Origin of the sequence: Nocardioides salarius (assembly GCF_016907435.1) — a bacterium.
In the GTDB taxonomy this organism is placed as follows: domain Bacteria; phylum Actinomycetota; class Actinomycetes; order Propionibacteriales; family Nocardioidaceae; genus Nocardioides; species Nocardioides salarius.
Genome location: NZ_JAFBBZ010000001.1, coordinates 956558 through 1011212, shown reverse-complemented (window position 1 = coordinate 1011212; position 54655 = coordinate 956558). Strand labels below are relative to the sequence as shown.

The 54655-nt window shown below is 73.2% G+C and carries 63 protein-coding genes and 3 tRNA genes (2 of these 66 cut by a window edge); 41 read left to right on the top strand and 25 right to left on the bottom strand.

Annotated elements, in window-relative coordinates:
- Window positions 1-711, top strand: the final stretch of a protein-coding gene (locus JOE61_RS04970) for a DEAD/DEAH box helicase (protein WP_239553419.1). 975 nt of this gene lie to the left of the window's left edge; only the last 711 of its 1686 coding nucleotides appear in the window; the start codon falls outside the window, past its left edge; the stop codon is at window positions 709-711.
- 39 nt (window positions 712-750) lie between these two features.
- Here the strand turns inward: JOE61_RS04970 and JOE61_RS04965 are convergent, their stop codons facing one another.
- Window positions 751-1275: a winged helix-turn-helix transcriptional regulator gene (locus tag JOE61_RS04965; RefSeq protein WP_307822814.1), complete on the bottom strand. Its 525-nt coding sequence runs from the start codon at window positions 1273-1275 to the stop codon at window positions 751-753.
- Window positions 1276-1339: 64 nt separating this feature from the next.
- On the opposite strand from JOE61_RS04965, the gene JOE61_RS04960 reads away from it, so the two are divergent.
- Both JOE61_RS04960 and JOE61_RS04955 read left to right on the top strand, forming a co-directional pair.
- On the top strand, window positions 1340-1816 hold the full coding sequence (locus JOE61_RS04960) for a PaaI family thioesterase (RefSeq protein WP_193667722.1): 477 nt from the start codon (window positions 1340-1342) through the stop codon (window positions 1814-1816).
- Window positions 1817-1862: 46 nt separating this feature from the next.
- Window positions 1863-2513, top strand: a complete 651-nt coding sequence (locus JOE61_RS04955; protein ID WP_193667723.1) for an IclR family transcriptional regulator — start codon at window positions 1863-1865, stop codon at window positions 2511-2513.
- Window positions 2514-2527: 14 nt separating this feature from the next.
- Here the strand turns inward: JOE61_RS04955 and JOE61_RS04950 are convergent, their stop codons facing one another.
- Window positions 2528-3034 (bottom strand): Lrp/AsnC family transcriptional regulator, encoded by a 507-nt coding sequence (locus tag JOE61_RS04950; RefSeq protein WP_193667724.1) that lies wholly within the window; start codon window positions 3032-3034, stop codon window positions 2528-2530.
- Between the two features lie 81 nt (window positions 3035-3115).
- Between JOE61_RS04950 and hppD the strand changes: the two genes are divergently transcribed.
- Window positions 3116-4342: a 4-hydroxyphenylpyruvate dioxygenase gene (gene hppD, locus JOE61_RS04945; protein WP_193667725.1), complete on the top strand. Its 1227-nt coding sequence runs from the start codon at window positions 3116-3118 to the stop codon at window positions 4340-4342.
- 9 nt (window positions 4343-4351) lie between these two features.
- On the opposite strand, the gene JOE61_RS04940 is transcribed toward hppD, so the two are convergent.
- Window positions 4352-5614, bottom strand: a complete 1263-nt coding sequence (locus JOE61_RS04940) for an MFS transporter (RefSeq protein ID WP_307822813.1) — start codon at window positions 5612-5614, stop codon at window positions 4352-4354.
- The gene (locus JOE61_RS04935; protein WP_307822812.1) at window positions 5611-6039 is read right to left on the bottom strand and encodes a MarR family winged helix-turn-helix transcriptional regulator; all 429 of its coding nucleotides are present in this window, start codon (window positions 6037-6039) and stop codon (window positions 5611-5613) included. Before JOE61_RS04935 ends, JOE61_RS04940 begins: the two co-directional genes overlap by 4 nt.
- 149 nt (window positions 6040-6188) lie before the next feature.
- On the opposite strand from JOE61_RS04935, the gene JOE61_RS04930 reads away from it, so the two are divergent.
- The 3 genes from JOE61_RS04930 to JOE61_RS04920 all read left to right on the top strand — a co-directional run bounded on the left by JOE61_RS04930 (window position 6189) and on the right by JOE61_RS04920 (window position 8239).
- Complete coding sequence (locus JOE61_RS04930) at window positions 6189-6917, top strand: hypothetical protein (RefSeq protein WP_204797150.1); 729 nt, start codon at window positions 6189-6191, stop codon at window positions 6915-6917.
- A 78-nt stretch (window positions 6918-6995) separates the two neighbouring features.
- Window positions 6996-7667, top strand: coding sequence for a hypothetical protein (locus JOE61_RS04925; protein WP_193667727.1), 672 nt, complete (start codon window positions 6996-6998; stop codon window positions 7665-7667).
- A 41-nt stretch (window positions 7668-7708) separates the two neighbouring features.
- On the top strand, window positions 7709-8239 hold the full coding sequence (locus JOE61_RS04920; protein WP_193667728.1) for a DUF1697 domain-containing protein: 531 nt from the start codon (window positions 7709-7711) through the stop codon (window positions 8237-8239).
- Window positions 8240-8261: 22 nt separating this feature from the next.
- Here the strand turns inward: JOE61_RS04920 and JOE61_RS04915 are convergent, their stop codons facing one another.
- The 5 genes from JOE61_RS04915 to JOE61_RS04895 form a co-directional block, all read right to left on the bottom strand.
- Window positions 8262-9506 (bottom strand): MFS transporter, encoded by a 1245-nt coding sequence (locus tag JOE61_RS04915; RefSeq protein ID WP_193667729.1) that lies wholly within the window; start codon window positions 9504-9506, stop codon window positions 8262-8264.
- Entirely contained in the window at window positions 9503-10072 is a 570-nt protein-coding gene (locus JOE61_RS04910) for an ArsR/SmtB family transcription factor (protein ID WP_193667730.1), read from the bottom strand. Before JOE61_RS04910 ends, JOE61_RS04915 begins: the two co-directional genes overlap by 4 nt.
- An 89-nt stretch (window positions 10073-10161) precedes the next feature.
- Window positions 10162-10959 carry an enoyl-CoA hydratase gene (locus JOE61_RS04905; protein ID WP_227491392.1) on the bottom strand — a complete coding sequence of 266 codons (798 nt, stop codon included), beginning with the start codon at window positions 10957-10959 and terminating at the stop codon, window positions 10162-10164.
- Window positions 10952-11527, bottom strand: coding sequence for an isochorismatase family protein (locus tag JOE61_RS04900; RefSeq protein ID WP_193667731.1), 576 nt, complete (start codon window positions 11525-11527; stop codon window positions 10952-10954). The genes JOE61_RS04905 and JOE61_RS04900 overlap by 8 nt, the downstream gene beginning before the upstream one ends.
- A 9-nt stretch (window positions 11528-11536) precedes the next feature.
- Window positions 11537-12844: a nicotinate phosphoribosyltransferase gene (locus tag JOE61_RS04895; RefSeq protein WP_204797149.1), complete on the bottom strand. Its 1308-nt coding sequence runs from the start codon at window positions 12842-12844 to the stop codon at window positions 11537-11539.
- Between the two features lie 47 nt (window positions 12845-12891).
- Here JOE61_RS04895 and clpS point away from each other — a divergent pair, with 47 nt between their 5' ends.
- Together clpS and JOE61_RS04885 are read left to right on the top strand one after the other, a co-directional pair.
- On the top strand, window positions 12892-13188 hold the full coding sequence (gene clpS / locus JOE61_RS04890) for an ATP-dependent Clp protease adapter ClpS (RefSeq protein ID WP_193667732.1): 297 nt from the start codon (window positions 12892-12894) through the stop codon (window positions 13186-13188).
- A 3-nt stretch (window positions 13189-13191) separates the two neighbouring features.
- The gene (locus JOE61_RS04885) at window positions 13192-13776 is read left to right on the top strand and encodes a DUF2017 domain-containing protein (protein ID WP_193667733.1); all 585 of its coding nucleotides are present in this window, start codon (window positions 13192-13194) and stop codon (window positions 13774-13776) included.
- Between the two features lie 53 nt (window positions 13777-13829).
- On the opposite strand, the gene gdhA is transcribed toward JOE61_RS04885, so the two are convergent.
- Entirely contained in the window at window positions 13830-15176 is a 1347-nt protein-coding gene (gene gdhA, locus JOE61_RS04880; protein WP_193667734.1) for an NADP-specific glutamate dehydrogenase, read from the bottom strand.
- A 38-nt stretch (window positions 15177-15214) separates the two neighbouring features.
- Between gdhA and JOE61_RS04875 the strand changes: the two genes are divergently transcribed.
- From JOE61_RS04875 to JOE61_RS04850, 6 genes are all read left to right on the top strand, one after another.
- Window positions 15215-15694 (top strand): NUDIX hydrolase, encoded by a 480-nt coding sequence (locus JOE61_RS04875; protein WP_193667735.1) that lies wholly within the window; start codon window positions 15215-15217, stop codon window positions 15692-15694.
- Window positions 15695-15711: 17 nt separating this feature from the next.
- Window positions 15712-16140 (top strand): M67 family metallopeptidase, encoded by a 429-nt coding sequence (locus JOE61_RS04870; RefSeq protein WP_193667736.1) that lies wholly within the window; start codon window positions 15712-15714, stop codon window positions 16138-16140.
- Between the two features lie 87 nt (window positions 16141-16227).
- Window positions 16228-16515: a MoaD/ThiS family protein gene (locus JOE61_RS04865; protein ID WP_193667737.1), complete on the top strand. Its 288-nt coding sequence runs from the start codon at window positions 16228-16230 to the stop codon at window positions 16513-16515.
- Window positions 16516-16526: 11 nt separating this feature from the next.
- The gene (locus JOE61_RS04860; protein ID WP_193667738.1) at window positions 16527-17093 is read left to right on the top strand and encodes an NYN domain-containing protein; all 567 of its coding nucleotides are present in this window, start codon (window positions 16527-16529) and stop codon (window positions 17091-17093) included.
- A 17-nt stretch (window positions 17094-17110) separates the two neighbouring features.
- Window positions 17111-18058 carry a pyridoxal-phosphate dependent enzyme gene (locus JOE61_RS04855; protein ID WP_204797148.1) on the top strand — a complete coding sequence of 316 codons (948 nt, stop codon included), beginning with the start codon at window positions 17111-17113 and terminating at the stop codon, window positions 18056-18058.
- Between the two features lie 61 nt (window positions 18059-18119).
- Complete coding sequence (locus tag JOE61_RS04850) at window positions 18120-19301, top strand: DUF3152 domain-containing protein (protein WP_204797147.1); 1182 nt, start codon at window positions 18120-18122, stop codon at window positions 19299-19301.
- Window positions 19302-19332: 31 nt separating this feature from the next.
- On the opposite strand, the gene JOE61_RS04845 is transcribed toward JOE61_RS04850, so the two are convergent.
- Complete coding sequence (locus JOE61_RS04845) at window positions 19333-20370, bottom strand: alkaline phosphatase family protein (RefSeq protein WP_193667739.1); 1038 nt, start codon at window positions 20368-20370, stop codon at window positions 19333-19335.
- A 107-nt stretch (window positions 20371-20477) separates the two neighbouring features.
- On the opposite strand from JOE61_RS04845, the gene murI reads away from it, so the two are divergent.
- From murI to JOE61_RS04805, 8 genes are all read left to right on the top strand, one after another.
- On the top strand, window positions 20478-21311 hold the full coding sequence (gene murI / locus JOE61_RS04840) for a glutamate racemase (protein ID WP_307822810.1): 834 nt from the start codon (window positions 20478-20480) through the stop codon (window positions 21309-21311).
- Window positions 21308-22105 carry an MBL fold metallo-hydrolase gene (locus tag JOE61_RS04835; RefSeq protein ID WP_227491393.1) on the top strand — a complete coding sequence of 266 codons (798 nt, stop codon included), beginning with the start codon at window positions 21308-21310 and terminating at the stop codon, window positions 22103-22105. The genes murI and JOE61_RS04835 overlap by 4 nt, the downstream gene beginning before the upstream one ends.
- Window positions 22106-22265: 160 nt before the next feature.
- Window positions 22266-23204, top strand: coding sequence for an ABC transporter ATP-binding protein (locus tag JOE61_RS04830; protein WP_193667741.1), 939 nt, complete (start codon window positions 22266-22268; stop codon window positions 23202-23204).
- A complete protein-coding gene (locus tag JOE61_RS04825; protein WP_193667742.1) occupies window positions 23201-23998 on the top strand; it encodes an ABC transporter permease in 798 nt (265 codons plus the stop codon). The genes JOE61_RS04830 and JOE61_RS04825 overlap by 4 nt, the downstream gene beginning before the upstream one ends.
- An 82-nt stretch (window positions 23999-24080) precedes the next feature.
- The gene (locus JOE61_RS04820) at window positions 24081-24905 is read left to right on the top strand and encodes an SGNH/GDSL hydrolase family protein (protein ID WP_193667743.1); all 825 of its coding nucleotides are present in this window, start codon (window positions 24081-24083) and stop codon (window positions 24903-24905) included.
- Window positions 24906-24915: 10 nt separating this feature from the next.
- Window positions 24916-25638: a ribonuclease PH gene (gene rph, locus JOE61_RS04815; RefSeq protein WP_193667744.1), complete on the top strand. Its 723-nt coding sequence runs from the start codon at window positions 24916-24918 to the stop codon at window positions 25636-25638.
- Window positions 25635-26273 carry a non-canonical purine NTP pyrophosphatase gene (locus tag JOE61_RS04810; RefSeq protein WP_193667745.1) on the top strand — a complete coding sequence of 213 codons (639 nt, stop codon included), beginning with the start codon at window positions 25635-25637 and terminating at the stop codon, window positions 26271-26273. Before rph ends, JOE61_RS04810 begins: the two co-directional genes overlap by 4 nt.
- Before the next feature lie 12 nt (window positions 26274-26285).
- The gene (locus JOE61_RS04805; RefSeq protein ID WP_193667746.1) at window positions 26286-26867 is read left to right on the top strand and encodes a 1-acyl-sn-glycerol-3-phosphate acyltransferase; all 582 of its coding nucleotides are present in this window, start codon (window positions 26286-26288) and stop codon (window positions 26865-26867) included.
- A gap of 117 nt (window positions 26868-26984) precedes the next feature.
- Here the strand turns inward: JOE61_RS04805 and JOE61_RS04800 are convergent.
- Window positions 26985-27066, bottom strand: a tRNA-Leu gene (locus tag JOE61_RS04800).
- A 21-nt stretch (window positions 27067-27087) separates the two neighbouring features.
- On the opposite strand from JOE61_RS04800, the gene JOE61_RS04795 reads away from it, so the two are divergent.
- Complete coding sequence (locus tag JOE61_RS04795; RefSeq protein WP_193667747.1) at window positions 27088-27957, top strand: hypothetical protein; 870 nt, start codon at window positions 27088-27090, stop codon at window positions 27955-27957.
- Window positions 27954-28523: a GNAT family N-acetyltransferase gene (locus JOE61_RS04790; protein ID WP_193667748.1), complete on the top strand. Its 570-nt coding sequence runs from the start codon at window positions 27954-27956 to the stop codon at window positions 28521-28523. Before JOE61_RS04795 ends, JOE61_RS04790 begins: the two co-directional genes overlap by 4 nt.
- Here JOE61_RS04790 and bcp read toward each other — a convergent pair.
- Window positions 28520-28999: a thioredoxin-dependent thiol peroxidase gene (gene bcp / locus JOE61_RS04785; protein ID WP_193667749.1), complete on the bottom strand. Its 480-nt coding sequence runs from the start codon at window positions 28997-28999 to the stop codon at window positions 28520-28522. The genes JOE61_RS04790 and bcp overlap by 4 nt on opposite strands.
- 127 nt (window positions 29000-29126) lie before the next feature.
- Here bcp and JOE61_RS04780 point away from each other — a divergent pair, with 127 nt between their 5' ends.
- From JOE61_RS04780 to JOE61_RS04745, 8 genes are all read left to right on the top strand, one after another.
- On the top strand, window positions 29127-29825 hold the full coding sequence (locus tag JOE61_RS04780) for an energy-coupling factor ABC transporter permease (protein ID WP_193667750.1): 699 nt from the start codon (window positions 29127-29129) through the stop codon (window positions 29823-29825).
- 17 nt (window positions 29826-29842) lie between these two features.
- On the top strand, window positions 29843-30151 hold the full coding sequence (locus JOE61_RS04775) for a PDGLE domain-containing protein (RefSeq protein ID WP_193667751.1): 309 nt from the start codon (window positions 29843-29845) through the stop codon (window positions 30149-30151).
- Between the two features lie 3 nt (window positions 30152-30154).
- Window positions 30155-30838, top strand: a complete 684-nt coding sequence (gene cbiQ, locus JOE61_RS04770; RefSeq protein WP_193667752.1) for a cobalt ECF transporter T component CbiQ — start codon at window positions 30155-30157, stop codon at window positions 30836-30838.
- On the top strand, window positions 30835-31656 hold the full coding sequence (locus tag JOE61_RS04765) for an energy-coupling factor ABC transporter ATP-binding protein (protein ID WP_193667753.1): 822 nt from the start codon (window positions 30835-30837) through the stop codon (window positions 31654-31656). The genes cbiQ and JOE61_RS04765 overlap by 4 nt, the downstream gene beginning before the upstream one ends.
- On the top strand, window positions 31653-31901 hold the full coding sequence (locus JOE61_RS04760; protein WP_193667754.1) for a DUF3618 domain-containing protein: 249 nt from the start codon (window positions 31653-31655) through the stop codon (window positions 31899-31901). Before JOE61_RS04765 ends, JOE61_RS04760 begins: the two co-directional genes overlap by 4 nt.
- A gap of 41 nt (window positions 31902-31942) precedes the next feature.
- Window positions 31943-32266 (top strand): GroES family chaperonin, encoded by a 324-nt coding sequence (locus tag JOE61_RS04755; RefSeq protein WP_193667755.1) that lies wholly within the window; start codon window positions 31943-31945, stop codon window positions 32264-32266.
- 76 nt (window positions 32267-32342) lie between these two features.
- The gene (locus tag JOE61_RS04750) at window positions 32343-32582 is read left to right on the top strand and encodes a hypothetical protein (RefSeq protein ID WP_193667756.1); all 240 of its coding nucleotides are present in this window, start codon (window positions 32343-32345) and stop codon (window positions 32580-32582) included.
- A gap of 44 nt (window positions 32583-32626) precedes the next feature.
- Entirely contained in the window at window positions 32627-35080 is a 2454-nt protein-coding gene (locus JOE61_RS04745; RefSeq protein WP_193667757.1) for a penicillin acylase family protein, read from the top strand.
- A 28-nt stretch (window positions 35081-35108) separates the two neighbouring features.
- On the opposite strand, the gene JOE61_RS04740 is transcribed toward JOE61_RS04745, so the two are convergent.
- The 7 genes from JOE61_RS04740 to JOE61_RS04710 all read right to left on the bottom strand — a co-directional run bounded on the left by JOE61_RS04740 (window position 35109) and on the right by JOE61_RS04710 (window position 43356).
- Window positions 35109-36404, bottom strand: coding sequence for a hypothetical protein (locus JOE61_RS04740; RefSeq protein ID WP_193667758.1), 1296 nt, complete (start codon window positions 36402-36404; stop codon window positions 35109-35111).
- A gap of 148 nt (window positions 36405-36552) precedes the next feature.
- The gene (locus JOE61_RS04735; RefSeq protein WP_204797146.1) at window positions 36553-38031 is read right to left on the bottom strand and encodes an MFS transporter; all 1479 of its coding nucleotides are present in this window, start codon (window positions 38029-38031) and stop codon (window positions 36553-36555) included.
- A gap of 72 nt (window positions 38032-38103) precedes the next feature.
- Window positions 38104-38463: a hypothetical protein gene (locus JOE61_RS04730; RefSeq protein WP_193667759.1), complete on the bottom strand. Its 360-nt coding sequence runs from the start codon at window positions 38461-38463 to the stop codon at window positions 38104-38106.
- A 34-nt stretch (window positions 38464-38497) separates the two neighbouring features.
- Window positions 38498-40114 (bottom strand): phytoene desaturase family protein, encoded by a 1617-nt coding sequence (locus JOE61_RS22395; protein ID WP_193667760.1) that lies wholly within the window; start codon window positions 40112-40114, stop codon window positions 38498-38500.
- A 91-nt stretch (window positions 40115-40205) separates the two neighbouring features.
- On the bottom strand, window positions 40206-41420 hold the full coding sequence (locus tag JOE61_RS04720) for a sensor histidine kinase (RefSeq protein ID WP_193667761.1): 1215 nt from the start codon (window positions 41418-41420) through the stop codon (window positions 40206-40208).
- Between the two features lie 213 nt (window positions 41421-41633).
- Window positions 41634-41706, bottom strand: a tRNA-Lys gene (locus tag JOE61_RS04715).
- A gap of 66 nt (window positions 41707-41772) precedes the next feature.
- Window positions 41773-43356, bottom strand: a complete 1584-nt coding sequence (locus JOE61_RS04710) for a phytoene desaturase family protein (RefSeq protein ID WP_193667762.1) — start codon at window positions 43354-43356, stop codon at window positions 41773-41775.
- Between the two features lie 76 nt (window positions 43357-43432).
- Here JOE61_RS04710 and JOE61_RS04705 point away from each other — a divergent pair, with 76 nt between their 5' ends.
- Both JOE61_RS04705 and JOE61_RS04700 read left to right on the top strand, forming a co-directional pair.
- Entirely contained in the window at window positions 43433-45511 is a 2079-nt protein-coding gene (locus tag JOE61_RS04705; RefSeq protein WP_193667763.1) for a PAS domain-containing sensor histidine kinase, read from the top strand.
- A 71-nt stretch (window positions 45512-45582) separates the two neighbouring features.
- Window positions 45583-46530 carry a pirin family protein gene (locus JOE61_RS04700; protein ID WP_193667764.1) on the top strand — a complete coding sequence of 316 codons (948 nt, stop codon included), beginning with the start codon at window positions 45583-45585 and terminating at the stop codon, window positions 46528-46530.
- Between the two features lie 36 nt (window positions 46531-46566).
- Here the strand turns inward: JOE61_RS04700 and JOE61_RS04695 are convergent, their stop codons facing one another.
- From JOE61_RS04695 to orn, 3 genes are all read right to left on the bottom strand, one after another.
- Window positions 46567-47046, bottom strand: coding sequence for a GNAT family N-acetyltransferase (locus tag JOE61_RS04695; RefSeq protein WP_193667765.1), 480 nt, complete (start codon window positions 47044-47046; stop codon window positions 46567-46569).
- 100 nt (window positions 47047-47146) lie between these two features.
- Window positions 47147-47222, bottom strand: a tRNA-His gene (locus JOE61_RS04690).
- Window positions 47223-47311: 89 nt separating this feature from the next.
- Window positions 47312-47932, bottom strand: a complete 621-nt coding sequence (gene orn, locus JOE61_RS04685; protein WP_193667766.1) for an oligoribonuclease — start codon at window positions 47930-47932, stop codon at window positions 47312-47314.
- Between the two features lie 83 nt (window positions 47933-48015).
- Here orn and JOE61_RS04680 point away from each other — a divergent pair, with 83 nt between their 5' ends.
- Genes JOE61_RS04680 through JOE61_RS04670 form a run of 3 tightly spaced genes read left to right on the top strand, consistent with a single transcriptional unit; the run spans window position 48016 to window position 50350 of the window.
- Window positions 48016-48567 (top strand): MauE/DoxX family redox-associated membrane protein, encoded by a 552-nt coding sequence (locus JOE61_RS04680; RefSeq protein WP_193667767.1) that lies wholly within the window; start codon window positions 48016-48018, stop codon window positions 48565-48567.
- Window positions 48564-49298: a DsbA family protein gene (locus tag JOE61_RS04675; RefSeq protein WP_193667768.1), complete on the top strand. Its 735-nt coding sequence runs from the start codon at window positions 48564-48566 to the stop codon at window positions 49296-49298. Before JOE61_RS04680 ends, JOE61_RS04675 begins: the two co-directional genes overlap by 4 nt.
- Window positions 49295-50350, top strand: coding sequence for an adenosine deaminase (locus JOE61_RS04670; RefSeq protein ID WP_193667769.1), 1056 nt, complete (start codon window positions 49295-49297; stop codon window positions 50348-50350). The genes JOE61_RS04675 and JOE61_RS04670 overlap by 4 nt, the downstream gene beginning before the upstream one ends.
- 12 nt (window positions 50351-50362) lie before the next feature.
- Here JOE61_RS04670 and JOE61_RS04665 read toward each other — a convergent pair whose 3' ends face one another.
- Entirely contained in the window at window positions 50363-51133 is a 771-nt protein-coding gene (locus JOE61_RS04665; protein ID WP_193667770.1) for a PIG-L deacetylase family protein, read from the bottom strand.
- 88 nt (window positions 51134-51221) lie between these two features.
- Between JOE61_RS04665 and JOE61_RS04660 the strand changes: the two genes are divergently transcribed.
- From JOE61_RS04660 to JOE61_RS04650, 3 genes are all read left to right on the top strand, one after another.
- Complete coding sequence (locus tag JOE61_RS04660) at window positions 51222-51896, top strand: response regulator transcription factor (protein WP_193667771.1); 675 nt, start codon at window positions 51222-51224, stop codon at window positions 51894-51896.
- A 250-nt stretch (window positions 51897-52146) separates the two neighbouring features.
- Window positions 52147-52878 (top strand): hypothetical protein, encoded by a 732-nt coding sequence (locus tag JOE61_RS04655; RefSeq protein WP_193667772.1) that lies wholly within the window; start codon window positions 52147-52149, stop codon window positions 52876-52878.
- A 3-nt stretch (window positions 52879-52881) separates the two neighbouring features.
- The gene (locus JOE61_RS04650) at window positions 52882-53961 is read left to right on the top strand and encodes a DUF3644 domain-containing protein (protein ID WP_193667773.1); all 1080 of its coding nucleotides are present in this window, start codon (window positions 52882-52884) and stop codon (window positions 53959-53961) included.
- Between the two features lie 16 nt (window positions 53962-53977).
- On the opposite strand, the gene JOE61_RS04645 is transcribed toward JOE61_RS04650, so the two are convergent.
- Window positions 53978-54655, bottom strand: partial view of a DNA-methyltransferase gene (locus JOE61_RS04645; protein ID WP_193667774.1) — the 3' portion only. 225 nt of this gene lie beyond the right edge of the window; the window shows 678 of its 903 coding nt (coding positions 226-903); its start codon lies beyond the right edge, outside the window — the gene reads right to left on this strand; its stop codon occupies window positions 53978-53980.

Below are 54655 nucleotides of genomic sequence, written 5' to 3'. Positions count from 1 at the left end.
GTGTGGGCCACGACCACCTCGACCCCGCTCTTCTTCGCCCAGGCGGTCGGGCGCTTCGTGCGGGCCCGGACCCGCGGCGAGATCGCCTCGATCTTCCTGCCCTCGGTGCCGCGGCTGCTCTCCTTCGCCTCCGAGATGGAGGTCGAGCGCGACCACGTGCTGGGCCGCAAGGTCACCGACGAGGACGACATCTTCGCCGCCGAGGACGACCTGCTGGCCCAGGCCAACGCCAGCGAGTCGGCCTCCTCGGAGGAGCAGTCGCTCTCCTTCGAGGCGATCGGCTCCGAGGCGCGATTCGACCACGTGCTCTACGACGGCGCCACCTTCGGCCACGAGGGGGAGGTGCAGGTCGGCTCCGAGGAGGAGATGGACTTCCTCGGCATCCCCGGCCTCCTCGAGCCCGGCCAGATGCGCGACCTGCTGCGCCAGCGCCAGTCCGACCGCGCCCGCAAGCAGAAGCCCGCCCCCGCGGCCGCGACGCCGGCCCCCAGCGTGGAGCAGGTCTCCACCCACGAGCAGCTGGCCGTGCTGCGCCGCGAGCTCAACGGACTGGTGGCCGCGTGGTTCCACCGCACCGGCCAGGCCCACGGCATCACCCACGCCGCGCTGCGCAAGGAGTGCGGCGGACCGGCCGCGGCGATCGCCAACGCCGAGCAGCTGCGCGCGCGCATCGACCGGGTGCGCGAGTGGGCGGCCCGCAAGTCGGGCTGAGGACCCGTCGGGAGCGGCGTACGCCGTCTGCGGGCCGGGTCAGCCGGCGAAGGGCCGCACACCCGGTCCGGGACGCGGCACGACCTCGTGGGGGGTGTCGAGCCGGTGGCCCTGCTCGCACTCGAGGACGGCGCGCACGCGGGCGCCGCAGTCGCGGTGGGCGAACTCGACCGGCGGTCCTTCGGGGTCGGCCAGGTAGCGGTCGCCCCAGGCTGACAGGGCCACGAGTGCCGGGTAGAGGTCGCGACCCTTGGTGGTGAGGCGGTACTCGTGACGCTCGCGGCCGCCGGGTACCCGGTAGGGCTCGCGGCGCAGCAGGTCCTGGTCGACCAGTGTCGAGAGCCGGTCGCTGAGCACCTGGCGGGGGATGCCGCTGTGCCGGCGGATGTCGTCGAAGCGTCGCACCCCGTTGACGACCTCGCGCAGCACCACGACGCACCAGCGCTCGCCGAGCACCGCCATGGTCCGGCCCAGGGTGCAGTTCTCGGTGGAGTAGGCCAGTGCGGCGGGGGAGGCGGGGGGCGGGACCTGGCGGTCGGTGGTCTCGTCGGTGCCCTGGCTCACCCGTCCACCCTAGGACGATCTGGGTCTGTTTGACAGACCTAGCGCCGAGGACCACCCTGGGTCCATGACACAGACCCAGCCCGTGGAGCCCCTCGACCTCGACGCCCTGGCGGCGATGGACGGTCACCAGCAGCTGGTGGCGATGAGCGAGGGGCGGATCCCGCCGGCGCCGATCTCGCAGACCTTGGGCATGATCGGCTTCCGCGTCGCGGAGGGCTCGGTCAGCGTCGACCTCGAGCCCGAGCAGCGGCACTACAACCCGCTGGGCACCGTGCACGGCGGCGTGATCTCCACCCTGCTCGACACCGCCGCCGCCTGCTCGGTGCACACCACCCTGGCCGTCGGCGAGGGGTACACCTCGCTCGACCTGAACGTGAAGTTCCTGCGGGCGGTCACCGTCGACTCCGGGCGCCTGACCGCCACCGGCCGGGTGCTGCAGCGCGGGCGGCGCACCGCCCTGGCGAGCGCCGACCTGCTCGACGGGGCCGGGCGCCTGGTCGCGCACGCCACCTCGACCTGCATGATCTTCGCCGCCACCTGAGCCGAGGGGCGCGCGGATGGCGCGGAGGGCGCCCTAGACTCCACCCGTGCCGGCCGAGACCTCCCAGACCCTCGACCGCGGGCTGCTGGTCCTCGAGACGCTCGCCGGCTCGGCCGGTGGGCTCACCGTCACCGAGCTGGCCGCCAAGCTGGGGGTCAACCGCACCGTGGTCTACCGGCTCGTGGCCACCCTCGAGCAGCACACGCTCGTACGCCGCGACGCCCGCGGCCGCCTGCACGTCGGGCTCGGCGTGCTGCACCTGGCCTCGGCCGTGCAGCCGGTGCTGCGCGACCTGGCCGGGCCGGTGCTGCGCCGCCTGGCCGAGACCGTGGGCTGCACCGCCCACCTGACCGTCGCCGAGGGGGCTGAGGCGCTCGCCGTCGCCGTGGTGGAGCCGTCGTGGACCGACTTCCACGTCGGCTACCGCGTCGGCACCCGCCACCCGCTGGCCCAGGGCGCCGCGGGCCGGGCCGTGCTGCTGGCGCGCCGGGGGCGCGCGGGAGCGGCGTACTCGGTGACGGAGGGGGAGCTGCAGACCGGCGCGCGCGGCCTGGCCGCGCCCGTGCGCGACGTCGACGGGCTCGAGGCCAGCGTCGGCATCGTCACTCTCGGCAGCCTCGACGAACGGGCGGTCAGCCAGGCGGTCATCGCCGCCGCCGACGAGGTCGCGGCCCTCCTCTCGGGGCGCGAGGGCTGAGGCCGCCGCCCCGGTCAGCCTCCCGCCGCGGCCGCCACCCGGGCCAGCGGCAGGGTGCGGTAGCCGACCTGGGTGGCCAGCGCGATGACCGTGGAGGACCGGGTGATCGCGGGGTGCGCCAGCACCCGGTCGATGACGCGCTGCAGGTCGGCGTTGGAGCAGGCCACCACTCGCGCGAACAGGTCGCCGGCCCCGGTGATGGTGTGCACCTCCAGCACCTCGGCGATCCGGGCGAGGTGCTCGCCGACCAGGTCGTGGCCGCTGGCGCCCGGTGCCTCGCCGGCGACCGGGGTGCCGACGTCCTGGCGGATCTCGAGGGTCAGGAAGGCGGTGACGGGGTAGCCCAGCGCGGCGGGGGAGAGGTCCGGGCCCCACCCGGTCACCACCCCGCGCTCGACCAGCCTGTCGAGCCGCGCCTGCACGGTGCCCCGGGCGACGCCGAGCCGACGCGACGCCTCGAGCACGCCGATGCGCGGCTCCGCGCTGAAGAGGTCGATCAACCTGACGTCCAGACCGTCCACGTGGCGACTCCTGACTGTGCAACCTGACCAGCGTGTCGGCGTACTGTTGCACACTCTGTCCTGCCTGGCCACGCTGAGCCCATGACCACCACGCACGAGACCCCCACCACCGGCGGCGCCCTCACCGAGGACGAGCTCAAGGCCGACCTGACCCTCGACCAGCTGCGCCAGCTGGTCGGCCTGGTCGAGTACGACGCCAGCAGCGACCCGTTCCCGGTCACCGCGATGGACGCCGTGTGCTTCGTGGTGGGCAACGCCACCCAGACCGCGACCTTCTACCAGCTGGCCCTCGGGATGGACCTCGAGGCCTACCGCGGCCCCGAGAACGGGCTGCGCGAGGCCAAGGTCTACGTGCTGCGCTCGGGCAGCGCCCGCTTCGTCTTCGCCGGCGGCGTCACTCCCGACAGCCCGCTGCTCGAGCACCACCGCAAGCACGGCGACGGCGTCGTCGACCTGGCCCTCGAGGTGCCCGACGTCGACCGCTGCATCGAGCACGCCCGCTCGGTCGGCGCGACCATCCTCGACGAGCCCTACGACATCTCCGACGAGCACGGCACCGTGCGGATGGCGGCCATCGCGACGTACGGCGAGACCCGCCACAGCCTGGTCGACCGCTCGCGCTACACCGGCCCCTACCTGCCCGGTTTCGAGGCGCGCACGACCGCGGTGACGCGCCGCGAGGGCCACCCGCGCCGGCTCTTCCAGGCCGTCGACCACTGCGTCGGCAACGTCGAGCTCGGCCGGATGGACGAGTGGGTCACCTTCTACAACAAGGTCATGGGCTTCACGAACATGGCCGAGTTCATCGGCGACGACATCGCCACCGACTACTCCGCGCTGATGTCGAAGGTCGTGGCCAGCGGCAACCACCGCGTGAAGTTCCCCCTCAACGAGCCGGCGATCGCGAAGAAGAAGTCGCAGATCGACGAGTACCTGGAGTTCTACGACGGCGCCGGCTGCCAGCACATCGCGCTGGCCACCGGCGACATCCTGCGCTCGGTCGACATCCTGCGCGCCAACGGGATCGCCTTTCTCGACACGCCCGACTCCTACTACGACGACCCGGCCCTGCGTGAGCGGATCGGCGAGGTGCGGGTGCCGATCGAGGAGCTGAAGAAGCGCGGCATCCTGGTCGACCGCGACGAGGACGGCTACCTCCTGCAGATCTTCACCAAGCCGATCGGCGACCGGCCGACGGTCTTCTACGAGCTCATCGAGCGGCACGGCTCGCTCGGCTTCGGCAAGGGCAACTTCAAGGCGCTCTTCCAGGCGATCGAGCGCGAGCAGGAGCTGCGCGGCAACCTCTGAGCGCCCCGCTCAGGCCTGGTCGCCCACCAGCACCGCCGCTGCCTCGGCGGTCGAGCCCGCCGGGGCGTGCGGCGTACGCCCCATGAGGCTGCGCCGCCCGACGCCGAGCAGCACGGCGCCCACCAGGACCGCGCCCGCGCCGAAGACGAAGGGGGCGTGCCGGCTGACGTCCTCGCCGAGCTTGAGCGCCAGGAACGGGCCCACGGCGCCGCCGGTGAAGCGCAGGAACGAGTACGCCGCGGAGGCCACCGGGCGCTCGACAGGTGCCGCGCCCATCACCGCCTCGGTGATCAGGGTGTTGTTGATGCCGATGAACGCGCCCGAGGCGACGATGGCCGCCACGACCACCGCAGGGTGGGAGGTGAAGAGGGCCAGCACGGCGTGGTCGGCGGCGAAGAGCGCCAGCATCGCGATGATCGCCGGCACGGTCCCGACCGCACGCTGCAGCAGGGGAGCGACGAAGACCGACGTGGCCGCGAGCAGCAGCCCCCAGGCGAAGAACACCCAGCCGATCTCGCGGATGCCGGCGTCGGGCAGGGCGAAGGGGCCGGCGGCCAGGATGGTGAAGAAGCCGATGTTGTAGAAGATCGAGGTGACCCCGATCAGCAGCAGAGGTCGGTGGCGCAGCGCCCGGAACGGGTCCAGCGGCGAGGTGCGGCGCCCGGTGGGCGGCGTGGCCGGCAGGAAGATGCTGGTGGCCACCAGGGCCACCAGCATCAGCGCCGAGACGCCCAGGAACGGGGCCCGCCACGACTGCTCGCCGAGCAGCCCGCCCAGCAGCGGCCCGGAGGCGATGCCGATGCCCAGCGCGGCCTCGAAGAGGATGACGGCCTGGGCGGTGGACCCGGCCGCGGCCGAGACGATGGTCGAGAGCGCCGTGGCGACGAAGAGGGCGTTGCCCAGGCCCCAGCCGGCGCGGAACCCGACGATCTGCCCGACGGTGTCGGAGGCGCCGGCCAGCCCCGCGAAGACGATGATCAGCGCGAGCCCCGCCAGCAGGGTGCGCTTGGCGCCGATCCGGCTGGAGACCGCGCCGGTGACGAGCATGGCCACGCCCATCACGGCCATGTAGCTGGTGAACATCAGCGAGACCTGGCTCGGCGTGGCCTGCAGCTGGGTGGCGATGTCCTTGAGGATCGGGTCGACCAGGCCGATGCCCATGAAGGCGATCACACAGGCGAAGGCCACCGCCCAGACGGCTCGCGGCTGGCGCAGGATGGAGCCGCTCGCGGGCGGCTGCTCGGCGGAGGTGGGGGCGGGGGCAGAGGTCACAGGTGTCCCTTCTCGGTGAGGTCGCGCAGGACGGCGACGGCGGTGGCGACGTCCTGCGCCGTGTGGTCGGTGGCCGCGACGAGGTCGGCCACGAAGGCGGCGTGGTGGGCCCGCTGCTCGGCGAGGGCGCGGCGGCCGGGGTCGGTGAGCTCGACGACGCTGGCGCGCGCGTCGGCGGGGTGCGCGCTCTTGAGGGCCTGTCCGCGCTCGACGAGCGCCGTCACGACGTTCGACATGGTCGGCTGGGAGCACTGGTCGAGCTCGGCCAGCCGGGTCACGCCCAGCGGGCCGTGCTCCTCGAGCAGGGCCAGGGTGCGGAACCCGGCGGTCAGGTCGTGGCGCAGGCGCACCAGCCGCACCAGGCGCGCCGCGTGGACCACCAGGTCGCTGCTGAGGTCGCGGAGGTCGTCGGGGTGGTTGATCACGACAACCACAATACATAGCAAGGCTATGGACTTCGACGTCGAGGCATGGTGACCCGCATCACCACGCGCGGCACCCATCCGGTCCCACCCGGTGCCGCGAACCCCTTGTGTAAGAAGCAATAGTCTCGACACAGACAGGGAGAGCACCCATGCGCTCGACCACCAGCACCCACCGCACCACCGGCACCCGTCGCGTCCGTCGCGTCGTGGGGGGCCTCGCGGCGACCGCGCTGGTCGCCCTGCCGATCAGCGCCTGCGGCACCGAGGACGACGCCGGTGACGCCGCTGCCGCCGCCACCAGCTCCGAGTCCTCCGAGTCCTCCGAGGCCGGCGCTCCCGAGCCGGTCGCGGCCATCGAGTCCCTCACCGGTGAGGACACCCAGATCACCCTCGACCAGGGCTTCCTCGACGCGCTGACCCAGCTCGAGCTGCAGCCGGGCACGATCGGGGAGGCGACCCTCGAGGGCGCCGAGCTCAGCTTCCCGATCACCGGCGGCAACGTGACCGTCTTCGAGCCGGGCACCGTGTCGCCGTACGTCATCGGCCAGCTGCAGCACGTCTCCTCCGGGCTCTCGCTGAGCGCCGGCGGGACCACGGTGCAGCTCGAGAACCTCAACGTCGACCCGGGCGTCTCCCGCGTCTACGGCGACGTGTCGGTCAACGGCAAGACCGCCGTCGAGAGCGCGTTCCTCTTCCAGCTCGACGGGCGCACGCTGAACCCCCTCGAGGTCCAGGGCGACCAGGCGATCCTCGAGGGCACCGAGGTCAAGATCTCGGAGCCCGCCGCCGGGCTGCTGAACGACACGTTCGGCACCGACGCGGTCAAGGCCGGGCTGCTCGTCGGCATCGCGGAGATCACGGTCGACCTGCCCGCCTGAGCGGCTCGACCCATCCGGGAGGGGGGACGGTGACGAACTGTCACCGTCCCCCCTTGCTCCCTCCGAACGGATCCCGTCATGGCCCTGCGCCCGCCCTCCCGTCCTCTGCGCCGCCTCGCCGCCGGCGCTGCCGTGCTCGCCCTCGCCCTGCCGCTGTCGGCCTGCGGCGACGACGCCGACGCCTCCAGCGACGCACCGCCGCAGCCCGTCGCCGAGATCACCGCCGTCAAGGGCAAGAGCACCGCCATCAAGCTCGACAAGGGCTTCACCGCCGCGCTCGGCTCGCTGGGCCTGACCCCCGGCGTGACCGGTGGTGCCAAGCTGGCCAAGGGCTCGCTGGTCTTCCCGATCAGCGGCGGCAACGTCTCGGTCTTCACGCCGGGCGAGGTCTCGCCGTACGTCATCGGCCAGCTGCAGCACGAGGGCTCGGGGCTCACCCTGGCCGCCGGTGGCACGACCGTGCGGCTGAGCAACTTCAACGTCGACCCCGGCGTGTCCCGGGTGTACGGCGACGTGGCCGTCAACGGCCAGACCGCGGTCACCAGCGCCTACCTCTTCCGGCTCGACGGACGCACGCTGAAGGACCTCGCCACCATCAAGGACGGCAGGTTCGCGGTGCTCGAGGGCACCAAGGTCTTCATCTCCGACGTGGCCGCCGGGCTGCTCAACGACACCTACGGCACCAAGGCCGTCACCGACCAGCTGCTCGTCGGCATCGCCAAGATCACCGTCAACACCACGTCCGGCTGAGTGCTGCCGACCCGGGGCGGTCATCGGGCAGGATCGCGGGCATGAGCACCCGCATCGCGTTCCTGCGCGCCATCAACCTCGGGGCCAGGCGGAAGTTCCCGCGCGACGACGTCGTGGCCGCGGTCGAGGGCGCCGGCTTCACCGGCGTGCTGACCCACCTCAACACCGGCAACGTACGGCTGGAGACCTCGATGCGCTCCGCGGCGCGCATCGAGGCCGCCCTGGCGGCGGCGTTCCTGGCCGACCGCGGCTTCGAGGTCCCCACGCTCGTGCTCACCCCCGACGAGCTGCGCGAGGTCGACGCCGCCGCCACGGCGATCGAGCACGACGGCCACCACTACGTCGCGCTGCTGCGCGAACGGCCCGCACCCGAGGCGCTCGCCGCCCTGCAGGCCCGGGCGGGCGAGGGGGAGCGCGTGGTCCTCGGCGGCCGCGCCGTGCACCTGCTCGTCGGCGCCGACGGCGTGCACGGCACGCGGCTCAGCAATAACCTCGTCGAGAAGGTGCTCGGCACGGTCGCCACCACCCGCAACCCCACGGTGCTGCGAACGCTGGTGGAGCGCTGGTGCTGACGCGGGCGACCGGGGGTCCGCCTCAGGCGGGGGCCACGGGTGCGCCCTGCGCCTGCGGCTCACGCGGCAGGTCACGGACGCTGCGCGAGAGCAGGGTCAGCAGGGCGACCGCCGTGAGCAGCAGGCCGGCCACCAGCATCACCCGCTGCAGCCCGAAGACGACCGCGAGCGGTCCGGCCAGCAGCTGACCCAGGGGGATCGCCGCGAACGACCCGAGCGCGTCGTAGGAGAAGGCCCGCGACAACATGTCGGGCGGCACGTTCTCCTGCATCGCCAGGTTCCACGCCAGCTCGAAGACGCCGATGCCGGCCCCGGCGCCGAGCGCGGCCAGCAGCGCGATGCCCAGGTCGTCGGTGAGACCGAGCGCGATGAGCGGGGCGCCGTACACCGCCGTGCCGAGCATGCCCCAGAAGAGGGGGCGCTCCAGTCGCACCCGCAGCAGCACCAGCCCGGCCACCAGCAGCCCGAGGGCCTCGGCCGACAGGATGAGCCCCCAGCCGCGCTCGCCGAGCGCGGAGCCCTTGGCCAGGGCCGGACCGAGGGTGAAGAAGCCGCCCTGGTGGACCGCGCAGATCATGCTGAAGGCCAGCACGACCACCCACAGCCACGGCGTGGTGCGGAAGTAGGTCCACCCCTCGCGCAGGTCGACGAGGGCCGACGAGCCGGCCGCGCGCACCGGGCGGGGCAGGCGGATGCGCGAGAGCAGTGCCGCAGCACCCAGGTAGGTCACCCCGTCGACCCCCAGTGCCCAGCCGGGCCCGACCCCGACCACCAGCAGGCTCGACACCGTCGGGCCCACGACCGCCAGGCCGCCGCCGGCCATCGAGACCAGCACGTTGGCCGGCTGCAGCTGGGCGCGCGGCACCAGCTGGGGCAGCACCCCGGCCAGCGCGGGCAGCGCCGCTGCGGCCGCGACGCCGTTGACCGCGGTCAGCAGCACGACGTGCCAGATCTGGGCCTCGCCGGTGATCACGAGGGTGGCGATGGCGAGCTGGCTGAGGCCGGCCACGACGTTGGAGGTCTGGATGACCAGGGTGCGTCCGAACCGGTCGGCGAGCACGCCCCCGACGAGCAGGAAGACGACCATCGGGATGCTGTGCGCGGCCAGCACCACCCCGAGCGCGGTGGGGGAGTCGCTGATCTGCAGCACCGCGAACGCCAGCGCGACCGGCGCCATCAGGGCGCCCATCAGGTTGACGATGCGCGAGGAGAAGTAGAGGCGGAAGTTGCGCTCGCGCAGCGGCGCGAGCGCTCCGGTGGTGCTCATCGCCCGGCCTCGTCGTCTGCCCCGTCGTTGGTCCCGTCGTCGGTCCCGTCGTCCATCCGGAAGGCCAGCGCGGTCGCGCTGATGTGCACGGTGCCCTCGGTGCGGGGTGGTCGGTTGCGCTCGTGCACCAGGCGCGAGGCGCGCACCAGCAGCTCGAGCACCTCGTCCCAGGTCTCCTCGTCGACCCAGCCCTCCAGGTCGCTGCTCAGGCTCGGGGTGGAGGCCGCGCGCGACCGGCTGCGGCGCTCGAGCTCCTTGCCCAGGGCGCGCAGGTACGGCGAGGGGGCGCCCGGCCTGCGCTGCGCCCCCGGCTCGCCCGGCACCAGGTCGCGCTCGTGGGGGTAGCGGTAGCGCTTGGCCACGCCCCCGCGGATCTTCTCCTCGCCGTCGACCACCAGCTCGTCGGCGTCGGCCAGCAGCCGCAGGTGGTAGCTGGCGTTGGCGTGGGTCAGGCCCAGCTCGCGCGCCACCTCGGCCGCGCTCATCGCCGTACCGGTCAGCAGCGAGAGGATCCGCAGCCGCACCGGGTGGGCGATGGCCCGCATCGCCGCGATCTCGTCCGCCATCTCACCCTCCAAGAAGTCTTGGACAGTAGTAGACGCCTCGCCGTTCCTGACTGTCAAGCACTTATTGGGGAGTCGCGGACTGCTCGTGCCTACTCGCCGCGGAAGGCAGGGCGGCGGCGCTCGGAGAAGGCGGCCATGCCCTCGGCGACGTCGGCGGTGCGCATCAGCACGCTCTGGCCGCTGCGCTCGCGCTCGAGGGAGTCCTCGAGGGGGAGGAGGGTGGCGGCGTTGAGGGCCTTCTTGGTGGCGGCCAGGGCCAGCGGCGGCCCGGAGGCCAGGCGGCGGGCCAGGGTGGCGACCAGGTCGGCGAACTCGTCGTCGGCGGCCAGGTGGGAGACCAGCCCGGCGTCGTAGGCATCCTGGGCCGACAGCGGCTCGGCGAGCAGCGCCATCCGCATCGCGCGGGCCCGGCCGATCGACGCCGCGACGGTGGCCGAGGCGCCACCGTCGGGCATGAAGCCGATGCGCGTGAAAGCCAGCAGGTACGACGACGAGGCCGCCGCGACACTCAGGTCGGCGGCCAGCGCGAGCGAGCACCCGACCCCGGCGGCGATGCCGTTGACGGCCGCCAGCACCGGTCGGTCGCAGGCCACGACCGCGCGCACGACCCGGTTGGTCACGTCCATGGCCCGCACGTCGAAGCGCTCGTGGGCGGCCTCGCCGCTGATGTCGGCGCCGGTGCAGAAGGCGGGCCCGGTGCCGGTGAGCACCACCACACGCACGTCGTCGCGCGCCGGCACCGACTCGAGCAGGTCGGCCAGGCCGAGCATCATCTCCCCGGACACGGCGTTGAAGACCTCGGGGCGGTCGAAGCGCGCGGTCAGCACCCCGTCGGCCAGGTCGACCACCAGGCCCGGCACCGGCGGCGTGGCCCCCTGCTCAGGCAACCTGCACCCCGTGGGCCTCGAGCTCGCTGAGGGCGGCGGTGGTGGTCTCGGGGGCGACGCCGGCGCACAGCCGGCTCAGCAGTCGGGTGCCGAACCCGGCCGCGACGGCGTCGAGGGCGGTCGCGCGCACGCAGTGGTCGGTGGCCAGCCCGCAGACGTCGACCTCGGTCACCCCGCGCCGGCGCAGCCAGTCGGCCAGCGTGGCGCCGTCGTCGTCGTGGCCCTCGAAGCCCGAGTACGCCGCCTCGTGGCGGCCCTTGAGGAAGACGGCCTCGAAGGGCGCCGGGTCGAGGTCGGGGTGGAACTGCTCGCCGGCGGTGCCGACCTCGCAGTGCACCGGCCACGAGGTGGCGAAGTCGGGCTCGCTCGACCAGTGGTCGCCGGGGTCGACGTGGTGGTCCTTGGTGGCCACCACGTGGTCCCAGCCGGGCGCCTCGGGCCCGCCCGCCGCCCACTGCCGGAGGAGGGCGTCGACGTCGCGCGCCACCTGGCCGCCACCGGTCACGGGCAGCGAGCCGCCCTCGCAGAAGTCGTTCTGCACGTCCACGACGATGAGTGCTCGGGTCATGGCGCGACCCTAGCCACGCGCCGCCGCGGCGGCATCCACCCGCTCGGTGGGCAGCACCGGCTGGCCGCGGCCCAGCGACTGCGCGGCCAGCGGCAGCTCCTCGCGCGAGGCGTGGTGGCGCTCCCGGGCCCGGGCGAGCGGCTCGCGGCCCACCACCTCGCCACCGCGCACCAGGTCGACCAGCAGGTCACGGCTCCCGGCGCCGGTGGCCGGTGCGTCCCCGGTGCCGACCACCTCGGCCTCGGCCCGCCCGTCGGGGCCGAGGCGGCGCCGGGCCCACTTGCGGCCACCGAAGGAGGCCTTCTTGCTGCTGCGCTTGGCCACCGGCTCCAGGTCGCCGTGCCGGTCCTCGCGGGCCACGAGCTTGTAGACCATCCCGCAGGTGGGGTGCCCGCTGCCGGTGACCAGCTGGGTGCCCACGCCGTACCCGTCGACCGGCGCGGCGCCCAGCGCCGCGATCGCGTACTCGTCGAGGTCGCTGGTCACCACGATCCGGGTCTCGTGCGCACCGAGTGAGTCGAGCTGGGCGCGCACCTGGTGGGCGAGCACCGCGAGGTCGCCGGAGTCCAGGCGCACCGCGCCGAGCCCGGGCCCGGCGACCTCGACGCCCAGGCGCACCGCCTCGGCGACGTCGTAGGTGTCGACCAGCAGGGTCGTGCCGACGCCCAGCGAGTCGACCTGGGCGCGGAAGGCGTCGTCCTCGCTGTCGTGCAGCAGCGTGAAGCTGTGCGCCGAGGTGCCCGTCGAGGGCACTCCCCAGCGGTGCCGCGCGGCGAGGTTCGAGGTCGCATCGAAGCCCGCGACGTACGCCGCCCTGGCCGCGGCCACCGCCGCCTCCTCGTGGGTGCGTCGCGAGCCCATCTCGATGCACGGGCGCTCGCCGGCGGCGCGGGTCATCCGCGAGGCCGCGGCGGCGATGGCGGAGTCGTGGTTGTAGATCGAGAGCAGCAGGGTCTCGAGCAGCACGGCCTCGGCGAAGCTCGACTCGACCTGCAGCAGCGGGGAGCCCGGGAAGTAGGTCTCGCCCTCGCCGTAGCCGCGCACGTCGCCGGAGAAGCGGTAGGAGGCCAGCCACGACAGCGTGCGGTCGTCGACGACGCCCTCGAGCGCGGCCAGCGACTCCTCCTCGAAGCGGAAGCGCTCCAGCGCCTCGAGCGCCCTGCCGACCCCGGCGAGCACGCCGTAGCGCCGTCCGTCGGGCAGGGAGCGCGAGAACAGCTCGAAGACGCACCGCCTCTCGGCGGTGCCGGCGGCCAGGGCGGCCTGCAGCATCGTCAGCTCGTAGTGGTCGGTGAGCAGCGCGGTCGACCCGGTCACGTGCCCACCCTAGGGATCACCCGTCGTCGCTGTGCAAGCATGGTGGCGTGTCCGCGCCCAGCCCGGTCGAGGTCGAGCCGACCACGACCCCCGACGAGCTCCTCAGCCCCGCGACCCCGTGGGTGACCATCGTGTGGAACGACCCGGTCAACCTGATGAGCTACGTCGCCTACGTCTTCCGCTCCTACTTCGGCTACTCCAAGAAGAAGGCGGAGAAGCTGATGATGCAGGTGCACGAGGAGGGCCGCTCGGTGGTCTCGGCGGGCAGCCGCGAGGAGATGGAGCGCGACGTGCAGGCGATGCACGAGTACGGCCTGTGGGCCACCATGCAGAAGGACGACTGAGCCGTGAGCGCCTTCGCCCGTCACCGTCGCAGCAAGCGCGTGATCGCCACCTTCACCGGCTTCGAGGCCGACCTGCTGCGCTCGCTGGCCTCGCAGCTGGTCGAGCTGCTGCGCAACGAGGCGGCCGCCCCCGACGACGACCGCGACCCGCTCGAGGCGATGATGGACTTCTCGGGGCCCACGACGGCGCCCGACGACCCGGTGCTGGCACGGCTCTTCCCGACCGCCTACCCCGACGACGAGGAGGCGGCCGGCGAGTTCCGCCGCTTCACCGAGGGCGCGCTGCGCGACAGCAAGGCCGCCGCGGCCTGCTCGATCATCGACACCCTCGAGGAGGCTGGGCTGCCGCCCGAGCTCGACGAGGACGGCCTGATGATCGACGTCGAGCTCGAGCAGGTCACCGCCACCGCCTGGCTGCGCTCCTTCGCCGACCTGCGTCTCGCGCTGGCGACCCGCCTCGACGTCCAGGAGGACGACGAGGACTACTGGCTCTCGCTGCCCGAGGACGACCCGCGCTCGCAGGCCCACGACATCTACGAGTGGGTCGGCTACCTGCAGGAGACCCTGGTCGACGCCCTGAGCCACTGAGCCGCTGAGCCGGTGAGCCCGTCGGGCTGCTCGGGCCAGGGCGCCGCGGCGGGTCAGACGACCCCGAGGGCCAGCATCGCGTCGGCGACCCTGCGGAAGCCGGCGATGTTGGCGCCGGCCACGTAGTCGCCGGGCACGCCGTACTCCTCGGCGCTGGTCGCGCAGCTCTCGTGGATGCCGGCCATGATCTGGTGCAGGCGCTCCTCGGTGTGCTGGGCGGTCCAGGAGTCGCGCGAGGCGTTCTGCTGCATCTCCAGCGCGCTGGTGGCCACGCCGCCGGCGTTGGCGGCCTTGCCGGGCGCGAAGAGGACCCCGCCCTTCTGGAAGACGTCGACCGCCTCGGGGGTGCAGGGCATGTTGGCGCCCTCGGCCACCGAGAGCACGCCGTTCTCGACCAGCGTGGTCGCCGCCTCGGCGTCGAGCTCGTTCTGGGTCGCGCAGGGCAGCGCCACCTCGCAGGCCACCTCCCACACGTCGCCGCCCTCGACGAAGCGGGCCCCCTCGCGCTCCTCGGCGTACGCCGAGATGCGGGCCCGGTCGACCTCCTTGACCCGGCGCAGCAGGTCGATGTCGAGACCGGCCTCGTCGACGACGTAGCCCGAGGAGTCGGAGCAGGCCACGACCTGGGCGCCCATCTCGGCCGCCTTCGCGGCGGCGTAGATCGCCACGTTGCCCGAGCCCGAGACCACCACCCGGCGCCCCGAGATGCCCTTGCCGGCCGCGGCCAGCATCTGCTCGGTGAAGAAGACGGTGCCGTAGCCGGTGGCCTCCTTGCGCACCTGCGAGCCACCGTAGGCCAGGCCCTTGCCCGTCAGCACGCCGGACTCGTAGCGGTTGGTGATGCGCTTGTACTGCCCGAAGAGGTAGCCGATCTCGCGCTCGCCGACACCGATGTCGCCGGCCGGCACATCGGTGTACTCGCCGAGGTGGCGGTAGAGCTCGGTCATCAGCGACTGGCAGAAGCGCATCACCTCGCCGTCGCTGCGGCCCTTGGGGTCGAAGTCGGAGCCGCCCTTGCCGCCACCGATCGGCATGCCGGTCAGCGCGTTCTTGAAGACCTGCTCGAAGCCGAGGAACTTCACGATGCCCAGGTAGACCGAGGGGTGGAAGCGCAGCCCGCCCTTGTAGGGGCCCAGCGCGGAGTTGAACTCGACGCGGAAGGCCCGGTTGACCTGCACCACGCCCTGGTCGTCGACCCACGGCACCCGGAAGATCAGCTGCCGCTCGGGCTCGCAGATGCGCTCGATGACCGACTGGTCGGCGTACTCGGGGTGGCGGCGCACGACGGGGGAGAGGGTCTCGAGGACCTCCAGCACGGCCTGGTGGAACTCGCGCTCGCCGGGGTTGCGCGCCAGGACCGTCTGGTAGTGCTCGTCGAGGACCGGATCGAGGGAGGTCATGCCCGCACCCTAGGAGACCGGTGCGCCACCATGGGGTGGTGCCCATCCCTCCCTTCGTCGAAGAGCTGCGCCGCATGGTCGGCGCCCACCAGCTGTGGCTGCCCGCCGTCACAGCGGTGGTCGTGCGCGAGCGGGCCGGGGGCCGCGAGGTGCTGCTGACCCTGCGCGCCGACAACGGCCGCTGGGCGCCGGTGACGGGGATCCTCGACCCCGGCGAGGAGCCGGCGCTCGCCGCGGTGCGCGAGGCGCGCGAGGAGGCGTGCGTCGACATCGAGGTGCAGCGGCTGGCCTCGGTCAGTGTCAGCCCGCCGATCACCCACCCCAACGGCGACCGGGGCATCTACCTCGACCTGACCTTCGCCTGCACCTGGACCGGGGGAGAGGCCGCGGTCGGTGACGACGAGAACACCGAGGTGCGCTGGTGGCCCGTCGACGCGCTGCCCGAGATGGCGCCCTGGCTGCTGCGCCGCATCGAGGCGGGGCTCAGCGACGAGACCGCGGCGGCCTTCCTGACCTGACCCCCTAGGCTGGTCCGGTGCTGAGCATCGACCGGACGACGTACGACGCGATCGTCGCGCACGCCAAGCGCGACCACCCCGACGAGGCCTGCGGCATCGTGGCCGGCCCCGAGGGCAGCGACCGCCCCGAGCGCCACGTCGAGATGGTCAACGCCGCGGGCAGCCCGACGTTCTACGAGTTCGACCCCACCGAGCTGCTCGAGCTCTACAAGCAGATGTGGGACAACGACGAGGAGCCGGTGGTGATCTACCACTCGCACACCGCCACCGAGGCCTACCCCTCGCGCACCGACATCGGGCTCGCGAGCGAGCCCGGGGCGCACTACGTGCTCGTCAGCACCCGCGAGCACGGGAATAACGAGGGGCCTGTGGAGTTCAGATCCTACAGGATCGTCGACGGCGAGGTCAGCGAGGAGGACGTCGCCGTCCTCGACGCGCTCCCCTGAGCGCGGCACCGGTCCCCGCACGAGTCCCACCACCAGCAGAACCCCGAACCAGTTCCCGAACCAGTTCCGAACGAGCTAGGAGCACCTGTGTCCATCGAGGTCCGTATCCCGACCATCCTGCGCACCTACACCGGAGGCGAGAAGGCCGTGAACGGTGACGGTGCCAGCCTGAGCGCCCTCATCGACGACCTCGAGGCCAACCACCCCGGCATCAAGGACCGCCTCGTCGAGGACAAGAACGGCAAGGACGACCTGCGCCGCTTCGTCAACATCTACGTCAACGACGAGGACGTGCGCTTCATCGGTGGCCTCGAGGCCCCGCTCAGCGACGGCGACCAGGTCGTCGTGCTGCCGGCCGTCGCCGGCGGCTGCTGAGCGGCGCGGATGTGACCGAGCGTCGCACCTTCGTCATCGTCGACGGCGAGAACATCGACGCGACGCTCGGCAACTCGCTCCTGGGGCGTCGACCGACCCCCGAGGAGCGCCCGCGCTGGGAGCGCGTGACGACGTACGCCGAGCAGCTGTGGGGCCAGCCCACCCAGGGGCTGTTCTTCCTCAACGCCTCCAGCGGCCAGCTGCACACGCCGTTCGTGCAGGCGCTGCTGGCGATGGGCTACCGCCCCGTCCCGCTGTCGGGCGGGCACGACGTCAAGGTCGTCGACGTCGGCATCCAGCGCACGCTGGAGGCGATCGCCCAGCGCGGCGACGACGCCCCCGTCGACGTGCTGCTGTGCAGCCACGACGGCGACTTCGCGCCGCAGGCGGGTGCGCTGCTCGACGCCGGCCACCGCGTGGGCCTGCTGGGCCTGCGCGAGTTCATGAGCACCGCCCTGACCGGCCTGGGTCTGGAGGTGCACGACCTCGAGGACGACGTCGCGGCCTTCCTCTCCCCGTTGCCGCGGGTGCGGATCATCCCGCTCGAGGAGTTCGACCCGGCCTACTTCCTTCGCTGAGGAGCCTTCTCCACATCATGCGCTACGACAACCTGCTCGCCTCCGTCGGCGGCACCCCGCTCATCGGGCTGCCGCGCCTCTCGCCGAGCCCCGACGTGCGCCTGTGGGCCAAGCTCGAGGACCGCAACCCCACCGGCTCGGTCAAGGACCGCCCGGCGCTGCGGATGATCGAGGAGGCCGAGCGCGACGGCACGCTGCGACCGGGCTGCACGATCCTCGAGCCGACCAGCGGCAACACCGGCATCTCCCTGGCGATGGCCGCCAAGCTCAAGGGCTACCGGATCGTGTGCGTGATGCCCGAGAACACCTCCGAGGAGCGGCGCCAGCTGCTGCGGATGTGGGGGGCCGAGATCATCTCCTCGCCCGCCGCCGGCGGCTCCAACGAGGCCGTCCGGGTGGCCAAGCTGACCGCGCAGGAGCACCCCGACTGGGTGATGCTCTACCAGTACGGCAACGAGGCCAACGCGCTCTCGCACGAGGACACCACCGGCCCCGAGCTGCTGGCCGACCTGCCCGAGATCACCCACTTCGTCGCCGGGCTCGGCACCACCGGCACCCTGATGGGCACCAGCCGCTTCTTCCGCCGGGCCAAGCCCGAGGTGCGCATCGTGGCCGCCGAGCCCCGCTACGGCGAGCTCGTCTACGGGCTGCGCAACCTCGACGAGGGCTTCGTGCCCGAGCTCTACGACGCCGACCTGATCGACTCGCGCTTCTCCGTCGGCCCCCGCGACGCGGTGCGCCGGGTGCGCGAGCTGCTCGAGCTCGAGGGCATCTTCGCCGGGGTCTCCACCGGCGCGATCCTGCACGCGGCGCTGGGCCAGGCCGCCAAGGCCGTCAAGGCCGGGGAGAGCGCCGACATCGCCTTCATCGTCTGCGACGGCGGCTGGAAGTACCTGTCCACCGGCGCCTACGAGGGCACCGTCGACGACGCGGAGGACCGGCTCGAGGGCCAGCTCTGGGCCTAACGGCCCGCCCGCCGCGAGCGAAGCGGCGTACGAGGTGGCGTTCATCTCCTACCCTGGGTCGATGAGCCCGCAGCTCCGTCGTCCGCACCGGCACGCCCTGACCGGCGTCCTGGCCGGAGTGGTGGCCGGCGTCCTGCTGCTGGCTCCGCTGCCGGCGGCGGGCGTGACCGAGGAGCCGGAGCCGGCCCCCGAGCCGGCGCCGGTGGCGAGCACGAGCCCGCCGCGGGTGGTGGGGGAGGCAGTCTTCGACGAGCGGATGCGGGCCAAGCACGGCAGCTGGACCACGGCCGACCCCGAGGCCGGGCTGGGCTTCACCTACCGCTGGCTGCGCGACGGCGAGCGCGTGCGGGGAGCCCGCGAGCGCACCTACCGCCCCGGCCTCGACGACCTGCGCCACCGGCTGGCCGTCGAGGTCACCGCCCACGACGACGAGGGCGCCCGGGCCACGGCGGTCTCGGCGGCGACCGGGCCGGTGCGCCGGGCCGACCTCGAGCCGCGCAGCGCGCCGCGGGTGCTCGGCACGCAGCGCTTCGGGCACGTCCTGCGGGGCGACGCCGGGCGCTGGAGCACCCGGCCGACGACGGTGCGCTGGCGGTGGCTGCGTGACGGCGAGCCCGTCACCGGTGCGCGTGGTCGCGCCCGCGCCGTGGCTCCCGACGACGTCGGGCACCGGCTGCGCGTGCAGGTGCGGGTGGACGCCCCGGGCCACCGCCCCGCGAAGGCGACCTCGCGCGTCACGGCCCCGGTCCGCCACCGTGTCGACCTGCGCCGCACCGTCAGCTACAGCATCACCACCCGCGGTCGCACCACGACCAAGGTGCGCGACTTCGCGCGCCTGGCCCAGCAGACGTACGACGACCCGCGCGGCTGGCGCGGCGCCGGCGTCGGGTTCCGCCGGGTGGCCGAGGGCGGCGCGTTCACGCTGGTGCTGGCGCAGGCGTCGACGCTGCCGTCGTTCCACCCGATCTGCTCGACGCAGTACAGCTGCCGGGTGGGCCGCTACGTGATCATCAACCAGGACCGCTGGCGCACCGCGACCCCGCCCTGGAACGCCGCCGGCGGGAGCCTGCGCGACTACCGCCACATGGTCGTCAACCACGAGACCGGCCACTGGCTGGGGCTGGGTCACGGCTCCTGCCCGGGAGCGGGGCGGCCGGCGCCGGTGATGCAGCAGCAGTCGAAGGGGCTGGGCGGTTGCCGGTTCAACCCGTGGCCGGTCGCGGGCGAGCGCGGGCGCGTCTGAACGTCGCCGCCGTCGCCCCCGGTGCCTCCCGTCAGGGAGCGGTGACGTCGAGGTCCTGCTCGTGGTTCATCTGCGAGCCCGGCACCGCAGGCAGCCCCAGCAGGTCGAGCGAGAGGTTGGCCAGGTCGCCGTTGCGCACCGGCTGGCGAGCCCGCCGGTAGCCGGGACGGGCGTCGCCGGGGTCGCGGTAGTCGGGGTTGAGGTCGTAGAGGTCGCCCGCGCTGACGCCCGGGCCCCACACGACGAAGGGGACCGTGTGGTTGACCAGCAGCAGGGCGTCGTCGTGCCGCGTGCCGGTGCCGCCGTGGTCGGAGGTCAGCACCACCCGCACGCTGCTCGCCAGCCGCGGCGTCGACTCCACCCGGGCCACCAGCCGGCCCACGAGGCGGTCGGCCTCGCGCACCGCGTCGCGGTAGGCCGCCGAGCCGAAGCCGTGGTCGTGGCCGGCCGTGTCGGGGCTCGCGAGGTGCACGAAGGTGAAGGCGCGCTCGTGGCGGGCCAGGTCGCGGCGGGCCCGCGCGACGACTCGTCGGGGGTCGCTCTCGAGCACGAAGCGGTCCACGGCCCGGGGCCACGACCGACGCAGGAGTGAGAGCTTCTGCTTGCCGACGAACAGTGCCGAGCCGCCACCGGAGCGGCGGACCTCGCTGAGCACCGAGCGCACCGGACCTCCGGCGGCTCCTTGCACCGTGGTGCCGCCACGGTGCTCGTTCCAGGTCACGCCGTGCCCACCGCGACCCGCGTCCACCCGGCGCCCGGTCACCTCGGTGGTGTGGCCGGGCAGGGTCTCGGTGCGCTCGCGGGCCGTGCGGGCGTTGAGGGTGCCGGCCCCCTCGGCGAGGAGCCGGTGCAGCACCGGGGTGCCCTCGGCCCCGAGCCGCTCGACGACGTCGGGGCGCAGCCCGTCGACCGAGACGGCCAGCACCCGTGGGGCCGGCTCCGTCGCCGAGCCGGCCGCCCCGGTCGTGGGCGCGTCGAGCGGCACCGGCTCGGCCCGCGAGCAGGCCGCGGCCGGTGCGAGCGCGAGCACGAGCGTGACGGGGACCGTGAGCAGGCGGCGTACGGGCACGACAGCAGCGTATGCCTGGTCCGGACGCCGCCCCTGTGGCCGGCCCCACGGCGTGACCTGGCTCGCGCATGCGTGCGGGCGCAGGATTCTGCGCCTACCCTTCACCCGTGCCGCCAGAGTCCACCACCGCGTCGAAGGACGCCCCGATCGGGATCTTCGACTCCGGGTTCGGTGGCCTGACCGTGGCCCGCTCGGTGATCGACCAGCTGCCGCACGAGTCGGTGGTCTACCTCGGCGACACCGCCCGCCAGCCCTACGGGCCACGGCCGATCGGGCAGGTGCGCGAGTACGCGCTGGAGTGCCTCGACCACCTGGTCGAGACCGGTGTGAAGGCACTGGTGATCGCCTGCAACTCCGCCAGCGCCGCGATGCTGCGCGACGCCCGCGAGCGCTACGACGTACCCGTGGTGGAGGTGATCTACCCGGCAACCCGCCGGGCCGTGGCCGCCAGCCGCAACGGGCGGATCGGGGTGATCTGCACCCGGGCCACGGCCGAGTCGATGGCCTACGACGACGCGTTCGCCGCGGCGCCGCACCTCGAGCTGAGCACCCGCGCCTGCCCGCGCTTCGTCGACTTCGTCGAGGCCGGCGTCACAGCGGGCGACGACCTCCTCGCGGCGGCCCACGACTACCTCGACCCGCTGATCGAGACCGGTGTCGACACCCTGATCCTCGGCTGCACCCACTACCCGCTGCTGACCGGCATCATCTCCTACGTGATGGGCGACGGCGTGACCCTGGTGAGCTCGGCGGAGGAGTGCGCCAAGGACGTCTTCAAGATGCTCGTGGTCAACGACCTGCTGCGCGAGGGCGGCGAGCCGCGGCACACGTTCCTGACCACCGGCGAGCCCGAGGAGTTCGCCGCCGTGGGGCGGCGCTTCCTGGGTCCCGAGATGGTGGCGGCCACCAGCCTCGCCCCACGCCTCGAGAGCCTCGCATGAGCAGGGACCAGGGCACCGGCACGTCGCTGCGGCTCACCGTGGTCGGCTGCTCGGGCTCCTACCCGGGGCCCGACTCGCCGGCGTCCTGCTACCTGCTGGAGGCCGAGCACGACGACGGCACCGGCCCACGCACCTGGCGGGTGGTCCTCGACCTCGGCAACGGGGCGCTGGGTGCGCTGCAGCGCTACGCCGACCCGCTGGCCATCGACGCGGTGCTGCTCAGCCACCTGCACGCCGACCACTGCCTCGACATGTGCGGCTACCACGTGCTGCGCCGCTACCACCCCTCCGGCCCGCAGCCGCTGCTGCCGGTGCACGGGCCGGCCGAGACCGCCGACCGGCTGGCGCGCGGCTACGACCTCGACCCCGACCCCGGGATGCGCGAGGAGTTCGACTTCCGGATCTGGGGCGAGCCGGTGCGGATCGGCCCCTTCCACGTCGAGGCGATCCCCGTCGACCACCCGGTCGACGCCTTCGGCGTGCGGATCACCGTCGGCGGGGTGACCATCGGCTACTCCGGCGACACCGCCCCCTGCGCCGGCCTCGACGCGGTCGCCGACGGCGTCGACCTGCTGCTGGCCGAGGCGTCGTTCCGCTCCGGCGACGACAACCCGCCCCACATCCACCTCACCGGCACCGACTGCGGCGAGGCCGCCGCCCGCGCCGGCGTGGGCCGCCTGGTCCTGACCCACGTCCCGCCCTGGTTCGACCCGGCCGACGCCCTGGCCGAGGCCGTCGCCGTCTTCGACGGCCCCACCGAGCTGGCCGTCGCCGGGGCGGTCTACGAGCTCTGACCCGCCGGCCTGCATGAATCCCCGGCTGACCGGGGACTCATGCGCTTGTCAGGGGTTGCAACCCCTGACAAGCGACGCAGTCCCCGGCCGGCCGGGGATTCATGCACCTTTCGCCGGGTCGACGTGCGGAGCAGCCCCTCGGTCGGGCAGGGTGAGAGCCATGATCATCGTGGATCACCTCACCAGGAAGTACGGCGCGTTCGCCGCCGTCGACGACGTCAGCTTCACCGCGCAGCCGGGCCGGGTCACCGGCTTCCTCGGCCCCAACGGCGCCGGCAAGACCACCACCATGCGGGTCATGGTGGGGCTGACCCCGGCCACCAGCGGGTCGGTGACGATCGGAGGCCACGCCTACCAGGACATCCCCAACCCGGGCCGCCACGTCGGCGTGCTCCTCGACGCCTCCGCGCAGCACGCCGGCCGGACGGGCCGCGAGGTGCTGACCATCGGGGCGCGCACCATGGGCCTGCCCGACAGCCGCGTCGACGAGATGCTCGAGATGGTCTCGCTGACCGGTGCGGAGTCCAAGCGCCGGGTGCGCAACTACTCGCTGGGCATGCGCCAGCGCCTCGGCATCGCCCACGCGCTGCTGGGCGACCCGTCGGTGCTGATCCTCGACGAGCCCGCCAACGGCCTCGACCCCGCCGGCATCCGGTGGATGCGCGGGCTGCTCAAGGGGTACGCCGACCGCGGCGGCACGGTGCTGCTCTCCAGCCACCTGCTGCACGAGGTCGAGCAGATCGCCGACGAGATGATCCTCATCGGCCGCGGCCGCGTGGTCGCCCAGGGCGACAAGAAGACCCTGCTGCAGGGCCAGGCGGCCGCCGCCCTGGTCACCGCCACCGACAACGACCGCCTGGCCCAGGTGCTGCGCGACCAGGGCGTCGGCGTCACGGTGTCGGGGGAGGGGCTGCGCGCGGAGTGCGCCACCGTCGACGTGGGCCGCGCCGCCGCCGAGCACGGCATCGTGCTCACCGACCTGCGCAGCGGCTCGGCCGGGCTCGAGGACCTCTTCCTCGAGCTCACCGCCGGCACCCAGCGCGAGGGCCACCCCGAGGCCGCCACCCAGCAGTCCAGCCAGCAGGGAGTCACCGCATGAGCACCACCGCACCCGCCCCCGGCACCCCCGGCACCCTCGACATCAGCTCCACCCCGCGCGTCCCCCTGGGCCGACTGGTCTCGGTCGAGCTGCGCAAGAGCCTCGACACCCGCGCCGGGCGCTGGTTCACCGGGTCCATCGTGGCCCTGTGCCTGGTCATCGTGGTGATCTTCGCGCTGGTCGCCGACGGCGTCGGCCTCACCTACGGCGACTTCCTGCTCGCCTCGGGCAGCGTGCTCGGCTACTTCCTGCCGATCCTGATCATCTTGATGGTCACCAGCGAGTGGAGCCAGCGCACCGGGCTGGTCACCTTCACCCTCGAGCCGCACCGGCCCCGCGTGGTCGGAGCCAAGTTCCTGGCCGGCCTGGTCCTCGGCGGCGCCCTGATCGTGCTCGCCGCCGCGATCGCGGCCCTGGGCGCGGTCCTGGCGGGTGCCGAGTGGAGCGTCGAGACGGGGCTGCTGGTCAACGGCTTCGTGGTGGCCAACCTGATCGGCATCGTGCTCGGCTTCGCCATCGCGATGCTGCTGATGAACACGCCCGCGGCGATCGTCACCTACTTCATCTACACGCTGGTGCTGCCGACGGCCGTCGCGATCCTCAGCGCCTTCCAGGAGTGGTTCGCCGACCTGGCGCCGTGGATCGAGTTCAACACCGCCCAGGCGACCCTCTTCGAGGGCGACTACGTGCCGACCGGCGAGGAGGCCGCCCAGCTGGTCACCTCGGGCCTGATCTGGCTGGTGCTGCCGTTCGTCCTCGGGCTGCTGCGCCTGCTGCGCGCCGAGCCGAAGTAGCCGACCCGGGACTTCACCCGGTCGTCGCCGACACGTCGACCTGCCGCGGCCCCAGCGTTCCCCGTCCGGGGAGCCTGGGGCCGTGGCTGCTCCCACCCCGTCCGCGGACCGCTGCGGCACCCGCTACCTGCGCTTCGCGGCGCTGGGGGACAGCTCGACCTTCGGGCTGGGCGACCCGGTGGCCCCGAGCGTCTCGCCCACCGGGTGGCGCGGCTGGGCCCGGCTCCTGGCCGACGCGCTCGCGACGTCGTACGACGTGAGCTTCTGCAACCTGGCGGTCAGTGGCGCGACCTCGCGCTGCGTGGTGACCGGCCAGCTCGACGACGCGGTGGCGCACCGGCCCGACGTGGCCTCGCTGGTCGTCGGCATCAACGACACCATGCGCTCCACGTGGGATCCCGTCCGGCTGCGCGAGGACCTGATGGGTGCCGCCGAGGCGCTGCACGGCACCGGGGCCCTGCTGCTCGCCGCCCGCTTCCACGACCACGGACGGGTCCTGGGCCTGCCGGCGGTGCTGCGCCGGCCGCTGGCCGCCCGGATCGCGGCGGTCAACACCGTCTACGACGAGGTGCACGCCACCTACGGCGGGCTGCGCGTCGACCTGGCGCTGCGCCCCGAGGTGCTCGACCGCTCCTTCTGGTCGGTCGACCGGCTGCACCCCTCCGAGCTGGGCCACCGGGTGCTGGCGCGCGGCTTCGGCGACCTGCTGGCGGCCGAGGGCCTGGTCTCCACCCCGGTCTCGACGGTGCCCGGGGGCGGGGTGCCGGGATCGTGGCGCAGCGACCTGCGCTGGTGCGTGGCCGAGGGGGCGCCGTGGATCGGACGACGCGCGCGGGACCTGGGCCCGTGGGCGGTGCGCACCGCCTGGCACGAGGCCCGGGCGCTGCCCGTGCGCGCCGGCCAGTAGCCTCGCGGCCATGACTGCACGCGAGGACGGCCGCGCCGACGACGAGCTCCGCCCGATCACGATCACCCGCCACTGGCTCGACCACGCCGCCGGCTCGGTGCTGGTGGAGTTCGGCCGCACCAAGGTGCTCTGCGCCGCCTCCGCCTCCGAGGGCGTGCCGCGCTGGCGCAAGGGCTCGGGCCTGGGCTGGGTGACCGCCGAGTACGCGATGCTTCCCGCCGCCACCAACACCCGCTCCGACCGCGAGTCGGTCAAGGGCCGCATCGGCGGCCGCACCCACGAGATCAGCCGGCTCATCGGGCGCTCGCTGCGCGCGGTGGTCGACTACGAGGCGCTCGGCGAGAACACCATCCAGCTCGACTGCGACGTGCTGCAGGCCGACGGCGGCACCCGCACCGCCGCGATCACCGGCGCGTACGTCGCGCTGGCCGACGCGGTCTCCCACCTGCGCTCCACCGGCGCGCTCAAGGGCGAGCCGCTGACCGGCTCGGTGGCAGCGGTCTCGGTCGGCATCATCGACGGCACCCCGCGCCTGGACCTGCCCTACGTCGAGGACGTGCGTGCCGAGACCGACATGAACGTCGTGATGACCGGTGCCGGCTCCTTCGTCGAGGTGCAGGGCACTGCCGAGGGCGCCGCCTTCGACCGGGCCGAGCTCGACGCGCTGCTCGACCTGGCCGGCAAGGGCTGCGTCGACCTGACCCGGATGCAGCAGGAGGCGCTGGCACGATGAGCACCGGGCGGCCACGCATCCACCTGGCCTCGCGCAACGCCAAGAAGATCGCCGAGATGCAGCGCATCCTGCGCGAGCACGCGCCCGACCTCGAGGTGGTCGGCCTCGACGACGTGACGGCGTACGACGAGCCGGTCGAGGACCAGCCCACCTTCGCCGGCAACGCGCTGCTCAAGGCCCGCGCCGGTCACCAGGCCACGGGCCTGCCGACGCTGGCCGACGACTCGGGCCTGTGCGTCGACGCCCTCAACGGCATGCCGGGCGTGCTGTCGGCGCGCTGGGCGGGGCCGGCCAAGGACGACGCGGCCAACAACGCGCTGCTGCTCGCCCAGCTCGCCGACGTCCCCGAGGTGCGCCGCGGCGCCCACTTCGCCTGCGCCGTGGCCTACGTCGACGGGCCGGGCGAGCGCGGCCAGCTCGTCGTCGAGGGCCGGATGGACGGCACCGTGATCGACGAGCTGCGCGGCGCGGGCGGCTTCGGCTACGACGTGCTCTTCGTGGCCGACGAGCACAGCGAGCCCGAGCGCACCAGCGCCGAGCTCGACCCGGCCGAGAAGGACCGGGTCTCCCACCGCGGTCGCGCGCTGCGCGAGATCGCCCCGCTCGTGGCGGCCCGCCTCGACGCATCCGTCTGAGAGGCTGCCCCCGTGACCCGTCCCTTCCTGCTGCGTCGCCCGCTCGCCCGACTGCTGCTGCGCCTGGTGCGCTGGCGCACCGTGGGGGAGGTGCCCAGCAAGGGCGTCCTCGTCGGCGCGCCGCACACCTCCAACTGGGACTGGGTGCTGACCCTGCTCCTCGCCTGGGACAGCAGGGTCACCATCCGGCTGCTGGTCAAGAAGGAGTTCTTCAAGGGCCCGATCGGCTGGGTGCTGCGCTCGACCGGCGCGGTGCCGCTGGACCGCGCCAACCCCGGCGGCACCATCCGCGAGCTGATCGCCGACGCCGCGACCGACGAGACGTTCCTGCTCGGCATCGCCGCCGAGGGCACCCGCAGCAAGGGGGAGTACTGGAAGTCGGGCTTCTACCGGATCTCCCAGCAGACCGGGCTGCCGATCACGCTCGCGTTCGTCGACAAGCCCACTCGCCGCGTCGGCTGGGGCCCGACCTTCCCGCTCAGCGGCGACGTGTCGGCCGACATGGACCGCATCCGCGAGTTCTACGCCGACAAGACCGGCCTCAAGCCCGAGCTGACCACCGAGCCCCGCCTCAAGGAGGAGGGCCCGGCCTGACCCACGAGCGGTCAGCTTCGCACCACCCAGCAGTCACTTCTGCACCTGCCGCAGGGGCTGGATCGACCGCTCGATGGTGCGAAAATGACCGGTCGCTGGTGCGACAGTGACCGCTCGTGCCGGAGGCGGGACTTGAACCCGCACGCCCTGGGGCACAGGTACCTAAAACCTGCGTGTCTGCCTGTTCCACCACTCCGGCTGCAGGTGGGAGTCTAGGGCGATGGGGCGCACGCGTCTGGCGGGCCTGCTGCTGCTCGCGCCGGTGCTGCTCGGGGGCGGCTGCAGCGACCCCGAGCCGGGGGCTGCCGCGCCCACCCCGACGCCCGCGACCACGACTGGTGCGGGGGCCGGGCTGACGGCCGAGCTGCGCCAGTCGTCCCTCGACGTGGCGCGCGGGCAGATGCAGGTCTGGGTCGAGAACCGCACCGGGGCGGCCCTGCTGCCCACCTCGGTGCGCTACGTCGACGACCGGCTCCCCGGGCCGCTGGTGGGCGAGCGGCTGCGGGAGGTCCCCGACGGGGCGCGGTTCGGCTTCGTGCTGGCCCTGCCGCAGCGACCCGGCTGCGGACCGGCCGCCTCGCGGCGAGGACGCCAGAAGGTGCGGGTGCGGGCCGACGGGGGCCGGTGGAGCGCGCCGGTCGACGACGAGACCGACGTGCTCGGGCGCCACCTGGCCGCGCGCTGCCTCGAGCGCGCCGTCGACCGGGCCGTCGAGCTGCGCTGGCTGGCGGTGCGCCACGACGGCCGCCGGGGCAGCACCGCCACGATGGTGCTCGAGGCCCGGCCCAGCGGCACGCCCGGCCACGTGGTGGACCTCGACTCCGTCAGCGGTACGCCGCTCCTGGGCGCCGCCGGGGCCGCGCACTGGTCGCCCGGGGTGCGGGTGGCCAGCGACGGACCGGTGGTGCGGGTGCGGCTCGAGGCCCGGGCCGCCCGCTGCGACGACCACGTCTTCATGGAGGGCGGGGGGTCGACGGCCTTCCGCGTCGGGCTGCGCCTCGACGGCGAGCCTGGTCAGCTGCTGGTGCGCATGGACGACCGGGTGAGCGCCTCTGCGGTCGCGTTCGTGCGCGAGAGCTGCGGCCTGTGACGCCCGGTCCGGGGCCGGAAGGGCGGTCGGGGCCCGAGCCGTGGACCGGCGCCGGTGTCGTGCTGCGCGCCTTCGAGTGGAGCGACGAGCCCGACCTGGCGGAGGTCTTCGCCGACCCCGAGATCGTGACCTGGAACCCCGGCCCGCCCGAGGGCGCGCTGGCCTTCATGCGCGAGCGCAACGACTGGAGCGCCGGCACCCACGCGTCGTGGGCGGTCGCCGACGCGGGCGCCGGACCGGGCCCGGCGGGACGGTTGCTCGGTTCGGTGTCGCTGCACAAGATCGACCGCGACCAGGGCGACGCCGAGGTCGGCTACTGGGTGGCGCCCTGGGCCCGGCGGCGTGGGGTGGGCGCCGCGGCGGCCGCGGCAGCGGCGGCGTACGGCTTCGAGCGGCTGGGCCTGCACCGCGCCTACCTCTTCCACGCCGTGGAGAACACCGCGTCGTGCGCGGTGGCGCGTCGCGCCGGCTTCGCGCTGGAGGGCACGCTGCGCCAGTCGTTCCGCTACGCCGACGGCCGCCACCACGACGAGCACCTGCACGCCCGGCTGGTCACCGACGACTAGAGCGACAGGTCGCGGCGCAGCTTGGCGACGTGGCCGGTGGCCTTGACGTTGTACTGCGCCACCTCGACCACGCCCTGCTCGTCGACGACGAAGGTGGAGCGGATCACGCCCTGCACGACCTTGCCGTACATCTTCTTCTCGCCGAAGGCGCCCCAGGCGCTCATCACGGCCTTGTCGGGGTCGGAGAGCAGCCGGATGCCCAGCGCCTCCTTGTCGCGGAAGCGGGCCAGCTTCTCGGGCTTGTCGGGGGAGATGCCCAGCACCTCGTAGCCCTCCTCGCGGAAGGCGTCCTGGGTGGCGGTGAAGTCGCAGGCCTGCTTGGTGCAGCCGGGCGTCATCGCGGCGGGGTAGAAGTAGACGACGACCTTGCGCCCGCGCAGCGACGACAGCGAGACCTCGGCGCCGGCGTCGTCGAGCAGGGTGAAGTCGGGGGCCGGGTCGCCGGGGGACAGGCGCGGGGCGGGCGTCGTGCTCAAGGGGATCCTCCTGGGGGCAATCCGGTCCGGGGGCTTGTTGCGAACAGTTTGCAACAACGTAGGGTGGGCGGGGACGTCCGACCGGCGTCCAACCTAGCCCCACCCCGAGACCTGAGCAGGAGCGGCCATGCACGTGCCCGACGGGTTCTTCGACGCCCCCACCTCCATCGCCACCGGGGTGGTGGCCGTCGCCGCCATCGGGGTGTCGCTACGTGGGGCGCGCCGCGAGCTCGACGACCGCACCGCGCCGATGGCCGGCCTGGTGGCCGCCTTCGTCTTCGCCGCGCAGATGCTCAACTTCCCGGTGGGGGCCGGCACGAGCGGGCACCTGATGGGCGGCGCCGTCGCGGCCGTGCTCGTCGGTCCGTGGACCGCCGTGCTGGCCACCAGCGTCGTCTTCGTCGTGCAGACCCTGATGTTCGCCGACGGTGGCATCACCGCGATCGGCACCAACATCACCGTGATGGGGCTGGCGACCGTCGTCGTCGGCTACGGCGTCTTCCGCGGCCTGCAGGCGGTGCTGCCCAAGCGGCTGGCCCTGGTGCCGGTGCTGGCCGGCATCGGCGCGTTCGTCTCGGTGCCGGTCGCCTCGCTGCTCTTCGTCGCCCTGTACGCCGTCGGCGGGGCCGCCCCGGTGCCGCTCGACACCCTGACCACGGCGATGGTGGGGGTGCACTCGCTCATCGGCGTCGGCGAGGGCCTGATCACCTTCCTGGCAGTCGCCGGCATCATCGCGGTGCGTCCCGACCTGGTGCGCGGCGCCCGCCCCGTGCTGTCCGAGCGCACCCTCGAGATCCGCACCGAGACCACCGGAGCCCCCGCATGAGCGCCGGGCGTCGTGCCGTGAGCACCCGCGCCGTCGTCGTCGGCGTCCTGCTGGTCTCGCTGCTGCTGGCCGGGGTCGTGAGCCTCTACGCCGCCTCCACCCCCGACGGGCTCACCAAGGTCTCGCAGGAGCAGGGCTTCGCCGACACCGAGACCGAGCACGGCGCGGCCGACGGCCCGTTCGCCGGCTACGACGCCGGGTTCCTCGACGGCGACCTGGGCGGCGCCGTCGCCGGGGTCGCCGGGGTGCTGGTGGTCCTGGTGCTGGGCACCGCCCTCACCGCCGTCGTACGCCGCCGCCCCGGCGCCGACGAACCGCGGGGCTGAGGGGTGGGCGCCGGGCACGGGCACCGCCTGCACTACCACGGGCACTCGCCGCTGCACCGCGCCCCGGCGCACCTGAAGCTGTTGGGCCTGCTGGGCTTCATGCTGGTCGTCGTGGCCACCCCCGACCACTGGTTCGCCGCCTTCGGCGCCTACCTGCTCGTGCTCCTCGCGGTCGTGGCGCTCTCGCAGGTGCCGCCCACCTACCTGCTCAAGCGGATGGTCGTCGAGGTGCCGTTCGTGGTCTTCGCACTGGTGCTGCCCTTCGTGGCCTACGGCGAGCAGGTCGAGGTCCTGGGGCTCTCGCTGAGCCGCCCCGGGCTGCTGGCCGCCTTCGGGATCCTCGCCACCGCCACCCTGGGCGTGCTGGCCTCGCTGACCCTGGCCGCCACCACCGAGCCGCAGGCGCTGCTCGCCGGCCTGCAGCGGCTGCGGGTGCCGAGCCTGCTGGTGCAGATCATGGCGTTCATGGTGCGCTACCTCGACGTGGTCACCGGCGAGATGCAGCGGATGCGGGTCGCGCGCGAGTCGCGCGGCTTCAGCGCCCGCGACCCGCGCCAGTGGCCGGTCATCGCCCGCTCCACCGGTGCGCTGTTCATCCGCTCCTACGAGCGCGGCGAGCGGGTGCACCTCGCGATGCTCTCGCGCGGCTACACCGGCACCATGCCGGAGCAGGGGGCGCACCGGTGAGCCCGGGCCACGAGGAGCCGCCCGTCCTCGACGTGCGCGGGCTCGCCTACGCCTACCCCGACGGCCACCAGGCGCTCTACGGCGTCGACCTGCAGGTGCACCGCGGCGAGCGGGTGGCGCTGCTGGGGCCCAACGGGGCGGGCAAGACCACGCTGGTGCTGCACCTCAACGGCATCCACACCGCCGGGGCCGGCTCGGTCAGCGTCAGCGGCCTGCCGGTCGGCAAGGAGCACCTGCAGGAGGTGCGCCGCCGGGTCGGGATCGTCTTCCAGGACCCCGACGACCAGCTGTTCATGGGCAGCGTCCGCGCCGACGTCGCGTTCGGCCCGCACAACCTCGGCCTGCGCGGTGCGGCGCTCGAGGCCCGGGTGATGACCGCGCTCGAGCAGGTCGGGATGGCGGCGTACGCCGACCGGCCGCCGCACCACCTCTCCTTCGGCCAGCGTCGGCGCGTGGCGGTGGCCACCGTGCTGGCGATGGAGCCCGAGGTGCTGGTGCTCGACGAGCCGTCCTCGAACCTCGACCCGGCCTCGCGCCGCGAGCTGGCCGACGTGCTGCGCTCGCTCGACGTGACGGTGCTGATGGTCACCCACGACCTGCCCTACGCGCTCGAGCTGTGCCCGCGCTCGGTGGTGCTGCACGACGGCCAGGTGGTCGCCGACGGCGCCACCTACGACGTGCTCACCGACGACGCGCTGATGCGGGCCCACCGCCTCGAGCTGCCCTTCGGCTTCGACCCCCGCACGGTCGGTGCGCCGCCCGCCGCCTCCCGGGGTGGTCACGGCGGCGGGCCCGGGGTTGATAGCGTGACGACGTGACCACGGACCCCAGCGCCCTCGAGCGTGAGATCGAGGAGACCCGCGAGCGACTGGCGGGCACCATCGACCAGCTGCTGCACCGCGCGAGCCCCAAGACGATCGTCGGCCGCGAGATCTGGAGCATCAAGGCCCACTACGTCGACCCGCAGACCGGTGAGCCGCGCACCGACAACATCCTCAAGACCGTCGGTGCCGTGGTCGGCGTCGTCGCCGCGTTCGTCGTGGTCCGCAAGATCACGTCCTGAGCAGCCACAGCACACCCCGCACCCCGAGCGACCGGCAGCGCATGAGCGAGAAGACCCCCATCAAGATGCTGCACGACCGGGTGCTGGTCGAGCTCGACGCCGAGGCCGGCGAGCGCCGCTCCTCGGGCGGCATCGTCATCCCCGCCACCGCCGCGATGGGCGCCCAGCGCCTGGCGTGGGCGCGCGTCGTCGGGGTGGGCCCCCAGGCCCGTGCCGTCGAGGTCGGTGACCGGGTCCTCTTCGGTCCCGAGGACAAGGCCGAGGTCGAGGTGCACGGCGAGACCTACGTGGTGATGCGCGAGCGCGACGTGCACGCCGTGGCCGCCGAGCGGGTGGGCGACCAGGCCACCGGCCTCTACCTGTGAGCCGGCCCCGGGCCCACGCGAGCCGCGTAGTCTGGCAGCACGACCACAGGGCCGAGCCGGCCCGACAGGGGGACACGTGCACGAGACCTGCAACGACCTGGCGCTGAGCATGCTGCGGGAGCGGGTGCGATCGGCACGCGACGAGGTCGCCCTGCGACGCCAGGACCCCGGCCGGCGAGACGACCTGGGCCGTGCGCACCTCGAGCTGCGCCGCTCGCTGGAGGCGCTGGTGCACGAGCTCGAGCAGCGCCGGCTGCCGGTGCCCTACGCGCTGCACGCCGAGCTGCGGCTGCACCAGGACATCGACCCCCGCTAGGCGGGCCTGCGTAACGCACGTCACGGCCCGGCGTTAGGGCAGGCATGCCCCCCACCCGCCGGCGCACCCGGCTCGTCGCCACCCTCACCGCCGCGGTGCTCGCACCGCTGGCCACCGTCTCCCTCAGCGGCGCCGCCCAGCAGGCGCCCCAGCAGGGGCCCCAGCAGGCGCTGGGCCAGGCAGCCCAGCAGGCGCGAGGCGGGGCCGGCCTGCGGGCCGAGATCACCTGGACCAAGCACGGCATCCCGCACATCAAGGCCCGCAACGTCACCTCGCTCGGCTTCGGCAGCGGGTACGCCGCCACCGAGATGACGGCCTGCACCCTCTTCGACACCCTGGTCACCGGCCGCGGCGAGCGCTCGCGCTGGTTCGGCCCCGAGGCGCGCTACGACGACCAGGTGACCCTCGACGCCACCAACCTGCAGGTCGACACGCTGGTCACCGACCTGCGCGACCGCAAGGTCGTCGAGACCCTGCTGGCCGACGACGAGCGCGGCCCCGGCCGCGAGGCGCGGGCGCTGGTGAAGGGCTACGTGGCCGGCGTCAACGAGTGGGTGCGCGAGAACGACGTGCGCGACGCGGCCTGCCGTGGCGCGGCGTACGTGCGTTCCGACGTCACCACCCTCGACCTCTGGTACGGCGTCTACCTGGCCAACCTGCTCGCCTCCACGGGCGTCTTCGTGCCGCAGATCGCCGACGCCGCGCCGCCGGGCCCGGGCGACCCCGGCCTGCCCTCGCTGCCGGTGCGCGCCGCCGACGTCGACCGTGACGCCCTGCTCACCGCGCTGGGCCGCGACCCGGAGGCGCCGTTCGGCTCCAACGCCACGGCCGCCGGCTCGGCCGCCACCTCCACGGGGCGCGGGATGCTGCTGGGCAACCCGCACTTCCCGTGGCGCGGTCGCTACCACTTCACCCAGCAGCACCTGACGATCCCGGGACGCTACGACGTCGCCGGCGCCTCCCTGGTCGGCTCGCCGGCGGTCAACATCGGCTTCAACAAGGACGTGGCGTGGAGCCACACCGTCTCCACGGCCTACCGCTTCACGCCCTACGAGTACCTCACGCTCGGCCCGTCGACGTACCTCACCGACGCCGGCCCGCAGCCGATCGAGCGCCGCGAGGTGGAGGTCGAGGTGCTCGGCGAGGACGGCCGGGTCAGCACCGTGACCGAGGACCTCTACCGCACCGCCGAGGGGTACGTCGTCGACTCGCCCGACACCCTGATGCCGTGGGGCGCCGCCTCGGTCTGGGCGATACGCGACGCCAACGCCGAGCACCTGCGCACCATCGACACCTTCTTCGACATGGGCAGGGCCACCGGCGTGCGCGACCTGCTGCGCCGCCAGGACGCGGGGGCCGGGATCCCGTGGGTCAACACCACCGCCGCCGACCGCGACGGCCGGGTGCTCTACGCCGACCACTCGGTGGTGCCCAACGTGCCCGACGCGCTCGCCCAGCAGTGCATGACCCCGGTGGGCCGGGTGCTCGAGCAGGTGGCCGGCCTGCCCGGCCTCGACGGCACGCGCGCCGCCTCGTCCTGTGCGTGGGGCAGCGACGCCGACGCGCAGCGCCCCGGCATCTTCGGGCCCGAGAACCTGCCGTCGGTGGTGCGCCGCGACTGGGTGATGAACGCCAACGACTCCTACTGGCTGCCCAACGACGAGGTGCGCCTCGAGGGGTACGCCGCGATCATCGGCTGCGAGCGCTGCGAGCGGACGATGCGCACCCGTGTCGTCTCCGCCTACGTCGCCGACCGCCTGGCGGCCGGGCGCAAGGAGACCCCGCGCAGCTTCCGCGGCCACCAGCACGAGAACCGGGTGATGGCCGCCGAGGTGATGCGTGCCGACGGTGCCCTCGACGACGTCTGCGCGCAGACGGGCGAGACCGAGGCCTGCGCCGCGCTCTCGGCCTGGGACGGTCGCTCCGACAAGGGCTCGCGCGGCGTGCACCTCTTCGAGGAGTTCGTGACGAGGTTGCCCACGGTGCCCCTCGACCTGGTCGAGACCGTGTGGCGCACCCCCTTCGACCCCGAGGAGCCGCTGAGCACCCCGCGCGACCTCGACACCGACAACCCGCAGGTGGTCGAGGCGATGCAGGCGGCGGTCGATGCCGTGCGCGACGCCGGCATCGCCTTCGACGCCCGCTGGGGCAGCCTCCAGGTCGCCGGCGACCGCGGCGCGCGGCCCTACGGCCTCGGTGGCGGCACCGGCGACGCCCTGGGCAACGCCAACGCCCTGGCCTCGCGCGACGTGGTCGACAACGCCGACCGCTACCGGCCGATCACCTACGGCTCCTCGCACATCCAGGCGATCAGCTACCGCGGCCGCCGGGTCATCGACGCCCGGACGATCCTGACCTACGGGCAGTCGGAGGACCCGCGCTCGCCGTTCTCGCGCGACCAGACGCGGCTGTTCTCGCGCGAGAAGTGGGTGCGCTTCGCGTGGACCGACGCCCGGATCCGCAAGGACCGGATCCGTCGGCAGGTGATCACCCGCTGACGGACCCGGTCCGTGTGGAGGCCTCGCCTCAGCGGCGGACCTTCACCTTGAGCACGTCGGTGACGGCGCCGGTCACCGACTCGGAGCCCGGCACGACCAGGCGGTAGCGCGAGGTGCCCTTCTTGCGCTCCTTGGGGAACGAGACCAGCACGCGGCCGCTGTCGGCGGGCAGGGTCGACCTGGTCCGCCAGTCGCCGCGCTGGAGACGCTGCAGCTCGACGGACTCCAGGCCGGGCTGGTCGATGGTGACCAGGTCGGTGGCCACCCGCTGGCCGCGGCGCAGCGTGACCTTGTCGGAGTCGAAGTCGTCGATCTCGGTCACCGCACGGGGCACGTCGAGGGTGGTGTCGTCACCGTCGGTCTCGAGGAGGCAGCGCAGCCCCTCCTCCCAGTGGTAGTTGGTGCCGGCGACCTGGACCCACTCCACCGTGTAGTCGGTGGTGCCCGCCGGCCAGTTCCGGTGCTGGGAGTAGGGGAAGGCCCGCGTGCCCGACCAGGTGCCCTCGTTGTTGTGGTAGTTCAGCGTGATCTGACCGGTGGCCGTGCGCAGCCGGATGTTGATGTCGTTGGCCTGGCCCTGGGGCAGGTCGCTGGGGTAGGCCACCACGAGACCCGCGCAGGTCGGGGAGGCGTACTTCCAGTTCCAGTCGAACGGGCCGCCGGGGTTGGTCGGCGGGTTCGGCGGCACGGTCGGCTCCGGCGTCGGGGTGGGCGTCGGGGTCGGCGTGGGGGTGGGGGTCGGCGTGGGGGTGGGGGTCGGGGTGGGAGTCGGCGTCGGCGTCGGCGTGGGAGTCGGCTCCGGGGTGGGCGTCGGGGTGGGCGTCGGGGTGGGCGTCGGGGTGGGGGTCGGGGTGGGAGTCGGCTCCGGGGTGGGCGTCGGCTCCGGGGTGGGCGTGGGGGTCGGCGTGGGCGTGGGCGTCGGGGTGGGGGCCGGGCTGGCGGCCACCCACGAGAAGGAGTAGTGCGACACCGCGCGGTACTTCTCCGACGCCTTGGAGTAGTAGGTGATGGCGACGGAAGCCAAGGGGGTGTCGAGCTCGACGTACTGCGGGCCGTCGCCCTGGTTGATGCTGCCGCCCTTGACGCAGTAGTCGGTGATCAGGAAGCCGGCAGGCGCGGTGAGCGTGACCGTCATCGGGTCGCCGGTGGTGTCCTGCTTCGTGGAGTCGAGACCGTCGCAGACCTGGTCGCGGTCAGGGGGGCTCGCGACCGCTGCCGGGGAAGCGCCCAGCGCCACGACGGTGCCGACCGCCAGCAGGGCGCTCAGGCCACCGGCCAGGGCGGCGCGGCGCGGTGAGCGGGTGGGCGGGGTGGTGGGGTGCACGGTGAGCTCCTCGATCAGCAGGTGATGAGGCCACTGTGTCGTGCGGATCGGGCCGTCGGGCCCGGCTTGTGCAGACCTTGCGGTGGTCTGTCCCAACCTTGAGGATTCCTTGCAGAACGGGGCCGGTCTCGGCGCACGGCGCGCGGGGCTAGCGTGCGGGAGCCGCGGGGACGTTGCCCAGCTCGGCGTTGTCGGCGTCGGCCAGGGCGCTGGCCGTGCGCCGCCCGCGGGAGTCGGGGATGCGGGCGCCGGCCAGGGCGGCGAGCGCCATCGCGCCGGCGAGCACGAGGAAGCCGACGACGTAGGCCTGCTCGGTCGGGTAGCCCGAGGCCAGCACGTCGGCGGTCAGGATGCCGGCCATCACCGCCGACCCGACCGCGCCGCCGATGGTGCGGATGTTGGCGTTCATGCCGCTGGCCACCCCGGTCTGGTGCGCGGGCACGGCGCCGATGACCACGCCGGCCAGGGACGAGAAGACGAACCCCGAGCTGAGGCCCTGCAGGGTGGTGGCCAGGTAGAGCTGCCAGGTGTGGTCGTGGAAGAGGGCCACCGAGGCGAAGGCGACGGCGTTGCCGAGGGTGCCGGCCACGATCACGGTGCGTGCTCCCAGGCGGCGCACCAGGCGCGCGGTGACGAAGCCGACCAGGAAGCTGGCGACCGCCGAGGGCAGCAGCAGCGCCGCCGACTCGCTGATCGAGGCGCCGAAGCCGTAGCCGGTCTCGACGGGGCTCTGCAGGAACTGGGGCAGGAAGCCGAAGGAGGCGAACATGCCGAAGCCGACGAAGGCGGCGACCGCGTTGGCGGTCCACACGCCGCGCTGGCGCATCATCGTCATGTCGATCAGCGGCACGGGCACGCGGGTCTCGACGCGCACCCAGGCGACCAGCAGGACCGCCGCGGCGACGAGGAGGCCCAGCACCCGTCCGGAGCCCCAGCCCCACACGTTGCCCTGGCTGACGCCCAGCAGGAGGCAGACGAGCCACCCGGCCAGCAGCACCGCGGGCAGCACCGGCAGGCGACCGGGGGTGCGCACCGGTGACTCCGGCACCAGCAGCAGGGCGCCCGCGCCGGCCAGCGCGGTGGCGATCATCGGCAGCCAGAAGAGCCAGGTGAAGCCGAGCGTGTCGACCACCGGGCCGGCCGCCACGATGCCGACGCCGAAGCCGACGGCGGTCAGCGAGGCCATCACGCTCAGCGCGCCGTTGACGCGGGCGGGGGAGAACTCGTCGCGGATGACGCCGAAGGCCAGCGGCATCACGCCGCCGCCGACGCCCTGGACGACGCGGGCGGCGATCAACCAGCCGATGGTGGGGGCGAGCGCCGCGAGTGCGGAGCCGAGGGTGAGCAGGGCCAGGGCGACGACCAGGACGCGGCGCTTGCCGACCGCGTCGCCCAGGCGACCGACCAGCGGCGTGGCGATGGAGGCCGAGAGCAGGTAGGCGGTCAGCACCCAGGTGACGGTGGCCTGGTCGGTGCGGTACTCGACCTGGATCTGGGCCAGCACCGGCACCACCAGCGACTGCAGCATCACGAACGACGCCACCGCCACCGCCAGGACGGCGAAGGTGACGCGCTCGTCGCCGCGCCGGCGCAGGGTCGAGAACGACGACGTCGTGAGCGACGGCACCCGGTTCCTCCTCGGTGATGGTTGTGCCTGACAACCAAGCACCCGGGGAGTGTAGCCCGGCGCCGGAGGTGCTCAGCCCTTCCGGTCGACCAGCAGGGCGACGGCGTTGAGCCCCGCCCAGCCCAGCGTCACGCCCATCACCTTGCGACGCACGTCGCCCTCGGTGCGAGCGGCCAGCAGCGCGCAGTCGCCGAGGTCGGCAGCGATCCGGATCGCCATCGCGGCCTTGACCACGCGCGGCGACCCGAACAGCCCGGCGGCGCTGACGGCGAGGTCGCGCACGCCGTAGGACTGCGAGAGCAGCTCGAGCCCCTCGCGGTCGCCGGCCTGGGAGCCCAGGGCGTCGGGGAGGTGGGAGGGGCGGACCAGCGCATAGGCGCCGTACGACGCGGTGGCGGCGGACAGGGTGCGGCTCAGCTTCATGGTGGGCATGGCTCGACGGTAGGCCGCGCACCCGTCCCGGCGCTCACCCGTCGGGGGCGCTCGACCGGTCGAGGCGGGCCAGGAGCCCGGCCCCGGCACGCACGGGGGAGTGGAGCCGGTGGTGCAGCAGCGCGGCGCGGGCCGCGTTGGCGCCCGGGGCGCCGTGGACCCCGCCGCTCGGGTGTGCGGAGCTCGAGCCCAGGTAGAGACCGCCGATCCCGGTCTCGGGGCGCCCCAGGCCGGGGACCGGGCGCAGGACCAGCATCTGGTGCAGCTGGGAGGTGCCGCCGTTGACCGCCCCGCCGACCAGGCTGGCGTTGCGCTCCTGCAGGTCGCGCGGGCCCAGCACGCGGCGGGCGAGCACGCGGGAGCCGAAGCCCGGGGCGAGCTCCTCGATGCGGGCCTCGACGCGGTCGCCGAAGCGCTCCACGTCGTCGCGGCCCCACCGGGCGCCCACCGACTGGGGCACGTGGGTGTAGGCCCACAGCGACTCGGTGCCGGCCGGGCTGCGGGTGGGGTCGCTGGTGGTCATCTGCCCGGCGAGCAGGAAGGGGCGCTGCGGCACCCCGCCGGCGGCCACCTCGGCCAGGGAGCCCTGCAGCTGCGAGAGCGAGTCACCCACGTGGAAGGAGCCCGGTGCGACCGCGGGCCCGCTGGCCCAGGGGATCGGCCCCGACAGCGCCCAGTCGACCTTCACCGTGGCGGGGTCGAGCTCGAAGGAGTCCATGCCCCGTGCGACCCGGGAGGGCAGGTCGTCGGGGTCGAGGAGGCGGCCGTAGAGCAGCGGCGCCGAGACGTCGGCGACCACGGCGCGGCGGGCGGCGTAGCGCTCGCCCTCACGGGTGCGCACCGCCACGGCCCGGCCGCCCCGCACCTCGACGGACTCGACCTCGGTGCCCAGCACCACGCGGCCACCGCGCGACTCCAGACGACGGGCCATCGCCTCGGTGAGCCGGCCGGCACCGCCCTCGGGCACGGGGAAGCCGACGCTCTGGGCGAGCATCGTCATGATCAGCCCGAAGGCACCCGACCCCGTGGAGTCGAGCGGGATGTCGGCGTGGCCCGCGCTGCCCGCGATCAGGGTGCGGGCGCCGCGACCACCGAACCGGGAGGCACCGAAGGTCGCGGCCGGGGTGAGCAGCTCGCGGACCAGGTGCAGGCCGCCCGCGCGGGGCAGTCGCGAGAGCAGCCGGGCGCCCCCGCGCACCGGCGGGAAGGGGTCCAGCATCGCCGACAGCAGGGGCTCGCCCACCCGGTCCCAGGTGCGGCACAGGTCGAGCCACGCCTCGCCGTCACCGGGGTGCTCGGCGTCGAGGCCGGCCGCGGTGTCGTGCCGGTCGGGGTGCACCAGGGCCCATCCGCCGTCGGGGAACGGGTGGCCCAGGGGAGCAGGTGGGTGCCGCCAGCGCAGGCCGTGCTGCTCGAGGCCCAGGCCGGAGATCACGGGCGAGGCGGCCGCGAAGGGGTAGAAGGCGCTGAAGGTGTCGTGCACGAACCCCGGGTGCACCTCGGTGTCGCTGCGCACCGCTCCGCCGACCTGGTCCTGCTGCTCGACGACCAGCACCGACCAGCCGGCGTCGGCCAGGAGGTTGGCGGCGACCAGGCCGTTGTGGCCGGCGCCGATGACGACCGCGTCGTGACCGGGGCTCGAGGTGCTCACGACCCCCACGGTGCCAGCCGCCCTGTCATCACGCACCACCCGCACCGCGGGCTGGGCGCCGAGGGGCACCGCGGGGCGCCGATCCCGGTCCTCAGGCCCCGGGCAGCTCGAACCACAGGCCGGCGCCCGCGCCGGGCGGGAGGTCCTCGACGCCGCACCGGCCGCCGTGGGCGTGCACGATGCGGGCGACCGTGGCCAGGCCGATCCCGTGGCCCTGCGCGTCGCCGGCGCGGGCGAAGAGGTCGAAGACCCGTGCGTGCCGCTCCGGTGCGATGCCCACGCCGTCGTCCCGCACGGTGACGCGCACCAGGTCGCCCTCGCGGGTCGCGCGCACCGTCACCTGCGGCGGGTGTCCGGGGCGGGCGAACTTGCGGGCGTTCTGGAGCAGGTTCTGCAGCACCAGCGTCACCTGGGCGGGGTCGCCGAGGGCCGCGGGCAGCGCGCCGACGTCGACGCTGCCGCCGCAGCGCTGCCACTGGTCGGCCTCGTCGGAGACCAGCTGCTCGACCAGCGGGCGCAGGTCGACCACCTCGTGGCGCGGTGGCTCGTGGGCCAGGTCGTGCAGGCGCAGCGTGGCCTCGACCATGCCCCGCATCCGTTCCACCGAGCGTGCGGCCATCGCCAGCACCGACGACTGCGTCACGGTGTCGAGGCCGCCGCCCTCCAGCATCCCCAGGCTCATGGTGAGGGTGGCCAGCGGGGACTGCAGGTCGTGGCTGATCTGGGCGGCGACCGCCACGACGTCAGCGGTCGGGGGCTGGGTCGGGGCCAGGCGGCGCAGCCGCAGCTCGAGGATCCGGTTCGCGGCGACCGCGAGCGTCGCCAGCACCCGGCGCTGCTCGTCGTCGAGCCGCCGCGGGCTGGTGCTGAAGAGGCAGAAGCGGCCGACCTCCTGCCCGGCCGCCGTGGTCAGCGGTGCCGAGGCGTAGAAGCGCACCGCGGCCACCTCGCCCGTGACCAGGGGCGAGTCGCGCAGGTGCGGGTCGAGTGCCGTGTCGGGCACCTCGAACAGACCGGGCACGCCCTGCGCGCGCCGGCACAGGGCCTCGGCGTACGGCGTGGTGAAGGGATCGGTGCCGACGGTGACGGGGTAGTGGAAGGCGTCGGCGTCGGCGACCGCCAGTGCGGCGACCTCGACCCCGGTGAGGTCCGCGGCCAGGGCCAGCAGGTCGGAGATGTCGGCGTCGGTGACGGTCTGCAGCGCGGTCAGCGCGCGCTCGGCCGTGGCCTGGTCGGCCTGGTGGGCCTGGTCGGCCAGGCCGGCCGGGCCGACCGGGACGTCGCTGGTGCCGCGCTGGTGCGCCATGGGTCCTCCCAGCCCCGGTGCCGTCTCGTCCCTCACGAGGCGACCCGCGTCGAGGCTACGACGTCGGGGCCGCGGGCAGCGGGAGGACGGTGAAGCCGAGCCGTGCGGACCGGGACCGGTCCAGACCGGCTCGACCCGGCGAGGAGAGAGCCCCGCAACGCAATCGAGGCCCTCCCGCATCTCTGCGTGGAGGGCCTCGTGCGTGGTGATCTGTACGGCATCAGGGACTCGAACCCCGAACCCGCTGATTAAGAGTCAGCTGCTCTGCCAATTGAGCTAATGCCGCGTGGTGAAGCGACGTGAACGTTACCAGCGGCGGGCGCGGAGTCGAAATCGAGGGGGCTCCTGCGGCTCAACGGGCCTCGAGCACGGCGTGGGCGGCGTGGTGGCCGCCGAGCCCGGAGACCGCGCCGCCGCGGCGGCTTCCCGATCCGCAGAGCAGGACCTGGTCGACGCCGGTCGCCACGCCCCACCGCTGGGCGGGGGTGTCGAGCCGGGCGCGGGAGGGCGCCCACGGCCAGTCGAGGTCGCCGTGGAAGATGTGCCCGCCCGGCATGGCGAGGTCGGCCTCGATGTCCTGGGGGATCTTCGCCTCGATGCACGGGTTCCCCTCGGCGTCACGCGCCACGACCGACGCGATCGGCTCGACCAGGTGCTCGTCGAGAGCGGCCAGGGCCCGTTCGACCGCCAGCGCCTTCGCGGCCGCGCCGTCGTGCTCGAAGAGCGTGGCGGGCGTGTGCAACCCGAAGTAGGTCATCGTGTGCGTGCCCGGGGCGGCCGAGCCCAGGATCGAGGGGTCGCTCAGCGAGTGGCAGTACACCTCGCCCGGCATCTGGGTGGGCACCCGCCCGGCGGCGGCGTCGGCGTAGGCGCGCTCGATCTGGGTGTAGTCCTCGGCCACGTGCAGCGTGCCGGCGAACGCCACCTCGGGGTCGACCCCCGAGCGCAGCCGCGGCAGCCGGTCGAGGAGCAGGTTGATCTTCAGCTGCGCGCCCACCGGCTTGGAGGCGGCGTCCTCGGGTTCGCCGAGCAGGATGCGCAGCACCCAGGGCGCCACGTTGGCCAGCACCGTGGTGGCCGTGACGGTGCGCGGGCCCTCGCCGGTGTGCACGTCGACCTCGGTGGGCGACCCGTCACTGGGACGGATGGCGGAGACCCCGGCCGAGGTGAGCACCTCGGCCCCGGCCCCCACGGCCGCCCGCGCCAGCGCGTCGGTCACCGCGCCCATGCCCCCGACCGGCACCCGCCACTCGCCGGTGCCGTTGCCGATCAGGTGGTAGAGGAAGCACCGGTTCTGCACCAGCGAGGGGTCGTGCAGCGACGCGAAGGTGCCGATGAGCGCGTCGGTGCCGACCACCCCGCGCACGGTGTCGTCGGCGAAGCGGCGCTCGATGGCCTCGGCCAGCGGACGCTCCACGACGTCACGCCAGACCGCCGGGTCGACCTGCTCGCGCAGCTCACGCTCGTGCGGCAGGGGAGCGAGCAGCGTCGGGGCGAGCACCTCGGCGAGCCGACCGACCCCGGCGTAGAAGTCGCACCACGCGGCGTACTCGTCGTCGCCGCCGGTGAGCTCGCGGAACGAGCGCGCGGTCTCCTCGCCCTCCGGCCGCTGCACCATCAGGCCGCCGGGCGTGCCGCCACGCAGGGTCGGCGTGTACGACGCGGTGCGGCGCGAGGTGAGCCGCACGTCGAGGTCGAGGTCGCGCACCAGCTCGTCGGGCATCACCGAGACCAGGTAGGAGTAGCGCGAGAGCCGCACGTCGTGGCCGCTGAAGGCGGGTGCCGACACCGCGGCGCCGCCGGTGTGGTCGAGACGCTCGAGCACGAGCACCGAGAGGCCGGCGCGGGCCAGGTAGGCGGCAGCGGTCAGGCCGTTGTGGCCACCGCCGACCACGGCGACGTCGTAGTGGGTGCGCGAGGGGGAGGCCGGGCTCATCGGGACAACGTAGTCGAGCGCCGACCAGGACAAATCCTCGGCGTCGTGGGTGGGCCGCCACGACGCGGGTGCCACGATGACCCAGCGCGACGGGGGAGCCGTCGCCGTCCTGGGAAGGAGCGTCGTGCCGACGAGCTCGACGAGCACCACCGGCCGGGCTGGGCGTTGGCAGCTCCGTGTGGCGTTCCTGCTGGGCCTGGTCGCGCTGCTCGGGCTGGCTGCCGTGCGGGCGGCTCCCGACGACTCGCACGTGATCGGCATCTGGCCCGTCGGTGCGGCGACGGGGGTGCTGGTCCTCGCCCCGCGCCGGCACGCGCCCGTCCTGCTGGGGGCGGTGCTGCTCGTCGCGCTGCTCACCCTCTCGCTCGCGCAGCGCCCGGCCGAGGTCGTGGTGGGCTACACGGCGACGATCGTGCTGGAGACCTGGGTGGTCTCCCGCCTCCTGCTGGCAGGCGGGGAGGGACCGTGGCGACTGGTCTCCGACGCCGACCTGCGCCGCTACCTCGGCGCCGGCCTGCTCGGTGGCCTCTTCGGCCTGGCCGGCGGAGCGCTGACCTCCGCCGCGACCGGCTTCGGCGAGCCGGGCTTCGTCGGCCTGGCGCTGGGCGCCTCGCACCTGGCCTCCCAGCTCGTGTTCACGCCCCTGTGGGCCCGGCTGCCCGGCCACGGTCCCATCGCCCACCGGCCCGAGCGGGTGCTGCAGTGGGGGCTGGTGCTCCTCCTCGCGCCGGCGGTGCTGGCCCCCACGCTCTTCCCCCCGGTGGCCTTCCTGCTGATCCCGCTGCTGGCCTGGAGCGCCCTGCGGGTCAGCCCGCGCGAGGCGCTGGCCCAGCTGGTCGTGGTGCTGGCCCTGGCGGTGGTGATGACGACCGCCGGCCGCGGCCCCTTCGCCGACGTGCTGGTGCTGCTCGACCTGCCGCGCGACGCCCGCGCCGTGCTGCTGGCGGCGTACGCCGCGACCTGCGCGTTGATCGTGGTGCCGCTGCTGCTGCGCGTGGGCGAGAGCGTCGAGGCGGCTCGAGCCGCAGCCGCCGAGCGCGACACCCTCGGCCGGATCGTGCAGAGCGCCACCGGGATGGCCATCGTCGGCGCCGACCGCGAGGGTCGCATCACCCTCTTCAACCCGGGCGCCGAGCGGCTGCTGGGCTGGGCGGCCGAGGAGGTCACCGGGCTGCCGACGCGGGTCCTGCACAGCACCGGGCAGGTCAGCGCCAAGGCGCGCGAGCTGGGCGTCGCCGACGACTTCGCCAGCGTGTCGGCGCGGATGCTCGAGCCCGACATGGCCGGGGCCGACATGGGCTTCGTGCGCAAGGACGGCACCGAGCGGATGCACTCGATGACGCTGGGGCGCATCACCGACGAGGCGGGCCGGGTGCTGGGCTACGTCAGCACCAGCGAGGACGTCACCGACCGGGTGGCCGCCGAGGACGCGCTGCGCGAGGCGCTGGCGCGCATGCAGGAGGTCGACGCCGTCAAGGACGCGTTCGTCTCCAGCGTCAGCCACGAGCTGCGCACCCCGATCACCAGCATCCAGGGCTACCTGGAGCTCCTCGGCGACGGCTCCTTCGGCGACCTCTCCGAGCAGCAGCGCTCAGCGGTGGCCAAGGTGGCGGCCAACAGCGAGCGGCTGCTCACGCTCATCGACGACCTGCTCACCCTCTCGCGGGTCCAGGAGTCGGGCCTGGGTCTCGAGCGCAAGGTGCTCGACCTGGGCGACGTCGTGCGGGCGGGGTGCGGGGTGGTCTCGCCCGGCGGCGAGCGAGCCGGCGTGCCGATCGCCGTCGAGGTGCCCGGCGTGCCGGTGCCCTTCCTCGGCGACCGCGACATGCTCGAGCGGGTGGTGATCAACCTGGTCGGCAACGCCGTGAAGTTCACCCCGCGCGGCGGGAGGGTCGAGGTGGTCCTGCGCCGGAACGAGCAGGGCAGCACGATCACCGTCGTCGACACCGGCATCGGGATCCCGCGCGCCGAGCAGGAACGGCTCTTCACCCGCTTCTTCCGCTCCTCGCTGGCCCAGGCGCAGGCGATCCCGGGCAGCGGCCTGGGCCTCTCGATCGCGCACTCCGTGGTGACCCAGCACGGCGGCACGCTGCGCGCCGAGTCGGAGCCGGGCGCCGGCACCACCTTCGTGCTGGAGCTGCCGGCGATGGCCTGACTCGGTATATCCAACATTCAACTACCGTTGACCGGGAGTCCCCGTCCCAGCAACGAAGCGAGGTGGGCCCCATGCCCGCGATCACCGTCGACGACCTCACCACCCTGGCCCGGCTGGGCTCGCCCGGCCTCGGCGACCAGCCCCGCCCGGTGCTGCAGGTCAGCACCGCGCCCCAGGGCCACGAGGGGGAGGGGTTCCCGGTGCGCCGGGCCTTCGCCGGCATCGACCTCGCGCTCCTCGACCCGTTCATCATGATGGACCAGATGGGCGAGGTGGAGTACGCGCCGGGCGAGCCGCGCGGCACCGCCTGGCACCCCCACCGCGGCTTCGAGACCGTGACCTACATGATCGACGGCGTCTTCGACCACCGCGACTCCCACGGGGGCGGCGGGTCGATCACCAACGGCGACACCCAGTGGATGACCGCCGGCTCCGGGCTGCTGCACATCGAGACGCCGTCCGAGTGGCTGGTGCAGTCCGGCGGGCTCTTCCACGGCATCCAGCTGTGGGTGAACCTGCCGCGCAGCGCCAAGATGAGCGACCCGCGCTACCAGGACATCCGCTCCGGCGAGGTCCGGCTGCTGACGACGCCCGACGCGGGGGCGCTGGTCCGCGTCATCGCCGGCACCGTGGACGGGCACGCCGGCCCGGGTGCGACGTACACGCCGATGAGCCTGGTGCACGCCACCGTCGAGCCGGGGGCCCGTCTCGACCTGCCGTGGGACGTCGAGCACAACGCGCTGGTCTACGTGCTCAGCGGCCAGGGGTCGGTCGGGGTCGAGGGGCGTCCGGTGCGCACCGGCCAGACCGCCGTGCTCGGTGCCGGCGACTACCTCAGCGTCAGCGCCGACGCCCGCCAGGACAGCCGTACGCCGGCCCTCGACGTGGTCGTCCTGGGCGGCCGGCCGATCCGCGAGGCGCTCGCGTGGGCCGGTCCGTTCGTGATGAACACCCGCGCCGAGGTGATGGAGGCCTACCAGGACTTCCAGAGCGGTCGCTTCGGCCACGTCCCGGCCTGACGATCGCCCTGACCGGCCCGGCCCGGGCGGGGCCGGTCAGGCGGTGCCGCCCAGGTCCTTGGCGAAGAAGGCCTGGGCGTAGGGGTTGTCGTTGTAGCGCTCCACACGCTCGTAGCCCGAGCGCTCGTAGAGCGCGACGGCCTCGCCCAGAGCCAGGTTCGTGTCGAGCAGCACCCGGCGGTGACCCAGGTCGAGGGCGAGCTGCTCGAGCCCGCCCAGCAGCAGCCGGCCCAGGCCGGCGCCGCGGGCGGTGGCGTCGACCCACATCCGCTTGACCTCCGCGGTGGGCACACCGTCGGTCCCCGGCAGCGCCCGCACGCCGCCCACCCCCACCACGCGGTCGTCGAGCACCGCGAGCAGGTAGTGACCGCCGGGGTCGACGAGGTCGGACGCGGTGACCGCGAAGCCGCCCGGGAAGCGCTCGTCGAGCTCGGCGACGTAGCGACGCACCGCCGCGACGACCCGGGGGTCGTCGTGCTCGGCGCGCACGAGGGCGGCAGGGGACCGGTCGACCACGACCCCAGCCTAGGGCGATCCGTCCCGCGGGAGTGCCCGGGCCGGGACGTGCGTCGGGCCCCTGGCTCGCACGAGTGCGAGACCAGGGGCCCGACGGCAGTGGGGTGAACGACGGGGCTTGAACCCGCGACCCCCGCGACCACAACGCGGTGCTCTACCAGCTGAGCTACGCCCACCACGATCCGGCCGTGGCCGGAACGACGCAGAGTCTAGGGCACACGGCCCGGCGGTGCAGAATCGGGCTCGCCCGGCGGGCCGCGGTGCCTCAGGAGGGCTCGGCGAGACCGGTGATCGAGCCGCCGTGGCGCGCGGCGACCTCCTTGGCGGTGGCGCTGTCGGGGCCGGGGGGCGCGACGAAGACGGCCTCGCGGTAGTAGCGCAGCTCCTCGATGCTCTCCTGGATGTCGGCCAGGGCCCGGTGGTTCCCGCGCTTCTCCGGAGCGGCGTAGTAGGCCCGCGGGTACCAGCGCCGCGACAGCTCCTTGATCGAGGAGACGTCGACGATCCGGTAGTGCAGGAACGACTCCAGCGTGGCCATGTCACGGGCCAGGAACGCCCGGTCGGTCGCGACGGTGTTGCCCGCCAGCGGCGGGCGGCTGCCGTCGGGGCAGTGCTCCTTGATGTGGGCCAGGACCCGCTCCTCGGCCTCGGCCAGGCTCACGCCCTGCTCGAGCTCGACGAGCAGGCCGGACTTCTCGTGCATCTCGCGGACGAAGGGGATCATCTGCTCCATCGCCTCGGCCGGCGGCTTGATGATGATGTCCACCCCCTCGCCGAGCACGTTGAGGTCGAAGTCGGTGACCAGCGCGGCGACCTCGATCAGGGCGTCGGCGCCCAGGTCCAGGCCGGTCATCTCGCAGTCGATCCACACCAGTCGGTCACTCATGGGCCCACACCCTACGCGCGGGTGCGTCCGGGACCGGGGCCCTCTCTCAGCGGCTGCTCAGCCGGTTCTCCTAGGGTCGTGGTGTGAGCGACGCGGTCAAGGAGTGGATCGGGCTGCTGGCGCGCCTGGCGACCGGGGGTGTCTGGATCGCCGCCGGTGCGGTGAAGCTGCCCGACCCGGGTGCGTCCGTGGCCGCGGTGCGGGCCTACGACCTGCTGCCCGAGGCGGTCTTGCCCACGGTGGGCCAGCTGCTGCCCGTCCTCGAGGTGGTGATCGGGCTGGCGCTGGTGCTGGGCCTGCTCACGCGGGGCGCCTCGGTCGTCTCCGCCGTGCTGTTCGTCGCCTTCATCGTCGCCATCGCCTCGGTCTGGGCGCGCGGCATGACCATCGACTGCGGCTGCTTCGGAGGCGGTGGCAGCGACCCCGACGCGGCGTCGAAGTACCCCTGGGAGATCGCGCGCGACACCGCCCTGCTGGCGGCCTCGGTCTACCTGGTCGCGCTGCCGCGCACCCGCTGGGCGCTCGACAACTTCTTCCTCGCCCCGCGACCGGCGAGCCCCCACGACATCGACACCATTCACGACCACCACGACACCATCCACGACGGCCACCCGAGCCACGAGGGAGAACGATGAGCAGCAGCAAGTCCAGGGCGGCCGAGCGCACCGCGCGGGCCCAGCAGGCACGCGCCGAGCAGGAGCGCGCCGAGCGGCGCCGCAAGCTGTTGTCGGTCGGCGGGGTGGTGCTGGCGATGGTGCTGGTCATCGGGGTCGGCTTCCTCGTCCAGCGCGACCGCGACACCAGCGCCGACGTGGCCGCCCCGTCGGCAGGGCAGGGCGACTACGGCGTCACCATCGGCGAGGCCGACGCCCCGCACGACATCGTCATCTACGAGGACTTCCTCTGCCCCTTCTGCGGCGAGCTCGAGGAGGCCTCCCGCGCGGACCTCGCCCGGCTCGCCGAGGAGGGCAAGGTGACCGTGGAGTACCGGCCCTTCGAGCTGCTCTCGCGCATCAGCGACTACTCGGGCCGGGCCACCAACGCCTTCGCCGTCGTGCTCGAGGAGTCCGGCCCCGAGGTCGCCAAGGCCTTCCACGACCTCCTCTTCGAGAACCAGCCGTCCGAGAGCGGTCCCTTCCCGTCCGACGAGGACCTCGTCGAGCTGGCCGTCGAGGCCGGCGCCCAGGAGGACGCGGTGGCCGAGGGCATCGAGTCCGGGGCCCGCAGCGACTGGGTCGACGAGGCGACGCAGGCCGCCCAGGACGCCGGCGTGCAGGGCACCCCGACGGTGCTGCTCGACGGTGAGGTCGTCAACGGCGGCTCGGTCGAGGAGATCGCCGAGCTCCTGGTCGCGGGTGTCGAGTGAGCACGCCAGGAGCCGCGCCGGAGCCGACCACCGGCCTCGCCGCCTTCGTGGCCGGGCTGCCGAAGGCCGAGCTGCACGTGCACCACATCGGCTCGGCCTCGCCCGAGATCGTCTCCGGGCTGGCGACGCGGCACCCCGGGGTGGTGCCCAGCGACCTCGACGAGCTGCGGCGCTTCTTCGAGTTCCGCGACTTCGCGCACTTCATCGAGGTCTACCTGGCCGTCGTCGACCTGGTCCGCACCCCCGAGGACGTCCGCTTCCTGACCTACGAGGTGGCCCGGGAGCTGGCCACCGGCCAGCAGGTGCGCTACGCCGAGCTCACCTGCACGCCGTACACCTCGGTGCGCCCGCACGAGGAGGGTGTCGGGATGGCCATCGAGGCCTACACCGAGGCGCTCGAGGACGCCCGCGTCGCCGCGGAGCGCGACTTCGGTCTGGTGCTGCGCTGGATCTACGACATCCCCGGCGAGGCGGGCCTGCCCGCCGCGGAGAAGACGCTGGAGTACGCGCTCGAGCACCGCACCGACGCGCTGGTGGGCTTCGGCCTCGGCGGACCCGAGATCGGGGTGCCCCGCCCCCAGTTCCAGCCCCACTTCGACGCCGCGCGGGCGGCCGGCCTGCGCAGCGTGCCGCACGCCGGCGAGACCACCGGCGCGCAGACGGTCTGGGACGCGCTCACCCTGCTCGGCGCCGAGCGGATCGGGCACGGCACCTCGGCCGCCGAGGACCCCGAGCTGTTGCGCCACCTCGCCGACACCGGCGTGCCGCTCGAGGTGTGTCCCTCGTCCAACATCGCCACGCGGGCCGTGGCCGCGCTCGACGAGCACCCCATCCGCGCGTTCCGCGACGCCGGCGTGACGGTCACCGTGCACTCCGACGACCCGTCGATGTTCGGCACCACGCTCAACAACGAGTACGTCATCGCCGCCGGGCTGCTCGACCTCGACGAGGAGGGCGTGCGCGACCTGGCCCGGGCCTCGGTGCACGCGTCGTTCGCGCCCGCCGACGTCGCCGCACGCCTCCTGGGCGAGATCGACGCCCACCAGGGCTGAGAAGCCGGGGGCTCAGGCCCGCTGGCGCAGCCCGTCGTCGTCCGGGTCGAGCGCGTCCGCCTCGGCCGGGGTGAGCACCAGGTGCTCGGCGTGGCCCGTGAAGTGCGCCAGCATCGGCCCGGACAGGGCCGGGGGGTCGTCGGGGGAGAGGGCGCGCAGCTGGCTGGCGTGCGCCCTGATCGCGTCGAGCTTGGTCTCGCGCAGCTGCGGCGCGAGCTCGAGACGCACCATCTGCTCCCACGGGGCCGCGTCGGGCTCGCCCAGCCGCCACATCACCAACGGGTACTCGGCCAACCAGGCGCCGCTGCTGCGCGCGACCTGCGCGGCCGCGCGCCCGGCCGCCTCGTGGTCGGGGTGGCCGTCGTGGCGCCAGGGGGCGACCAGCAGGGTGCCCGCGCCGTCGCCGACGATGTCACCGAGCGCGACCACCATCTGGTCCTCGACGTCGGCGGCCCCGCCGTCGGGTGCCCCCAGGAACACGACCGGTGTGCCGGGCGCCAGCAGCCCGACGGCACGGTCCATCTCGGCCAGCCGCTCGGTGGCCAGGGCGTGCCGCGACACCTCGCGGCCCGGCGGGTGGGAGGCCTCACCCGCGGTGAGCAGCACGACGTACACCTCGAGCCCGGCCCGGTGCGCCGTGGCGATCAGGCCGCCCACCCCCAGGCTCTCGTCGTCGGGGTGGGCCGAGACGACCACGAGGCGGTGCCACCGGTCGGGGATCGAGCGCGGATCCAGGGTCGGGACCCGGCCCCACTCCGGGTGCTGCTGCCAGGACTGCGGCAAAGATCTCGCCCCTCACGCTCGTGGCCCAAGGTTAAGTATCGCCTCGAGGGGCGGGCACCCTCCGGCCGGGTGAAATACGATCGGCGCCATGACAGTCGTCGGGGTGCCCGTGCGGGTCGCCATCGTCAACGACCACCCGATCGTGGTGGCGGGGGTCGCGGCCGTCCTCGAGCCGTACGCCGACCGGGTGCGCGTGGTCGAGATCGTCACGGGGGCCGAGGTGCGCTCCGAGGTCGACGTCGTCCTCTACGACACCTTCGGGCAGGACCAGGGGGACGGCGTGGACCTGCCCACGCTCGTCGACGACGGCCGCGCCAAGGTGGTCGTCTTCAGCTGGAACACCGAGCCCGACCTCGTGGAGCGGGCCCTGGCCCGTGGTGCCAGCGGCTACCTCTCCAAGCAGGTGACCGGCCAGGAGATGGCCTGGGCGCTGCAGCAGGTGGCGGCCGGCGCCGAGCTGCGACCCCAGGACGTGGGCGACTCCGCCCTGCCCGAGGTCGGCGCCTGGCCCGGACGTGACCGCGGGCTCACCGCCCGCGAGGCCGAGGTGCTCGCGCTGATCTGCGCGGGGCTGTCCAACCAGCAGATCGCCGAGCGCACCTACCTGTCCATCAACTCGGTGAAGACCTACATCCGCACCGCCTACCGCAAGATCGGCGCCGGCTCGCGGTCGCAGGCCGTCGCCTGGGCCATGCAGCACGGGTTCCGCCCCGAGCGGGTCCGGGTGCTGCGGCCGACCACTCGGGACCCGCGCAGCGGCTGAGCCGGCACCGTGGAGGTGCCGGCGCCGCGACGAGCGCCCCCGGCAGGACTCGAACCTGCGACCGGCGGATTAGAAGGCCGCCGGGATTGCTCAACTGAGCCTCAATCAGCACTTCTGACGCTATGCCCGAGCAGGTTTACTGCCTCCCCTACGGACACGCAAGGACACACTCACAAAGGTCATCAAACCGAGCACCTGGGACGTCGGACAATCCGGCCCCGCCGATCGTCCAACATGATTGGGTACACCCGTGCCCGAGCCTCGGAAAGCGACCGTCCGGCAGGAGTGCTTCCTCCCGCACCCCGGCTACCCACACTCACTGCGCCGCCTCGACTTCGAAGCCGCCATGCAAGACGTGTGCGACTACTTCAACGACGTCAACTCGTACCTCATGGGGAAGGGCTTCCGACGGCTCGACGACATGATCCGCCCAGCCGGATTGTCCGGGATGATCTCCGACATGCTGACCGACAGCCTCGGCCAGCACGCCAGAGCCCTAACACCCAACTTGCAACACAACGGCCACCCAGACCTTCTTGTCCGCGACCGCTATCCGGGAGACGCAGCCGCGTCAGGCGAAGACGGGGTAGAGGTCAAGGCATCACGCAAGTCCGGCGGTGCAGTAGACACACACGGCGCACGCAAACAGGTCCTCTGTGTCTTCACCTATGAGGTGGACAACCGTTCCTGGATCGCAGCCCAAGACCGAGAGCCGTTCACGTTCCGTGAGGTCTACATCAACGAAGTTGAGACCGGCGATTTCCGTCTGAACAACCGAGGCGAACTCGGCACCAGGACCGCCACGCTCCACAAGGACGGACTCAAGAAGTGGCGGCAGGACCCCGTCTACTTGGACATGCCGTTCAACGAGAACACGGAGCCCTGGCGAAGCCCGACCGGGAAGATGCCCAAGAAGGGGAGTACGAAGAAGACCACCAAGCCAGGCGACGCCGACGAGCAGCCGACCCTGGACGGTCACTGACATATGGCTGCCCGGAAGACCAGGCAGTACGTCTCCACAGCGGTTGAGTCTCTGACGCTGGCGATCGAACTGTTCAACCGGCCTTCGCCCATGGGGCGTGAGCACGCCGTAGTCATGTTCGCAGCACACGCGTTCGAGATGCTGCTCAAGGCGGCCATCTTCGAGAAGCGCAGGAACGTGTGCTTTCCCGGCACCTCCAAGTCGTTCGACCTCGGCAAGTGCATCAACATCGCAGAGGCGGACCTCAAGATCTTGGACGAAGGCGACCGTGTCCTGCTTCTCGCGCTAACCGAGGTCCGCGACACCGCCACTCACGACGTCATCGCGATGTCAGAAGACGTTCTCTGGATCCACCTCCGGTCCGCCGTCACCATCTTCCGCAAGGTACTCAAGGGCCTGACCAACCAAGACCTGACCGATGTCATGCCCGGTCGGGTCCTCCCGGTCTCCGTTCAGCCACCGAGCGATGTGGGCTTAGTGGTCGGCAAAGAACTTGAACAGATCGCAGCGATGCTCGGTCCAGGCAAGCGGCAGCGCGTCGAGGCCGAGGCCCGACTGCGGCCTCTCATGTCCCTCGACCGCGCGGCCCGCGGGGAAGAAGAGGCACCCACGAAAGCCGACATCGACCGCGCCGTTGAATCCATCAAGGACAACGCGACTTGGCAGACGATCCTGCCGGGCATCGTCGGACTGCAACTGGTGGGCGGTCCCCGTTCTTCAGAGCAGGTTCAGGAGATCTCGCTCAAGATCGACCCGAAGCGAGGCGAACTAACGGTGCGTCCAGCAGCAGCCGGAGAGGAAGCCGTCGCTTACCGCGAGGTCGACACATTCGACAAGTACAACATCGCGCTCAATGCTCTGGGCCCGAAGTTGGGTCTCACTCAGTACCAGGGCCACGCAGTCATCCACGTCATGGACCTCAAGAGCGACCCAGCCTGCTACAAAATCCGTCGCACCAAAGCCGGAAACGTCGCCTTCCAAGGATTGAGCGTCATCGCACTCGACCGAGCGAGACAAGCGATCGCAGACGGCACAGTTGTTGTGGCCGATGCCGTGAACGCCTACAAGGCCCGCAACAAGTGAAGCCGGGTACCGGAGGCTAGGGGATGACCTGAGGGTCCGACTTGGTCTTGTACTGCGCCAACGCCGGAACAGCCTGGCGAGCGATCTCCACGTACTGAGGGTCCAACTCGACACCGATCGAGTCGTACCCGACAGCGGTAGCAGCCGCGAGAGTGGAACCTGACCCCGCGAACGGGTCCAGCACGACGCCATGTCCGAGGGGGAGCATCGCCCGAACGACAGTGCGCAGGAACGACTGCGGCTTGAGCGACGGGTGCCCGGCCAGCCTCTTCTCGTCTGGCCTGGTTGGATGCGATTTGATGACGTCACCAAACGGCTGGTCCGCAGAGGTGCGCCTCAGTGCTCCGGTGCCGTACTTGCGAAGGTTGTCGGCGACTGTGACCTTCGGTTCCAGCGGCTTACGGAACAGCAGCCACGGCTCCCACTGAGAGCGCGGCATGACTGTGATGTCAGCGAACTCCTCGTGCGCGTTCTTCGGACGGTCGCCGCCACGCATGGTCTGCACCAGGCGAACGATCTCGCCTCGCCTTTCCAGCCCGGCCGAGTCCATAGCGACGCTGATCCGGTGCGACACGAGCGGGTTGGCAGCCACGAGCACATGCGCACCTGGCACTAGCACAGGCAATAGTGCGGTCGCCCAGTCGCCGAAGAACCGATCGAGGTTAGTCAGGTCACGCTCGGTGAGGGTGGTGAA

What these genes read in the sequence shown, in the direction of transcription:
- JOE61_RS04850 (WP_204797147.1), top strand. Translation starts at nt 18,120, where the DNA reads ATGAGCCCGCAGCTCCGTCGTCCGCACCGGCACGCCCTGACCGGCGTC.
- JOE61_RS04915 (WP_193667729.1), bottom strand. Translation starts at nt 9,506, where the DNA reads ATGAGCACCACCGGAGCGCTCGCGCCGCTGCGCGAGCGCAACTTCCGC.
- JOE61_RS04810 (WP_193667745.1), top strand. Translation starts at nt 25,635, where the DNA reads ATGAGCACCGGGCGGCCACGCATCCACCTGGCCTCGCGCAACGCCAAG.
- JOE61_RS04745 (WP_193667757.1), top strand. Translation starts at nt 32,627, where the DNA reads ATGCCCCCCACCCGCCGGCGCACCCGGCTCGTCGCCACCCTCACCGCC.
- orn (WP_193667766.1), bottom strand. Translation starts at nt 47,932, where the DNA reads ATGAGTGACCGACTGGTGTGGATCGACTGCGAGATGACCGGCCTGGAC.
- JOE61_RS04660 (WP_193667771.1), top strand. Translation starts at nt 51,222, where the DNA reads ATGACAGTCGTCGGGGTGCCCGTGCGGGTCGCCATCGTCAACGACCAC.
- JOE61_RS04755 (WP_193667755.1), top strand. Translation starts at nt 31,943, where the DNA reads ATGAGCGAGAAGACCCCCATCAAGATGCTGCACGACCGGGTGCTGGTC.
- JOE61_RS04705 (WP_193667763.1), top strand. Translation starts at nt 43,433, where the DNA reads ATGACCCAGCGCGACGGGGGAGCCGTCGCCGTCCTGGGAAGGAGCGTC.
- JOE61_RS04675 (WP_193667768.1), top strand. Translation starts at nt 48,564, where the DNA reads ATGAGCAGCAGCAAGTCCAGGGCGGCCGAGCGCACCGCGCGGGCCCAG.
- JOE61_RS04920 (WP_193667728.1), top strand. Translation starts at nt 7,709, where the DNA reads ATGAGCACCCGCATCGCGTTCCTGCGCGCCATCAACCTCGGGGCCAGG.
- JOE61_RS04700 (WP_193667764.1), top strand. Translation starts at nt 45,583, where the DNA reads ATGCCCGCGATCACCGTCGACGACCTCACCACCCTGGCCCGGCTGGGC.
- JOE61_RS04925 (WP_193667727.1), top strand. Translation starts at nt 6,996, where the DNA reads ATGGCCCTGCGCCCGCCCTCCCGTCCTCTGCGCCGCCTCGCCGCCGGC.
- JOE61_RS04960 (WP_193667722.1), top strand. Translation starts at nt 1,340, where the DNA reads ATGACACAGACCCAGCCCGTGGAGCCCCTCGACCTCGACGCCCTGGCG.
- hppD (WP_193667725.1), top strand. Translation starts at nt 3,116, where the DNA reads ATGACCACCACGCACGAGACCCCCACCACCGGCGGCGCCCTCACCGAG.
- JOE61_RS04720 (WP_193667761.1), bottom strand. Translation starts at nt 41,420, where the DNA reads ATGGCGCACCAGCGCGGCACCAGCGACGTCCCGGTCGGCCCGGCCGGC.
- JOE61_RS04830 (WP_193667741.1), top strand. Translation starts at nt 22,266, where the DNA reads ATGATCATCGTGGATCACCTCACCAGGAAGTACGGCGCGTTCGCCGCC.
- JOE61_RS04930 (WP_204797150.1), top strand. Translation starts at nt 6,189, where the DNA reads ATGCGCTCGACCACCAGCACCCACCGCACCACCGGCACCCGTCGCGTC.
- rph (WP_193667744.1), top strand. Translation starts at nt 24,916, where the DNA reads ATGACTGCACGCGAGGACGGCCGCGCCGACGACGAGCTCCGCCCGATC.
- JOE61_RS04730 (WP_193667759.1), bottom strand. Translation starts at nt 38,463, where the DNA reads ATGCCCACCATGAAGCTGAGCCGCACCCTGTCCGCCGCCACCGCGTCG.
- JOE61_RS04825 (WP_193667742.1), top strand. Translation starts at nt 23,201, where the DNA reads ATGAGCACCACCGCACCCGCCCCCGGCACCCCCGGCACCCTCGACATC.
- JOE61_RS04855 (WP_204797148.1), top strand. Translation starts at nt 17,111, where the DNA reads ATGCGCTACGACAACCTGCTCGCCTCCGTCGGCGGCACCCCGCTCATC.
- JOE61_RS04795 (WP_193667747.1), top strand. Translation starts at nt 27,088, where the DNA reads ATGGGGCGCACGCGTCTGGCGGGCCTGCTGCTGCTCGCGCCGGTGCTG.
- JOE61_RS04910 (WP_193667730.1), bottom strand. Translation starts at nt 10,072, where the DNA reads ATGGCGGACGAGATCGCGGCGATGCGGGCCATCGCCCACCCGGTGCGG.
- JOE61_RS04835 (WP_227491393.1), top strand. Translation starts at nt 21,308, where the DNA reads ATGAGCAGGGACCAGGGCACCGGCACGTCGCTGCGGCTCACCGTGGTC.
- JOE61_RS04650 (WP_193667773.1), top strand. Translation starts at nt 52,882, where the DNA reads ATGGCTGCCCGGAAGACCAGGCAGTACGTCTCCACAGCGGTTGAGTCT.
- gdhA (WP_193667734.1), bottom strand. Translation starts at nt 15,176, where the DNA reads ATGACCTCCCTCGATCCGGTCCTCGACGAGCACTACCAGACGGTCCTG.
- JOE61_RS04900 (WP_193667731.1), bottom strand. Translation starts at nt 11,527, where the DNA reads ATGACCCGAGCACTCATCGTCGTGGACGTGCAGAACGACTTCTGCGAG.
- JOE61_RS04780 (WP_193667750.1), top strand. Translation starts at nt 29,127, where the DNA reads ATGCACGTGCCCGACGGGTTCTTCGACGCCCCCACCTCCATCGCCACC.
- JOE61_RS04710 (WP_193667762.1), bottom strand. Translation starts at nt 43,356, where the DNA reads ATGAGCCCGGCCTCCCCCTCGCGCACCCACTACGACGTCGCCGTGGTC.